This is a genomic window from Roseobacter sp. (assembly GCF_045106495.1).
Lineage (GTDB): Bacteria > Pseudomonadota > Alphaproteobacteria > Rhodobacterales > Rhodobacteraceae > Roseobacter.
The window spans coordinates 1-54372 of record NZ_JBGCEQ010000009.1; the positions used below are offsets into that span (position 1 = coordinate 1).

Below are 54372 nucleotides of genomic sequence, written 5' to 3' on the forward strand. Positions count from 1 at the left end.
GCCGCCGCGCTCTGTAATGCCCCCGAACACCCTTCATCCACCGGTGCAGTGTTGGCTTGGAACGCGCCCAAGCTGCGCTGCAAAATTACGGCGGCGATCATATGCTTCGCTTTTGCCGACGGCTGCCACCATCGCCGTCGAGATCAGCGGACCGATACTTGGAATAGTCGTGAGGCGTTGGCAGCTTTTTTCTGTTTTGCTCACGCCCGCAATCTCCGAGGTCGTCATTTTGACCCGCTCATCCATCAAATCCAATCCTGATGCAGATTGAAGAGTAGCTTGCGCATGCGACGAGATTTCATCGCTGCGGTTTTCCAAATTGATGAGGAGCGCGTTGCGTAACGATGCCAAGCCACGTCGGACTGTGATACCTTGCTCGTTGAGGGAAGAGCAGATCTGGTTGATCGTTGCAGTTCGACGCAGACGAGCCGGGATCGAACGCGAAAAAAAAGCTGCAGGTTTAGCCGATCCTGCTAAGGGAAGCAGCCATATTCATTAACCAGTGCTGCTGGACACATCAATGGCTGTTTTAACGCATGAGATTACTGTCGCTGCAGCTCAGCACCGACTTTTGGATTGACTGAAGGGCGAGCGCAATTGGCGAGAATTGCATTCGTCTTTCAATCCGAATGATCCGCTCGCGTGCAGGATTCAGTTAGTAGAGCTCAAATACGCTTTCAGTTTTTTAACCCCGCGATCAACTGCTGGAACTTCTCGCCTTGTACCGTGACGTGCGCTCGCAATAATTTCGCGGCAAGTTCAGAATCGCCTGATTTGAGGGCTTCAATGATCTCCTCGTGTTCGGCCAGTGATTGCGCCATGCGACCTCTGATGCGCAATTGGACGCGGCGATAGGGTTTCAACCGATTCTGCAGCCGCAGAACTTCGCTATGCAAATGAGAGTTTGTGGCTCCGCGATAAATTTCCTGATGAAACGTTTCGTTTTCTAGGTAGTAACCGGGTGCGTCTTGTCTTTCGACAGCCTCGCGACATTTCCCATTTGCATTAACGAGACGATCCAGCCCATCATCTGTCATTCTGACAGCAGCAAAGCGACCGCATGCGGCCTCTAATTCCGCCATCGTCTCGAACATTTCTAGCAATTCAACTGGTCCAGGTTGGCGCACAAAAACGCCTCGGCGAGGGATTTGCTCCGCCATTCCAGCCATCACCAGTCGCTGTAATGCTTCCCGAATTGGGGTCCGTGAAACGTTGAAATGTTCAGCGAGTTTGATCTCGTCCAGCCTTTGGCCATCCTCATATTCTCCTTGGAATACAAGCTCTTCCAATGCTTCGGCGATCTGTTCTGCACGTTTCAACTCCATTGGAAAACGATACTATGAAAGGCGATCGGGGCGCAAGATGTTTAATCTTGTATACAATAATATTGACTAAGGATGCAAAAATAGCGATGATTGCTTATTGCCGTACCCGAGGAGAGTCGGCTCACATATGGGAGGAAGCTATGAAAACGAAACTTCTAACGACTGTCGCGACGGTTGCGGCAATGAGTCTTGGCTCGCTGGTAAGCGCAAAAGAACTACGCCTGTCGCATCAATGGTCAAACAAAGACATTCGCAACCAAGTCGCGCAGATCGTAGCAGATGAGGTTGCGGCGGCCGATGTCGATCTGACCATCAAGATCTTTGGGTCAAAGTCACTGTTCAAGCCGCGCGAGCAATATCGCCCTCTGAGCCGTGGTCAGCTGGATATGACGGTCTTGCCTTTGAGCTACGCGGGTGGACAACAACCCGCCTTCAACCTGACCTTGATGCCGGGTCTGGTTAAGAACCACGACCACGCGGCGCGTTTGAGTAATTCTCCCTATATGGAGGCGCTGGAAGAGAAGATGGCTGAAGACGATGTTATGGTACTGGTGCACGGCTATCTGGCCGGCGGCTTTGTTGGTAAAGACAAGTGCATCACAAGCCCGGCTGATGTTGAGGGTCTTCAAACGCGTGCTGCTGGCAAAGCATTCGAACAAATGTTGGCAGGCGCCAACGCATCGATCACTTCGATGGCATCTTCCGAAATCTACAATGCGATGCAGACTGGCATTCTGAATGCTGCAAATACGTCGTCTTCGTCTTTCGTATCCTACCGGATATACGAGCAGGCGAGCTGCTATACTCCCGCCACCGAGGATGTTGCTCTTTGGTTCATGTATCAGCCACTTTTGATGAACAAATCGACCTTTGAAGACCTAAGTACCGAACAACAAGAGGCGCTGTTAGCCGCTTCGGCGAAGGCAGAAGCGTTCTATCTCCAAGAAGCAAAGAAGCAAGACGCCGCTTCGGTTGAAGTGTTCGAAAAAGCCGGTGTTGAAATCGCGCAGATGACTCCCGAGGACTTTGCGGAGTGGCGCGTACTGGCGCAGCAAACGTCCTATAAATTGTTTGTTGAGGATGTCCCGGACGGCCAAGAATTGCTGGATATGGCTCTCGCCGTCGAGTAGTTCCATTTACGGTGATCGCCGAGATCGGCGGTCGCCGACCCCAACAAATTTATCAATCCACGGAAGGAATGCTGACATGGCTAGCCAAAGCTCAGCCGCCGTTTCGCGTACGGGCAATAATCCCTTTCTGCGCGCTGTTGCGGCTCTCTCTACGCTCGCCGGTTGGTGCTCTGCGGCCATGATCGTTGCCGCAGTCGCCATCACCTGCCAAATGATCTTTGTGCGGTTTGTCCTGAACCAATCAACTGTTTGGCAAACGGAAGCTGTGGTTTACCTTGCCATTGGTGCCACTTTGATTGGGCTGCCTTACGTACAGCGCCTTCGAGGGCACGTGAACGTTGACCTGGTCCCGCTGGCCCTCTCCAGAAACGCTCGGTACTACATGTATCTGCTCACTATGGCGCTTTCGATCACCATTGTAGCGATCGTGCTCTTTTACGGATATGAGCATTGGCATCTTGCCTACGAGCGCAACTGGAAATCCGACACCATCTGGGCTGTCAGACTTTGGATTCCCTATCTTTCAATTCCCGTTGGGTTTGGCCTGTTCCTGCTGCAACTGATCGCTGATCTCGTGGCAGTCATCCTGAAAATTGACACACCATTTGGTTTGGAGGACGTATAGTGGACCCGATCCTACTTGGCGCTATTGTCGCCGTCGCCACAATCCTTGTCCTTTTTTCCGGTGTTTCTGTCGCTCTTGGACTTCTTATTGTTTCGACTGGCTTCTTGCTGATCTTTGATGGCTTACGCTCGCTCGAATTGATCCCCGAGATATTGTTTGGCAAACTCGATAATTTTGCACTTTTGTCGATCCCAATGTTTATCATCATGGGCTCGTCCATCGCTTCTACACGTGCAGGAGCCGATCTTTATGAAGCCCTCGAACGCTGGTTGACGCGCGTTCCCGGTGGTTTGGTCATCTCTAATCTCGGTGCCTGTGCGCTTTTTGCGGCGATGTCTGGGTCCAGCCCAGCCACCTGTGCCGCCATTGGCAAAATGGGCATTCCAGAAATGCGAAAGCGGGGCTATCCAGACGGCGTAGCCGCAGGGTCCATCGCGGCTGGGGGCACGTTGGGCATTCTGATACCACCATCGGTTACAATGATTGTTTACGGGATTGCGACAGAAACCTCGATTGGTCGACTCTTCCTTGCAGGTGTTCTGCCGGGTCTCTTGCTCGTAGTGCTTTTTATGGCGTGGTCGCTTTACTCAACTTGGCAGTCTGGCGACAAGCAGCTGCTGAGCGCAGGTAACTACACTTGGAAAGAAAAATTCGAGATCCTGCCCCGCGTGCTGCCGTTCTTGGCGATCATCGTCGGTGTTCTTTATGCAATGTATGGTGGTATTGCGACGCCGTCCGAGACGGCCGCCGTTGGGGCTCTGCTATGTCTGCTGATCGCTATGATCATCTACAAGCTTTGGAATCCAAAGGATCTCTGGGTTGTTCTGCGGGACAGCACCAAGGAAAGTGTGATGATCATGTTCATCATCGCCGCAGCTGGTGTGTTCTCTTACATGCTGTCGAGCCTGTTCATCACACAAGCGATCGCGGAATGGATTGGCACGCTTGATGTAAACCGTTGGGTGCTGATGACATTCGTCATGCTGTTCCTATTGGTGGCCGGTTTCTTCCTGCCACCGGTGGCTGTAATCCTGATGGCTGCGCCGATTTTGCTGCCGATCATCACTACGGCAGGTTTTGATCCTATCTGGTTTGCGGTCGTTCTGACCATCAACATGGAGATTGGGTTGATTTCACCGCCAGTGGGCTTGAACCTCTACGTGATCAACGGCATCGCGCCAGACATCTCGCTCAAGACCATCCTCAAAGGGTCACTTCCTTTCGTTGCCTGCATGGTGATTGCCATCATTCTTCTTTGCTTCTTTCCAGGCATCGCGACATGGCTGCCTGACTTCATTATGGGAGACGCGGTATGAGCTACTTCGGCGAACTGATTTCGACAATATTCGAACGGCGCTACCAAAAGGCACTCTCCAAAGAAGTCGACGGCCGGACGACATCGGATCTGTGTGATGCCCTGCTTAGTAGCCATGGTGAGGTGTCAGGTGTAACTCTGGCGCGGACCGTTCTGGATCGCTATGCGGCAATGAACACGGAAGAAAAAACGGCCTTCTTTGATTTCATGGCCCACGAGCTTGAGATCGATCCCGAAGAGGTTAGCAGCGCGCTGGAAGCGTATAAAAACAAACCTGGCAAAGACACATATCGCGCCTTTGCTTCAGCCTGCGAACCTCGGCGTCAGGAGTTGGCAAGACGTCTCAATCAAGTGCCAGGCGCAACCGGCCAATTGGTTCAGATGCGCAAAGACTTGTTGGGCATGATGAAGGAACGACCTGACCTTGAACCTTTGGATGTGGATTTCAAGCATTTGTTTGCCTCTTGGTTCAATCGAGGTTTTTTGGTGCTGCGTCCAATCGATTGGTCCAGCCCAGCTGAAATCTTGGAGAAAATCATTGCCTATGAGGCGGTTCATGAAATTGACAGTTGGGACGGCTTGCGACTCAGGTTGAAACCAACCGACCGTCGCTGCTTTGGCTTCTTTCACCCATCAATGGCTGATGAACCTCTCATTTTCGTCGAAGTCGCCCTGACAAAAGGTGTGCCAAGCTCTGTGCAGGATTTGCTCGCAGATGAACGCCATGAAATCGGGGCAGAAGATGCCGACACCGCCGTATTCTATTCGATTTCCAATTGCCAGTCTGGGCTTGCGGGTATCTCGTTTGGTAACTCGCTTATCAAACAAGTTGTGTCTGATCTGGCGAAAGACTTGCCGGGGCTCTCCACCTTTGTGACGCTTTCGCCAATCCCCGGTCTGAACAAGTGGCTTGAAGGACTTGATAAAGAGGTTTTGACAGCTGCAGACAACCAGGCATTGGCTGCGCACTATTTGCTTGAGGCAAAGCGATCTGACGGTATGCCGTTTGATCCCGTGGCGAGGTTCCATCTTGGTAATGGTGCCATGATTCATGCCGTTCATGCTGATGCCGATACGTCACCGAACGGACGCAATCAATCCAACGGGACAATGGTCAACTATCTCTATGACATCTCTCAAATCTCGCAGAACCACGAACAATTTGTCGGTGAAAAGACCGTGGTCGCATCCGCTGCAGTTAAGGCGCTGAGTGGGTCGGTGACACCCAAAAGCTAGGGAGCTTGAAAATGACAAACCCTTTGTATGATACACTTTTCGGGCAACATCAGGGCAAGACCACACCGTTTCTCGAGTTGGTAGATGGTACGATAGTCACACATAACGAATACCTTCAGCTGGCAGCGCAATATGCACATGCGTTTACCCAACTTGGCGTCAAGCCAGGCGACCGAGTCGCTGTTCAAATCGGCAAATCCCCTCAGGCTTTGGCAGTCTATGCAGCCTGTGTCCAAGCCGGAATTGTGTTTTTGCCGTTAAACACTGCGTACATCGCTGATGAAGTTTCCTACTTTGTCGAAAACAGCGGAGCGCGCGTTATTCTTTGTGATGGCAAACGATCCGAAGCATTGGAACCGATTGCACAATCAACCGGCGCAATTCTTGAAACGATGAACGACGACGGCAGCGGCAGTTTTGCGATGCAAGCTGAGGTCATGCCATCCGCTTTCGCAACGATTGACCGAGCCGAGGATGATTTGGCCGCGTTCCTTTATACGTCTGGGACCACAGGGCGATCCAAGGGGGCGATGCTGACTCAGGGCAATCTACTTTCAAACAGTAAAGCTCTGACAGATGAGTGGGTGTTCACATCTGACGATGTTCTTCTACACGCGCTGCCAATCTTCCACACACATGGGCTGTTTGTAGCGACAAACATATCGCTGCTGTCAGGGTGCAAGATCTTGTTCATGTCCAAGTTCGATCTGAACGTGATCATTGAACAACTACCGAACGCGACCACTATGATGGGCGTGCCGACGTTTTACACCCGTCTGTTAGAGGACGAACGTTTCACGAGAGATCTGGCGCGGCATATGCGCTTGTTCGTCTCCGGCAGCGCACCGCTTCTGGCGGAGACGCATGTGCAGTTCGAGGAACGCACAGGTCACCGCATCCTTGAACGCTACGGTATGACCGAGACCAATATGAACACGTCCAATCCCTACAAGGGCGAGCGACGTGCCGGCACCGTTGGTTTCCCGCTGCCGGGTGTTGAAATCAAGATCACCGACAGCAACACCGGAGCGACCCTACAGCAGGGCGACATCGGGGAGATTGAGGTGCGCGGACCGAACGTTTTCAAAGGCTATTGGCAGATGCCAGACAAAACAGCCGCAGAACTGCGTGAAGATGGCTTCTTCGTTACCGGTGATCTTGGGCAGATCGATGACGACGGTTACTTGCACATCGTTGGCCGCAACAAAGACCTGATCATCTCAGGTGGATACAATATCTACCCAAAAGAGATCGAACTCCTTTTGGATAGCGAAGAAGGCGTACTTGAGAGTGCCGTCGTAGGAGTTCCGCATCCTGATTTTGGCGAAACTGTCGTGGGTTTTCTTGTTGCCGAAGGTGGAGCACAGCTTGACCTTGCTGCGATCAAGAAAAACATCGGAGCTTCGCTCGCGCGTTTCAAGCACCCACAAAAATTGATCGTAGTGCCCGAACTGCAACGCAACACGATGGGAAAAGTTCAAAAAAAAGCAATGCGCGAAGATTACAAAAACATGTTCGCACTGGCTTAGCCGCTTGCACGACTGCCGGCTCATCTCAAAGAGTTAGTATGGTCGGCTTGTTCATGACTGGTTGACAGCGATCGGATTGGAACCGAGCGGCTACGGTACCCGTTCACTCCGCCGGACAAAAGATGCGGAGATCTACCGCAAGACGGGCAACCTTCGTGCCGTACAACTTTTGCTTAGCCTCACGAATGTCGATAGCACTGTACGTTACCTCGGCGTTGAGTTGGAAGATGCTCTAAGTATTGCCGAACTTATCGACTTCCAAACCATGTTGATGGACGGCACCTGCCGTTCGCCAATTTCGACCCCACCTACGATCAAGTAGCGGCGAAAGCGAAGTGCGAGCCCACAGCGGAGTCGTCAATTTCCATTGCGCGCATGCAGAAGAATTCTCGCTGAACCAGCGTGAAAATCTTTTTTGCAACGCGCAGGAATTGCGTCAGTTCCGACAGTAAGCCGAAAACCTGAAACCGTGATTGCATACGACGAGCAGATATTGTTGTTGCTAGCTTCGGTGTTCACATAGGCAACTTCCCGCTCTTTGGTGCCCTTTAAGAGTTCCTCAGCGTTAAATCTAAGTCATTGCGCCTTAGTAGGACTTTGGCTCTGGCTCAACAAAGCCTTCACAATATCAATAAACAAACAAACATTAATGTTTGTTTCTGAGCGATATCTATGTTTAGCTTCCCTAACAGCGAGGAGGCTTGATGTGATCAGTGATACAAAAATCCAACGCGATACACTTCAGGATTCGAAGCGTCGAACCCAACTCCAGCGGTCAGCCGACACGATCGAGCGCCTGTCAAAGGCGACTATCACCCTCATGACTGAAGTGGGTTTCGTTAACATGACAACAACCAGCATCGCAAAACACGCAGGAGTGTCGCGTGGCGCAATGCTGCACCATTTCGCCAATAAGGTAGCGCTGGTCATCCACGCCACCGGCGAAATGTGGGGCGGCGTAGTCGCTTCAACAGACGAACTGCGCCAACAGTCTGATCCTGCCAATCCAGACCCAGAAGGTTTTGTCGAAGCACTTTGGGATGGGGCAATGGCCGAGACCCATGTCTCGGTGTCCGTTGATATAATGCTCGCCGCTCGTGGTGACCCTATCCTGAAGGCGCATTTGGATACATGGGTACGAAAGATGTTCGATAGCTACCGCGCCGCTGGGCGCCACGCTTTCAGTAAGGCAGAAATGTCGCGAACCGATTGCGACGCTTTGATCAACACCGTTGCCTCTACCCTGCGTGGCCAGCGTGTGGCTCAGATGCTGGAACCAAATCCTGAAGCAGCTAAAGCAGTTCGCGTGACACTGGCGCAGCTTCTCCGTGAACGTTTGCGAGACGTGGGACAATGACAGCGCTTCTTTCTGCCGAGGGCTTGTCACGTCGTTTCGGCGGGGTGCAAGCCGTGCAAAACATGAGGCTCGATGTCGATAGAGGTTCTATCACGGGTCTGATCGGCCCGAACGGAGCTGGCAAGTCGACACTGTTCAACCTGCTCAGCGGTGTCATCCGCCCGAACTCAGGTTCAGTTGCCTACAATGGGCAAGACGTTACCCGACTCGCGCCATTTCGTCGTGCGCGCCTGGGAATGATCCGCACTTTCCAGCTTGCGCGTGAATTCGGACGTCTCACTGTGCTCGAAAACCTGATGCTTTCGCCGCAAATGCAGCTGGGGGAACGGTTCTTGCCGCTCTTCGCGCGCCCCAAGGAAGTCGCCAAAATCGATGCCGAGGTTTATGCCCGCGCTGAAGAAGTAATGGAGATAGCCACCCTAATTCCGCTGCGCGACACTTACGCCGCCGATTTGTCCGGAGGGCAGAAAAAGCTACTGGAACTGGCGCGCACCTTGATGATCGACTGCGACCTGATCTTGCTCGATGAACCGGGTGCTGGTGTGAACCCTGCCTTGATGGGAACGCTGACGCAGATGATACGTCGCCTCAATTCCGAGCACGGAAAGACGTTCCTTATCGTGGAGCATGACATGGACCTAATTGCGCGGCTTTGTGATCCGGTGATCGTGATGACGGAAGGGACGTTCCTGACCGCAGGTCCTTTTGACACGATCCGAGATGATCCGCGCGTTGTCGAAGCTTACCTCGGGGGGACACTCGATGCCTGAGGCGATCTTGACTGTCGAAAACTTGCGCTCTGGCTATGGGCGCGCGGTCATCTGCGACGACATCGCATTGACGGTCGCAGCTGGCCACATCACCTGTATCATCGGCCCAAATGGTGCCGGTAAATCGACGTTGCTTAAGACAATCGCTGGGGTCATCCTGCCGATGGCCGGCAGTGTCCGCGTCGCCGGGTCCGAGATAGCAGGTCAGCCCGCGGCTCAAGTTGCGCGTTCTGGCATGGCCTATGTCCCGCAGGAGGCGAACGTCTTCAGAGCGCTGACCACACACGAAAATCTCGCCATGGGTGGTTGGATTGATGATAGACGCACCCATGCCTCTCGCGACAAAGCCTACGAGATGTTCCCCGACCTCAAACCGCTGGCCTATGTTCCCGCGGGCAATCTGTCGGGCGGTCAACGTCAGATGGTCGCTTTTGGGATGGCCCTGATGTTGGAGCCGCGCGTGCTGCTTCTTGATGAACCCTCCGCCGGTTTATCACCTTTGATGGTGGCGCAGATGTTTGACACGGTAAGCCGCGTTAACGCAGACGGCGTCGCCATTTTGATGGTCGAGCAGAACGCGGTGCAAGGCCTCAGAATTGCGCATGATGGGATCGTCATGGCGTCGGGCCGCATTGCGATGCACGCCCCCGCCGAAGAATTGCTTGCCTCCAAAGATGTATCAGAGCTCTATTTGGGATCGCGTGCATGAGCCTTCAGATTTTCCTCAACGCATTGGTGAATGCCGCCTTGATCGCGCCTCCCGCGATGGCTTTCTCGTTATTGTTCGGCATCCTGCGCTTCCCAAACTTTGCCATTGGCGGCTACATCACCGTCGGGGCATTCGCGGCATACGCGCTTAATGTGCAACTCGGGTGGCCACTCGCTTTGGCAGCGGCGGGCGCAATGGCATTCACCGGCTTTGTGGTTTGGTTAGCGCACGTGCTGGTTTTTCGCCCGATGGAGGCGCAATCCGCTGTGACGTTGTTGGTCGTATCCATCGCGCTGACGCTGATCTTGGAAAACGTGGTGAGGCTGTTCTTCTCGGCAGATGTGCGCGGCTTCAACATTCCACTGGAACGTCCGTGGAAATTCCTTGGTGCACGGATTACCAAAGAGCAGGTCGAGATTATCATCTGCGCTGTGGTTCTTGGCACCGGTCTTCACATTTTGCTGCGCCATACCCGGATCGGGCGCGCCATGCGTGCGGTCGCAGACAACCCGATGCTGGCGTCTATTCGGGGGGTCGATGCCGCAAAGGTCACTGCCTTTACGACGGTGTTATGTGGTGCAATTTTTGGGCTAACTGGCGTGTTTGCGGGGCTTGATTTGGTGATTGAGCCATTGGTCGGCTGGAACCTCACGATCCCAATATTTGCAGCCGCGATCCTTGGTGGCGTTGGGTCGCCCTATGGTGCGATCCTCGGCGCGTTGATGCTGGGACTGGCCGAAGAGTTAACCATTCTGGTGCTGCCTTCGACCTACAAGATCGGCGTCGGTTTCGTGATCATAGCCGTACTTCTTTTGGTACGTCCGCAAGGCTTGTTTGGCACGCCGGAGATCAAGAAATGAGCGCATATCTCATCTCCATGGCCACCTATGCGGGTTTCTTTATGATCCTCGCGCTGGCGCTGAACTTGCAGTGGGGCCTGACCGGCATGGTCAATTTCGGCATCGCAGGATTCTATGCCCTTGGCGCATATACCTCCGGTCTATTGTCAGCCAAAGCAGGTTGGCCTTTGGCGGCGACGATCCCCACCGCCATCCTCGCGGGACTGGTCGCAGGTGGGCTGGTCGCGCTATTGTCGATGCGATTGCGAGAGGACTTTCTCGCCATCGTCACCCTTGGTGTGGGCGAGATGATCCGCCTGGCGGTGCTCAACGAGGATCAGATTACAGAAGGTCCGCGCGGTTTACGTATTGACGCGCAACCTCTGCGGGAGGTGGTCAGCGCGGATGCCTATCCACTGTTCTATCTGTGCTTCGTCGCACTATGTGTCGCGATCACCTATCTGATCTGCGAGCGCATTCGCACCGGTCCGATGGGTCGTACCCTGCGAGCCATCCGCGAAGATGACGTTGTCGCGGGCGTGCTCGGTAAAAACGTGTTTCGTCATCGTGTCCAGATTTTCGCCATTGGCGGCGGTTTCATGGGGCTCGCGGGTGCTCTCTACGCGCATTACACGCAAAACATCAGCCCCGAGGTTTTCATGCCGATGGTCGCCATGTTCATCTGGATGTCCGTCATCGTCGGTGGCGCGGGCAACAATCGTGGCCTGCTGATTGGTGCCGGCACAGTGATCATGTTTCTGGAAGGCACGCGGTTCATCGGTGATGTGGCTCCATGGCTTGACGCCGAAAAGATGAGTGCAATGCGGATCATCATCATCGGTTTGTTGCTCATCGTCACGCTACGCGTGCGACCGCGTGGACTGCTGCCAGAGCCGAAATTTACCTACGATAAATCCAAAGATGCCGAACAACCGGCACATCCCAACATCTGACAAGGAGACCGAGACTATGACACTACGTTTAACGCGCCGCGGGATTTTAGCCGCTGGCACGGCAACGCTTTTCACGCCGGCAATCCTGCGTGCGCAAGAGGATTCAATTGCCGTGGGGTCGCTCACACCCAACACCGGCGGCGGTGGGCCATTCGGACCCAATATTACCGCGTCGCACAAACGCGTAGCGGATGCCGTGAACGCCTCCGGTGGTATTTTGGGGAGACAAATCCGCGTTTATCAGGAAAACTCGGAAACCAATCCAGAAACCGCCGTCCGTGCTGCTGACAAACTGATCAACGTCAACGGGGTCAGTGCAATTTTGGGAACGTGGTCCTCGTCCGTAACCTTGGGCGTTATGCCCAAATGTCAGGCTGCAGGTGTGGTCCAAATGTGCACGTCGTCGTCATCCGACATTCCGGTGGCCGACGAAAAAGGGTTGGTGTTTAACTTCCAGCCTCTATCGCCGATCTGGGGCCGCGCAATCGGCAATCTGGTCAAGGCGCGAGGCATTGAAAACTACGGGCTTATGGCGCTCAACAATGACTTTACACGCTCTATGATGGATGGGTTCATCGAGATCGTGGGAACTGATGCCCTGTTGATCGAGCCGTTCTATTATAACGCGCAACAGTCCAGTTACCGTTCGGAAGTAACGCAACTGATCGCCAACAATCCGCAGGCGGTCTTCATACCGTCGTATGTGACCGACTTCACTGCCGTCTATAAAGAGCTGTTCCGACAGGGCTATGAAGGCACTGTAATCACTACATCTTTGTCGACGGGCACGCAGTTTAAGGACGCTGTTGGCAACGCCTCAGAGGGGATTATCCACGGCTTCCCTGTTCCTGCCATCAACTCGTCCGCCTACAAGGAATACTTGGGCGAAGCTGGGTTGGAGGATACCGGGTCGGTGCAACACCCGTTCGGTACGGCGGGTCGAGATCAAATGACGACGCTTCTTTTGGCGATGGAAAAAGCAGGTGCAACAGACGGTCAAAGCGTGGCGAAAGCTGTCTGGGACGTCACCACGGGTGAGGGTAAAACCGTCGTCTATAACCTCGCTGACGGTCTGGCTGCACTGCGAGCAGGCGAAGAGATCAACTACTCTGGCGCCTCTGGTTCAATCGAGTTCGACGAAGAGGGCATGGTACTGGGCCGCGACTTCCAGCTGTCCGAGATCAAGGACGGTCAGGATGTTGTGATCGAACGCCTCGAATTCTAAGCTAACTGGGGGCCGTCAGCGGCCCCCACCTATTTCCAATAAGGAGACAGCTCAATGGCCCGCGTCAGCGATGTCGAAATTTCTCAAGTGCCAGAAGACGTACGCCCGATTTACGAACGCTATGCCCGCGACTACGGCCCGTTTCTCAATCAAGTGCGCGTTTTTGCCCACCGTCCACCAGCACTCAAGCATATCATGGGCCTGCTGCTAGAGTTTTCCGATGAGGCGGTTCTTCCTAAGCGCTATCTTGAAATCGCTTTGGTCACTGTGTCGACGATCAACCGCTGTGAATACTGCATCGCCCATCACGCCCCCCGCGCTATTCACCACGGTCTTCCAGAAGCCGCTGTTCTGGACATTCTTGGCGACACTCCAGACGGCTTCGACACGCTGGATCTATTGGTCCGCGACTACGCCGTTCAAGTGACCAACGATTTTAACCGGATGCGAGACGGCGTGTTCGTCGAGTTGAAAAAACACTTTAGCGAAGAACAGATCGTCGAACTGACGCTGCGCATTGCACTATGTGGATTCTTCAATCGCTTCAACGACGCATTGCAAATCGAAATGGAAGAGGGGGTGGAGCATATCCTGACCTAAGGATTGCTTCAGCAAAAATATGGCAGACCGCAGTAAGGAAGGCCTTTGGGCCTGGAAGCAAAGCGAAAACAACAATCGCATGATCGCCGCTCAAGGCGGGCAATTACTCGACGGACCCGGCAAGGGAGCCATACGTCTTGCGTATTTCGGTGGCTCATGCTTTCGGATCACTACTCCCTCTGGCGTGACGCTGATGATAGACCCTTGGCGCAATCCACCTTGGGGGGGCTGGGATTGGTACCTATATGACTTCCCGCGTTGCGAAGTTGATATCGGTCTGTCCACACACGCCCACTTCGATCACGACAATCTGCATGCTCTTCACGCCAGTACGTTGCTGGACCGGTTGATCGGGCGGTTCGAGTTCGCCGACGTTGCAGTCACGGGTATCGCTGACAAGCACGTATCTGACTCGACCCACAACAAATACGACTGGGCGGGTTTGACCCGTAAGTTAACCCCCATGGAAACCGTGCCACCAGATAATTGGCGATCCTTTGACAACTCCATCCTGATCATTGAAACTGCTGGACTGCGTATTCTTCATTGGGGTGACAACCGGCCCAATCCGCCCGACGAGGTATGGGAAGCCCTCGGTCAGGTTGACATTGCGCTGTTGCCCATCGACGGATCACCCCACGTACTGAGCTACCAGCAAATCGCCGATGTCCGCGCACGTCTAAAGCCGCGGATCACCGTGCCGCACCACTATTTTGTTTGGAACATCACTCACCGCGCATCAACCCTTTTGCCGCCCGACGACTGGATGGCGGACCACCGCAACGCACGGTTCACTAACGCAGGGGAAGTCACCTTAGTTGCAAGTCAAGTGAAGGCAGAAACCGACTTAGCACTGTGCTTCGGTCCCTGTGTCGCTTTCGACCCTGACACACAGCTACTGGCGAAATCCGGCGAGGTCGGCGCATAGGCTTCGCCAAAACAATTGGCGCATACAGATCAAACCTGACTGATGGAATTCCAACTGCACCAGCGCCTTTTTGCATGGGAGTCTTCAAATATGATACCTGAAGTTGTCACATTCGATTTACCGAAAGGTTGCTCTCGTTCGGAAACCTTGAAAAAAATATCGGCAGACCGCACCCGCATGGTCTAAAATCCAGCCCTCCTCCGACAGCACTTCTCATTCGAAGAGGCTCAATCGTTGGGTGGCGGTGTTTACGTATGGAAATCCATGCAAACGGCACAAATGATGGCTTCTGTGTTGCCGACTAACGCCTTGGCATTCAACTTTCGGCAATTCCGCTACCGCTTCCTAGCATCCGATACATAGACGATCAGGAAAGGACACATTGAATCATGACACCTTTCGGGCCCGGGCTTTGGCTTTTCGATGGCCCACCTGTAATGGGCGCGGCGGGCTTTCAGTTTCCCACGAGAATGGCCGTTGTTCGGCTTCCCGACGACGGTGGATTATGGCTCTGGTCGCCGGTCGCTCTGACACCGGAAATTCGAAATACGGTCGATGCTCTTGGGGCCGTCACTCATTTGGTTGCCCCCAACAATTTGCACTACAAGTTCCTTTCTGAATGGGCTGCTGCCTACCCAGACGCACGGGTTTACGGCGCACCTGGACTAACAGAACAAGTCGCGGGTACGGCGATTCACGCAACTTTGTGCAATGAACCAAACCCGGCTTGGGGTGGAGTGTTGGAACAAGTATTGGTGCGTGGAAACCGGATCACAACAGAGATGGTGTTTTTCCACCGCGGGTCGGCAACAGCGTTAGTGACGGACCTTGTGCAACAGATTCCAATAGGCTGGTTTAGCGGTTGGCGAGCAGTGGTAGCCAGACTAGACTTGATGACGGCCCCCATACCGTCCGTACCTCGCAAGTTCCGTATGGCGACGACAGACAAAACAAAAGCACGAGAAGATGTACAACGCATCTTGGAATGGCAAATCGATCGTCTTGTGATGGCTCATGGCGGTCCCTTGACCGCAAATGGAAAAAAAGCGCTGACGGAAGCTTTCGAGTGGTTAATCCGATAGACTGTACTTCCGTGCAATGTGCTCAACCAAGCTGACATTCGAGCGAGCGCCGCGAAGGCCCGATTTGTCCGCGTTGCAGACCTTGACGGCAGATGTTTGCTGCACTGCCGCTATACTTTTCGGCGAGCGCGAAAATTGGGCCGTTAACGACTGTTTTTGGTGTCTTGATTTGGTCCGCTGTCAGACGCGCGGTGCACGTTACTGCGATGTTATACTTCATATCGCGCTAGAAGGATCCCTTGGATGATCTCCGACAATTGAATAGACGATCGATATGATTTCGCTTGGTATTTCTAACCATAGGCTGGAAGTTGAGCTATATGATGACGCACTTGCTAATCTCTAGGAGGCTTATGTACAGCCATACTCGCGCTATGGCTGGATGTATTCGAACCATGTAGAACAGGCGGAAAATGTATTGATTTTGAGTTTTTTTGTCCAGAGTTTACAGCGCCGTTAGCAGAGCCAGAAGTCAAATAGACGGTATTCGCACTAGATCGAGATGTGCGGATTTAATCTGAGGTTTTGCTGTGACATAGCCTGCTATCGTGGCAACTTCAAAACGCGGGTAAGAGCCTAGATCCTGCCTCCCTCACTCATAGATTTTTTCATGACTTGCGTGTTTTTGGGAGCTCGGCTGGGTGTTTAAGTTTGTTCGGAGATAAAGACGCTCGACACAACAGGCTAATTTTGAACTGTTGTCCAAATATGGTTTTTGTGGAGAATTCTACCCGGTGGCGTCTAGTTTAGACGCTGAAGAATTTGGTTCGGTCGCCTCTTGACAGAACGGTTTACCATGCAGCGTTGTCGGCGTTTCATGGATCATAGCTACGACAATCGTCAGTGATGACGCGGAGGAACAACCAAACTGCAGCTTTGCAGGGCCGCCATCCTGTGGTGCTGGCCTTCACTGGATCGATCTCTTAACTCCTCCCACAAACGATGCTAGGATCGAAGCAACGCGCCGCGGTCGGCAAAACCTAGAGTTTGGCTCTGGATGGCGTGACCCTCTCAGGCGACAGCGCGAGAGCCCATAATGTGCGTAACCACATCCTGACGTGTGACCTCTTTAGTGGGAACCTGCGCATTGACTTCGCCGCTATGCATCACGGCGATGCTGTCGGCGCAGCGGAAGACATGCTCGAGATTGTGGCTGACCATGAGCACAGTCAGTCCCTGGTCGCGCAGGCGTTCGATGATCGTCAGAACCCGTTCGGTTTCCTCGACACCCAGTGCCGCCGTTGGTTCGTCCATGATGATCAGCCTCGCATCGGAATGGATGGCCCGACCGATTGCGACCGCTTGTCGCTGCCCTCCCGACATGACGAATGCGCTTGCGTAGGGATTTCCGATGCGTATTCCCACTCGCTCGGTCAGAACTTCCATCGCCTCCGCCCGCATGGTTGCTTTATCCAATACCTTGATGAGACCGCCGAAATACGACCTTATGCGCTCTCGGCCCAGAAAGAAGTTCTGGACAAGGTCAAATGTGCCGACCAGCGCCAGATCTTGATAGATGGCCTCAATCCCGAGGCTCCGCGCAGCTTCCGGGTTCGGGACGGTGATCTCCCGCCCCTTGAAAACAATAGTGCCGGAGGTCGGCGCATGCACGCCCATGATGGTCTTGATGAGCGTGGATTTTCCGGCCCCGTTGTCACCGACAAGGGCCGTCACGCTACCCTGCGCGACTTCCATCGAGGCACCACGCAGTGCTTGTACGCCGCCGAAGGATTTCTTGATGTCCCGCAGCGACAACAGCACCTCCCCCGCTTCGGCGGGGGAGGATTGGGATTCAGGTGACGTTGCCGTCACTTCTGCAGTTCCTTTTCAATCTCGGGCCAGTTTTCCATAAGGCGCAACGCACCCTCTGGCACTTTGGTCAGCACGTCATCGCGCGATGCGACCATCACCATATCGAGCGGATACTGCTTTTCGATCTCTTCACCCTTGGAATGGCGGGCAATAGCATCTGCGATATAGCGGCCGCTGGATTGACTGTCGCGGAAGATGGAACCGCGGATGAGGCCTTCCCAGATCATGTCGAGTTCTGGCGGCACAGCACCGAACCCGAAGACCTCGACACCGTCCTCGCCCATACCCTTAAGTGCATTCGCGACGCCCATGGCCATGGAACTGTTGCCGGCATAGACCGCCTTCACTTCCGGATTTGCGAGGATCAGCCGCTCGGTCGCGTCAAAGGCGCGAGCCTGTTCCCAATAGGCGTAATGTTCGAATCCGATTTCTATTCCCGCATCGCTCCACAGGTCGCGGGCGGTGCCTACGCGCTGCTCGGAAATCTGGTTTCCGGGCTCCGCGAACATCAACCCTACCTTGTCGCCCACAGCCAGAACGTTTTCCAGCGCCCATTTGGCCGTGACCTCGCCGCCCTCGGCGTGCGAATAGCCACTATAAGCCAGCACGTCGACGCCCGCATCCTCGGGGTGCACGTCGAGGTGATTCACGACGATGACTGGAACCCCCGCTTCATTTGCCGCCTGCAACGCTGGAACGATGCCGAAATAATCGATCGGGCCAACGATAATGTAGTCCATGTCGAGGGTGATGAGATCGTCGACGATGTCCAGTTGCTGTTGAACATTCGCTTCGGCGGTCGAGGCGCGGGCGATAAACTCGATGGCCACGCCCTGGCTTTCCATCTCTTCTTGAAAGGCCACGGCGAATTGGCCGAAGTAGTCTAGAGTATCATAGACTGGCGGCGCGAAGCCGATTTTTAGCGGGTCTTCCGCAGCAACGGCGCTGGTGCCAAACCCCATTGCCAGAGAAAATCCCACGGCAATCCCGTACAGTTGTTTCTTCATTTCAGTTCCTCCCATTTTGTCGGGCATACAAGTTTCCGACGACGTCCGGTCAACCGCTCGCCATGCCCCGGCGGCGGAAGCGGTAAAGCTGAATAGCGACGGCAACGACGAGGGTCGTTCCGATGACGATCTGCTGCCAGTAGAACGGCACACCCATCAAGAGCAGACCGTTTTCGGCGACACCGAGAAAAACGGCTCCGAAAAACGTGCCCAGGAGAGTGGCGTATCCGCCAAAAAGGAACGTGCCGCCGAGGACAACGACGGCGATGGCGTGAAGCTCCATTGTCGCCCCTAGCACAGCTTGTGCTGCATTGAGTCGCGCCACCAGCATAGCGCCAGCCAGCCCCGCCAGCGCACCGCACAGGATATAAGCCCCCATTTCATAACGGCGGACGCGGATACCGGCCCGAATAGCAGCACTACGATCACCACCGACCGCCAGCACATAGGTGCCAAAGCGGGTGCAGTTCATTAGAAAAGCGCCCAGAAGAACCACCACAAGTGCGATGGCACCTGCGGCGGGCAGTCCGAAGATCCGACCTTGCCCGATCCAGAGGAACTGTTCTGGGAAGTTGCGGACCTGGTCAGAGCCCATGACAAGATAGGCCAGTCCGCGAACGGCGGTGAGCGTTCCGAGTGTCACGATAAGTGGCGGCACTTTTAATGTAGTGACCGCAAATCCATTGACGCAGCCCACGGCGGCACCCACGCCGACTGCCGCGACGATCGCCATGATCGAGCCCAGCCCGTCACCGAATATGCCGCTCTTAAGAACAAGGCCGGCAACGCAACCTGCCAACGCCACCGTCGAACCGACGGAAAGGTCGATGCCGCGAGCCGCCATGACGATCGTCATGCCCGTGCCGAGGATCAGGAAAATGGCAATCTGACGGAACACGTTGAAGACATTCCGACCATCCACGAAGACCGGATTTATTACCGTGATCAGCACAACAAGCAACACAAGCGGCACCAGCAAACCAAGCGGAGGTACCAGCCCCGGGTTGCGTGCCAGAAAGCCAAAACCTTTTCCGGCTGAGGTTGGTGCATTCAGGTCAGCCGATGTCATTGTTCGCCGATTTCATTCTGTATTTCCTCCCAGCTGACGCGGTAATGCGCCAGCGCGGTTTCAGAAGCAAATTCACTACATAACTACACTAAGTCAAGATAATTAGTGAAGTAAACTCCCGAACCAGAATATCGGGCCTGCCGGGCGGAACTCATATTTTATTGTTTTCAAACCGATAAAGAGGAATCTAGCGATGAAAATCTCGAAGAATCGTTGGAGAAAAGTATCGTAACTTTACTTGATACCAGTTTTTAGTGCAGTTGAGCGGGTTGGAATACGCAAAGTGAAAGGAGGCACTGATGATTTCAGGTAATCCCGACGCCCGCCATCGTGCAGGCTACGCTTCCCGCCAGAATTCCTTTGCGTCGGCTCAGGGCCTCTTATGGGGACGGGATCGATCAAGCCGTCTGTCGCCGACAAGTTGAAACATGACGCAAAGGCAAGAAGGCTGACCCATCTCGACTTGAGTTGCCGGATCACTTGACAGATGACGCCGCGGACACGGGTTGCGCCGGCCGTGACGAAGGGCCCGACGTCAACGCCTTGGCAACGCGGTATTACACCGATCCGAATTTCAAGCTCGATACCTTTGTAAGACTTGAAGGCGTGGCAAAGTATTGGGCCTTCAAACACACCTGCCAGGCATGCCCGTCAAAACTCAAACGCTGCCTCAAGGCAGACTGCCGCTAGATCACCCGCGAACTCGTCCGAGATTTCCAAACCTTTACAGCGCGCTCAATGACAGATCACCGGAGGATCTTAGCAACGGCCTTATTGACGGGACTGCCTGAGTGGTATGTTCATTCCTGTCTTACATCCTTTCAGTAGTGATTGCGCGTAACGAAGGGCGGGAATGCGGGCGGCGACCGCAGCATTCGATGAGTCTGGCCAATGCCGGCAAACGGCCAACCTTGAAAGCGCTCCGACTGTGTAGGCTTCTATCATTTCTGATCAACCAACGCTTCTTCGAATTCGATGCCAAGGCGACTTGCTAGCGTCAAGTGCATTCTTTCGATTCAACAGGTCGCGCTTACGGTCTGCCCAAAGCAGCTGCTAGACAGGTGGTGCAAAAAAACAAGGGGCACTTTGTATTGTTGGAGAAAATCAAGAATTGACAGACAGTGGGGGATCAATGATGGTCGTACGATAAATTCCATATTTGGAATTTCTGATTCTAATTATGAAATATCCGTATGGACCCGACAAAACGTACCTTGCAAGTTCTTGAATACATCATGGCCGCGGGACCCGGGCCGATTAAGCAGGTGGATATCGCCCATGATTGTGGGATGCCGCCTGCGACTGTGAATCGTGTCATTCGGTCTTTGTCGGACTGGGGGTATCTGTTCCGCACAAGCGAAAAATACGTTGTGCGGAATTTCCGGCTGGACCGGAACGTTCCAATGTCAGAGGTCTATCTTGCCAAGCTAGACGACGCGATGCGCAGCTTGTCCGCTGAACTAAATGTGTCTGCCGAAGTTGTCGTGGTGGCCGGCCACGAACTTTTGTGGCATTCCAAGACTGACTATCCTGATCCAAACGTTGTGATCCGGGCAAACGTGGGCTTTCGCCGGTCGCTCTACGAATTGGATGTGTTGTCGCAACTTTACCTCAGCCGACTTGACTGGGACGAAGTTGAAGCACGGTTCTTCACTGACGGTTTCTATGAAACTTCGCGCGCGCGCGGGACAATCGCACCTTTGGCGGTTCAAGATGTAAAACATGTTTTGGATCAACGCCGCAAAGACACCTTTGTCGCCGATCTAAAGGGCAACCACGTCGGTATTCGCCGTTTTGCAACGGTCATTCAAGACCCTGAGGGGAAGTTCCTGCACTTGTTGGCCTTGGCTGAGCCTGCCGAAAAGGACAGCGCCCCCGCCAAGACATACCAAGACGCACTGTTGAAAGTGCGCACCGAGCTTTCAGAGCTTGTTTTCGAAGAAAGTGCTGCATCGCGACTGCAGCCAAAATACCACGTCTTGCCGATGCGCGGAGGATAAGCACGGCAGGCTTCATAATCTGGGAGGAAAAAATGAAGCATCTACTATCGACAACACTCGCATCCAGCATTGCGTTGGCAGCAGCGTTTGGTCCGGCGATGGCTCAAGCGGAAGAAATCAACGTCGTTATGTTCGGCATGCCTTATACCAACGGCTTGGCTAAACTCGCTGGAGATTTTGAGGCCGAGACGGGTATCAAAGCCAATATCGATGTGATCGGACAGGACGTTTTCGAAAACCGTATCACCTTGTCTTTCACAGGCGGTACAGGCGATATCGATGTTGTTCACACGCCTGTCATTCAGGTGCAGCGCTGGATTCAGGCCGGTTGGCTGCAGCCCATGACAGATTTGGTGTCCGAAGAGACGACCTCTGACATTCTAGCAGGACCGCTTGGTGCATATTCTGTGAACGGCGACCAATGGGCGCTGCCTTTCTTTGCTGGCGTGGGCCTGATGAGCTACCGCGAGGATTTGCTTGAGGCAGCTGGTGCCGATGTGCCTCAGACTTGGGAGGACATGCTCGACGTCGCAGCCAAGATTACAACCGACGATCAGGCGGCGATTGCGTTACGAGCTGTTCCGGGCCAGGGCTTTAACATGTTTATCTTCCCGATGGTCATGCGGGCGTATGGAGGGACGTTTTTTGCGGATTATGAAGGCGGCGATTTGACGCCTGCGATCAATTCGCCTGAGAACGCTGAAGCGCTGAAAATTTACACCCAGCTCATCAACGACTACGGCCCTGATGGCGCGGGTAATTTCAACTTTGCTGAGGTGAACGCGGCGGCAAAGAACGGTCAGATCGCATTTGCCGTCGAAGGCACAGGTATCATCAGTCAGATCGTTGACCCGGCACAAAGCCAATTCGCCGACGTAACTGGTATTGCGCTGCCTCCGGGTGGTCCTGCAGGTCGCTCTCCTGCGATCGGTGTGCACGGCATGGGTATCCCGGCAAGCGCGCCGAATGCCGAAGCTTCTGCCAAGTTCATTGAATGGGCGGTAAGCGCTGAGACTGTCGCCAAGATTGCAATGTCAGAATCTTTCCCGGACTTCACCACTGCATCCGTTGCTGAAAACGCTGAGGTCGTGGCGAAGTATGCCGATATTCACCCAGACTTCCTGACAACAAGGGTTGCAGCGCTTGATCTGGCGATCGGTCACTACCGTCCACTCATCCCAGAATGGCCTGCACTTGGTCAGGCTATTGGTGAAAGCGTGAACGCTGCGATCAACGGTCTGATGACGCCCGAAGAAGCGCTTGAGCAAGCCGAAGCGGACATGCGCGACATTCTCGGGCTTTAACTTAAGCTTTAGCTTACCGGCTGCCCAGCGGGGTTTCCTCGCTGGGCAAGCAATTGGGGTTCCGCATGTCAGATCACAACATTACCCGCCGTGGCGCAACTTACGAACTTCAACGTGGCTATCGGATGATGATGGTGCCTGCCGTTTTGGCGGTGGGAATTTTCGCTATCGTCCCGCTTGCGGGCATGTTTGGACTAGCCTTCAGCGACTACCACCTGATCCGTGGCACAAACTGGGAGTTCGGTTTCAAGAACTTTGCCAAGATGCTCTCGGACAAACGTTTGATGAATTCGATCTACGTGATGGCAGCCCTGTCATTCTTTGGGGTGGCCGCGCAAGTCATCATCGGCAGCGCAATTGCAGTAGGCTTGCAAAAAATCACCGGAAAGTGGCGCATTGGCCGGGTGCTCTTTTTGCTGCCCTATGCGGTGCCGCATGTGGCCGTCGCGCTAATTTGGCTGTCGCTGTTCACACCGACACTCTCGCCCATCAACGCGTTCTTCGATCTGTTCGGGATTACGATCCCAGCCTTCCTGACAAGTCAGTGGGGTGCGATTGCAGCGATCGTGATTGCCGATACGTGGACAAATTTCCCCTTTGCGATGCTGATCATCATGGCCGCATTGCAAGGGATTTCTCCTGATCTGGAGGAGGCCGCCGCCATTGATGGTGCAACCCGCATCAAGACGTTCATTTTCATCACACTACCGCTGTTGGCCCCTGCCTTGCTGATGGTGACGCTGTTTCGCTTTATCGACAGCCTAAAGCACTTCCCAATGATCTTTGTGATGACCAAGGGCGGCCCTGGTCGGTCTACACAGGCCACGAACTTTTATGCCTACGTGCAAACGTTCCAGAATTCCAACGTAGCCTACGGGGCCGCTGTTGCTGTGATGCTGTTCCTGATGGCCGCACTCATTGCCTACTACGTGGCAAAACTGAATCAGCGGGTGACAACATGATCGACAACAGCCGCGAGTTTCGGATCAAGCGCGGGTTTGGCCTGACGATGATGTTGGTCCTACTGATCTTTGCCGCGATCCCGACTCTTTGGGTGGTAATCCTGTCTTTCCGCTCCCCAATCGCAATTTTTCAGCCGATCTGGGAAAGCCCCTTTGCCCTCACGTTCGACAACTTTTTCAAGATCACCCGGTCGGATTTTCCAAGTGCCTTACTGAACTCTTTCATCACCGCTGGCCTGTCGACCCTGTTTGCAATGCTTGTCGGGGTTCCGGCTGGCTTCGCTCTCGCCAAAGCGCGGATGTCCGGTAAGTTTGTCGCCTCGTGGGTGTTGTTGCTGTTACGCATGGCACCGCCTGTGGGTTTTGTAATCCCGTTGTTCCTTCTCTACGTGAATGCGGGCCTGATCGACACCTATATTGGATTGGTCTTTGCCTACATGACCCTGACCCTCCCTTTGGTCACCTGGTCGATGTGGAATTCCTTTGCGCAGGTCCCCGATGAGTTGATCGAAGCCGCGATTATGGATGACGCGAGCCTGCTCAAGGCGTTTTTGCTGATCGCCCTGCCGGCCGCGCGCCCCGGAGCCGTGGCTGCCGCGATCCTGGCTTTCCTTGTGGCTTGGAATGACTTTTTCTATGCGCTGATCATCACTCGCTCGGGCACTGCCACGGCCCCCGTCGCGGTGATGAACTTCATCTCTTACGATAGCGTCGATTGGGCCTCGATCGCGGTGGCAAGCATTGCGCTGACGCTGCCGATCTTGCCGCTTATGGCGATTGCTAACCGCTACATCGTGCAATCCCTATCCGGTGCGGTGAAAGGATAATCAATGACCCAACGCCCAAATATCGTCTTCATCATCACCGATCAGCAGCGTTACGACACCATAGCGGCCCTTGGGTTCGATCATATGATCACGCCCAACCTTGATCGGCTGGCTGCGCGCGGCACCGCGTTTGAAAACATGTATATCACCTCGCCCTCTTGTGCGCCCTCGCGCGCCTCGCTGTTCACCGGGACCTATCCGCATACCAATGGTGTGTTTCGCAATGATGAGCCCTGGCAATATTGCTGGGTCAAGGATTTGGCCGAAGCAGGCTATCGCACCTGCAATGTCGGCAAGATGCACACGATGCCGATCGAAGGTGCCTTTGGCTTTCATGAACGTCATGTGACTGAAAACAAGGACCGCGATCATCCGAACCTGCCGTTCTATTTGGACAATTGGGACAAGGCCTATTTTCTGAGCGGGCTCGAAAAACCATCCCGCGTCACACAGCGGCGCAAGGACGGCTATGGCGATAAGCTGGGAGCTTGGGTGTGGGAGCATGATGAAGCGTTGCACCCTGATGTGTTTACTGGGCAGATGGCGAAGTGGTGGTTGAATCGCTACGCAGGCGATGGGCCGTACTTCTTGCAGGTAGGGCTGCCGGGACCACACCCACCCTATGACCCAACGCAAAAGTATCTCGATATGTACGCAGGGCGCCACCTGCCCGAAATGATCCCCCCGGACCCAGAGGCGCAGCCCGAAGCCCTGCAAGGCTTGCGGGACTTCATGCTGGGCGAAGATGCAGACGGCGTCGTTCATCTTCCCGCGGCCACCGCCGAACAGTCGCGCAGGCAACGGGCGCACTACTACGCCAACATGACGATGATCGACACCCAAGTGGGTGAAATCATCGACGCGATCGAAGCGCGGGGCGATCTGGATAACACGATCATCGTCTTCACCTCGGACCATGGGGATGCACTTGGCGATCATGGACATTCGCAGAAATGGAACATGTACCAATCCACGGTGCAGGTGCCTGCAATCGTGGCCGGGCCAGGTATTCCAACTGACAAACGTGTCGCTGACAACGTCGCCCTGTTTGATCTTGGCCCCACGGTTTTAGAGTGGGCACAGACGCATGTACCCGACTGGATGGAGGCGCAATCGCTTGTGCCCTATTTTTCAAGCGGACCTGATCCAGTGCGCACGAAAGTCTTTGCGGAGCATTCCAATGACGCTTTGCTGACGGGCACGCGCCTGATGACGATGCTGTTGGATGGGACAACAAAGCTGGTACATTTCGTGGACAGCGAAGACGGCCAGCTGTTTGATCTGGCGACCGATCCAACCGAACAAACCAACCTTTGGTTCGATCCCGTCCATGCCGACACAAAGGCACGTATGATCAATGACATATTGAAATGGCGCAGTGAAAGCGGGTTGAAAACGCAAGGGTTCATCGATGCCTGCGTGCGTGGCGCACATGCGATGATGTCTCCCCCACCCAATATGGTGCGCGGCCAACACAGAGAAGGAACTCGCTGAATGGGGCGTATCGAACTCAAGGGCGTCCAAAAGGAATTTGGCAGTGTGCATGTCATCCCGCCACTCGATCTTGGTATTGAAAACGGCGAATTTGTTGTTTTTGTCGGGCCGTCGGGCTGCGGGAAATCGACCTTATTGCGCTTGATCGCCGGGCTGGAGGACGTCACCGCTGGAGTGATCGAGATTGACGGCAAGGATGCCACAGACCTGTCCCCCGGCAAGCGTGGGCTGGCGATGGTATTCCAGTCCTATGCGCTTTACCCGCATTTGACCGTGGCCCAAAATATCGCCTTTCCGATGCGCATGGCGGGCTTGTCGCGCGACGAGCAGGCCCGCCGGATCGACAACGCGGCAGAAGTTTTGAACCTCACCGACTATCTGGGACGACGCCCCAAAGAACTTTCAGGCGGCCAGCGTCAACGGGTCGCGATTGGACGGGCCATTGTGCGTGAACCGGCGGCGTTCTTGTTCGATGAACCCTTATCCAATCTGGATGCAGCCCTGCGCGTTGGTATGCGGCAGGAAATCACCGAATTGCACAAGCGCTTAGAGACCACGATGATCTACGTCACCCATGATCAGGTCGAGGCGATGACCATGGCCGATAAGATCGTCGTGCTGAATGCGGGTGTGATCGAACAAATCGGCAGCCCGCTTGAGCTGTATGACACACCGTGCAATCTGTTCGTGGCCTCCTTTATCGGCTCGCCCAAGATGAACATCATTTCAGGGATTCAGGCCGACAAATATGGCGCGGCCTCCATCGGCATCCGTCCCGAACATCTAACCATTTCGACCGATAGCGGCGAATGGAAAGGCACCGCAGGCATTTCAGAGCACCTTGGCAGTGACACTTTTGTCCGAGTGACCGTGAACGGGATCGAAGATACCCTGACCATCCGCGCTCCAGGCAAGTTTCGGTTGGCAATAGGCGATACGGTTTATCTGTCGCCCGAATTGGAGAACCTGCACAAGTTTGATAAGTCAGGCGAAAGGATCACCTAGGCGGCGCAGAATGATGACATCAAAAACGGGTTGCTGCAGTCCTGCGCGTGCTGGTGAAAGACGCCGGCAAAATGACGAGGTTATTGTTAAAGGAACTGGGTCTTATGCCGGAGAATCTGTCGAAGTTCCCGGCGGCACAGCCTTAATTGGAACCGGCCTGCCACAGATCGCCGATGATGGCGAAAGCCCCGCGCGACACAAAAAAGTCAAGGCCTTCCGCATGTCATCCGGGACGATCACAAACGCTGACTTCGCAACGTTTGTCAGTGATACTGGCTATGTAACTGAAGCGGAACGCATCGGCTGGTCCTTCGTCTTTTTTTCGGATGTGCCAGAAGATCAAGGTGCTACCAAAGGCGTCGTTGGAACCGAATGGTGGCGCCTTGTTCATGGGGCAACTTGGCGCGCGCCCAACGGCGCAAAGAGTGAAACGCCGGCGCCTGACCACCCTGTTGTGCAGGTATCATGGAACGATGCCAGAGCCTATGTGCGCTGGTGCGGCGGGCGGCTGCCAACGGAGGTTGAATGGGAACATGCAGCACGAGGCGGTCTTGGGGATGTCCCGTTTCCATGGGGCGACGCCGAGCCGGATGATCACGCTAACATGCCATGCAACATCTGGCAGGGGGTCTTTCCGAACCAGAACACGGGACGCGACGGATTCACGCACACAGCGCCTGCGCACTCTTTTGCGCCGAACGCCTATGGTCTTTACAACATGGTCGGCAATATCTGGGAATGGACCTCTGAACCATTTCGAGTGAAGTCGCTCAAGAAGCGTGCTGCACACAAAATGCTTAGCATGAAGGGTCACAAGCTTCTAAAGGGCGGATCGTATCTGTGCCACCGCAGCTACTGCTACCGCTATCGGATCGCGGCACGCAGCGGGAACACACCTGACAGCGCGACGCCGCATCAGGGCTTTCGCGTGGTATGGGACGCGGCATGAGCGACAGACCCGACATCCTGTTGGTGGTTTTTGACAGCCTGTCAGCTCATGACCTGTGCCTACATCTGGATGATCTGCCAACACTGCGCGGGCTAATGGACGACAGTCTGAATTACACAAACGCCTATACCTGCTGCCCTGAAAGCAGCCCAAGCCGTGCGAGCCTGATGACGGGGCTCGACATCGGCGTACATGGTCTTTGGACTGATGGGGTTACGTTATCGTCGCGCGAAACCACGGTCTCAGAAGCCTTCGCCGCCCAAGGCTATCAAACGTGGCTTGTCGGGCGCAGACAACTTGCGGGGGTCTCAAACTGGACAACGGAACACGCGCGCAGGCTTGAATATCGCACTTTCGACTGGGCGCATGGACCGCTGCACCGGTCCCGACAAAATGCCTACCTGACGTGGTTACAGGCGCAAGCACCAGACGCATATGCCGCAATCTTTCCGCGTCAGCCAGACCCGGACGACACAGCCATTCCAAATGAGCAACGACAGGCGATGATGTCTCTGCCTGACGCGCTCAGTTTTAACGCTTGGGTTGCAGAACAGGCCCTTTCTCAGATAGGCGAAGCATCGTTCTTTGGCATTGCGGGTTTTGTCGTGGGGCAAACTTTGGGTGCTGGCCCAGCGCCTGTTGAAGCGCTTGATCTGCAATCCTTGCGGCAAGCGGACGCAGGTTTGGCAAGGGTTCTGAAATGCTTGCATAAGGACACTGTCGTAGTCGTCACTGCGGGGCGCGGCAGCGTGGCGTCCAAAGATGCGGCTGATGTCTTACGGGAACCCGCGGTCAAGGTGCCTTTGCTTGTTCGGACCGACAAAACGCACGCCATGGCCGTGGATGGCATTGTATCAACCATGGACGTTGCGGCGACGTTCTACGGATTGGCTGGCATGCAACCGCCGCAAAGGGTACAAGGCACGTCTTTGATCTCTGCCCCACCGAGGGGCTGGGCGCTAAGCCGCATGCGCAACCCCAGTTTACCAGAACAAACCGCATTGCGCGCTGAGCAGTGGAAGCTGGTCGTCACACATGGCTCACCTGATGCCACTCGCCTGTTTGACCTTGGCACAGATCCGCAAGAGACGAAAAATTTGGCCAAATCAGCAGATCATCTGGACAGGTTGGAAACCATGCTTGATCTGATGATCGACGCGCGTGTTGCCTTAGAAGACCGCCTCGAACCGCGGATCGCGAAATTCTGACCATGACAAAGCGCCCCAACATCCTGTTCATCTGCACCGATCAACAACGCGGCGACAGCCTTGGCTGCACCGGGGCAACCTGGGCCGTCACGCCCAATCTAGACCAATTGGCCCGCGAAGGTGCGTTGTTCGAAAACTGCTATGTGCAGAACCCGGTATGCAGCCCCTCACGCGCCTCACTGTTCACAGGGAAATACCCGTCCAATCACGGGCTTTATGCCAACGGTGTGCCTTTGCCCGAGGGCCAGCGCCTGTTCACGCGCACGCTGGCCGATGCGGGATATGATTGCGGTATGATCGGCAAACAGCACCTGTCTCCTTGCGATACTTGGCGAACAGAACCACGACACAATGACGGTTATCGCGTGTTCGAATGGGCGCATGGGTCGAACCATCGCGCGCTTGAAAACGACTACCACCGCTGGTTGCGAAAGACGCATCCTGATGTTTACCAGGGCATATTTCCAGACACGGGCGCGAACGAGAATACGGAATACAGCAATCGTGCACGCACCGGCACACCGATTGACCATGTGCCCGCCAAGGCGCATTACTCCCATTGGGTGGGAGAGCGGGCGATTGATTTCATCACGCACGAGCGCAACGACAACGAACCTTTCTTCTTGATGGCCAATTTCTTTGACCCGCATCATTCATTCGGTGCCCCGAAAGAATTCCGCGAAATGATCAATGCTGAAGCGATCCCAGCCCCTGTCACCAAGTCGGGGGAACTAGATGAAAAGCCAACACCGCATCGCGCGTATTCAGAGAAAAGCTACAGTGGCACAGCCCCTGGTTTTCAAGACTACTCTGCCGCCGAGATCAAAGAAATCCGCGCACAGTACTGGGCAATGATTGCACTGATAGATCATGAAGTAGGGCGGATCTTAAAGGCGCTTAAGGACTCAGGCGAACTGGACAACACCTTGGTGATATTCACCTCAGATCACGGTGAAATGCTGGGAAACCACCGTCAATTGCTGAAGGGTCCACAACTCTACGATGATCTGACTCGCGTGCCTCTGATCATTCGGTGGGCAGCTGCGGTGCCGTGTGGCAAGCGGGTACCAAATCCTGTGCAATGGATCGACCTGACCGCTACCATTCTTGACGCCTCGGGCTGTTCCCCCGGCGTCGGGGTACAAGGTGAAACACTCATCCCTCTTGCGTCCGGTCAAACGGAAAATTTCCGCCCATGGGCACTGAGCGAATACCGCTATTCCGGCTTTGCCACCGACCCTTTGATCATGACCACAATGCTGCGCTATGAGGATTGGAAACTGATCCTGTGGCATGGGCCGCCCGCCTGCGGGAATGCGCGGGATGGAGAGATGTACGACCTCACAAACGACCCTGATGAGTTGTGTAATCTCTTCAATAGCCCAGACCACATTGCGATGCGGCACAAAATGAAATGGCGCATGTGCGATGCAATGGCCGAAGCCGAAGACAAAACAAGGCAAGACAAGAGACTTTGGTGAACAGAGGGTTGCGCGCGATCCTTGAGCGATCTCATCGAGAAAATCTGGCTAATTGGACTCACGCCGCGCCATATACAGTACCGTGGTCTCTGTTGATCCGCATGGCTGCGGGTCTTATAGACACCGACCTCTTTGGCAGCGGTGTCCCGGTCATCTTGCCACAACGCGCAAATGCCTTTGTGATAGGCGATTTTCTTGGTCCAGCGCGGGTCATCGGTGTTTGTTGCTAGCCGCGTGAGAACATCGTGGGCCTTATGGAGATAGATGTACTTTGCATAACCGATTCCATATGAAAAGTTGTCGTACGCAAGAGAGCTATGTCCAGTAAAGGCATAAGTTGTGCATTTTGTTCCTTTCCCCCACCCCACGACCCTCACTCATTAATGCTGTCGGTTCATCCGGCGGGTCCTGACCATCCTCATTGGCGTCGACGATGGGCATTTTCAGTGTCGGTAATAATGCGACAATACTCGAAGAAAAAGTCTCGAACAGGCATCGTGACAACTGGTGCTAGCCCATGCTCAAGATTGTCCTGAGCAAGTTCTTCAACGGCTGCTCTTGCACTGTGAAGAAACTCATCGATGTCACCATTTCGGATACCCGCTGCATCTGCCCAATTTAATTGAGTTCGCTTGGAGTTAAGGGATCAAAGTGCCAATGCTGCGTTGTCGGCGTTTCATAGATCATAGCTACGACAATCATCAGTGACGCACTGAAAAAACGAAACTGCAGTTTTGGACTGCCGCCATCCTGAAGTGCTGACATGCGGTGGATCGATCTCATAATTCGCGCTCTCCCAAACGATCCTAGGATTGGATCAACGCGCCGAGGTCGGCAGAACCTAGGGATTGGCTTCTGGATGGAGCGATACTCTCAGGCGACTGCGCCGGAGCCCATGATAAGTGTGACCACGTCCTGACGCGTCATCTCGTTGATGGGGAACTGCGCATTGAATTCGCCTCTAAGTTCGGCCACTTCGAGATCGCGCAGCTGCAACGAATGTCGGGAAAGCGGGTGCAACCACAGAATTAAGATGATCGGAGATATGTCTCCTTTGGATCGCAAGCTCAGTCTTTAGTATCTTCCCCTTGGAGCTTGCTGGCCTCCAAGCTAACTCAATTCGACCATTCACGCTTAGCCTTGTGGGGTCAAACCGATAAAGCGTTCGCTCCTGAAGTTAAGAATGCGATAGAAATGCTCGCGCCCTTTGGCGGTGCGCGAGCAATTTCAATGTTGTTGCCTAGGTAAAAATTCCAAATTGGGCTAAGCTGCCAACCCTTCGGGTTTCTTGCCTGCTTCCAGATGAGCGATGAACCACGCTGGTTTGCGCCCCATACCAGACCAGGTCTGTTTCGGATTGTTGGGGTTCTTGTACTTCGCTTTCGATACCACCTTTGATTTCGCGGCCAGCTTGGGAGTTGTTTTCGCCACCGGTTTGCTTGCTGCGTCTGCTGCCGATTTGGAAACGGCTTTTGGCGCTACTTTGCGCTTCGGCTTGGTTGCCGCTTTGACCGCTGCCTTGGGAGCTGTTTTTGCCACCGGTTTGCTTGCTGCTTCTGCTGCCGATTTGGAAACGGCCTGTAGCGCTACTTTACGCTTCGACTTGGTTGCCGCCTTGACCGATGCCTTGGGAGCTGCTTTGCGTGTGACCTTCTTTGGCATCTTTGGGAGTTTCGCGTTGTGCAGACGAACTATTTCAGCAAATTCGACGCCGTGCTTCTTTGCGACTGCTTCCATCTGCGCAAGCGCTTCTTGGCGAGCCAGTTCCTGTCGCCGTTTCTCGATCTTCGCGCTCAGCTTGTCTAAATCGGATGCATTCATTTTGCTGACATCAACTGCCATGGGTAATTCCTTCTTTGCTATTTGACGCTGCTGCCATAGCAACAAGGGATGATTAAAATCTTAATGGCTAATCTGCTGCTGAGGTGGCACCCCCCCGAAATAATGAGGTGTTTGTCGGTAGGATTTTCAACGACAAACGAGGAGATTCTGACGAAACAATCGAAGTAGAGCGAAGCCAAGATCATGGTTACTTTGAACCAAGCGGAAAGCGGTGCGCCTATTGCGGACCTGTGCCGTAAGCATGGGCTGAGTACGGCCAGCTTTTACAAGTGGCGTGCTAATTATGGCGGCATGGAGGCGTCGTCTATCTCGCGGATCAAAGCGTGGGACGAAGAGAACAAGCGTCTCAAGAAGATGTATGCTGAGAATAGTATGCAGAATGATTTCCTGAAGGAATCTCTTGGAAAAAAGTGGTTAGGTCGTCTCAACGCAAAGAGATGGCCCAAGGCTTAGCAATCGAAGTGGACTTCTCGCTGCCATCAGAACGGATCGTGCGTACGTTGAACCACATCATCGGCTGGCGTGGCAAGCCGCTGGCCATTCGTGTATGCGCGCAGCAGTCAATTGCGGAATTGACGCTTTTGCCCCTCCAAATCATTGAACCCGACGGTCTGGACTCAGCCCTTAGGGCAGGGCTGTCTTGTTGCACAAACCCGCGCGTATAGGGGGGTTGCGCAACAGGATTTTGAGCAAGCTAAGCCATTGAATCTACGTTGCCGTCAGGCGTGTTGCGTAGTGGACCTGTTGCGAGACGTTATTGCGGAATCGGAGAGGTATTAACCATATCTCATCATCTGCGTAGCCAGTTGACCCGGCCAGCGATATTCATCAGTTGGGTGGACAGGAGTAATGATAATCATAACAGTGTTCCCACCGTCCGTTGTGATTTTGGAATAACTGGGAGCAATATGAAAGTTACCAGATTTTTGATACTTTTTTCATGTTGCCGTTTATCGTAAGCGCACAAGAGCTGTCAGATGTAAACGGTATTTGTCATCGTGCCATAGCTGGTAGTGACACAAACGTTTCTCATGGCGATGCAGGAGATGTAATTGTTGACCGCTTTGGGCAGGCTCTCAATTTCTGTGCAACAGTTTCTAGTTTTACTGATTGTATTGGCACAGCAAATGACGCTGCATTTCACGCGCTCGAAGTGGCGCGCAATAATATTGATAGCTCATTTTTGGCATCAACCCTTCCTGGAACAAAAGCAGCTTGGGAGGAATTTGAGGAATCCCTGGAGCGCATGCGAGATATGGAAGTGACAAGCGCTGATGATCAAATGGAGCGATTTAGAAAATCTTTCGAAGCATCTATGCTGAACAACGATCTTCTAAACTAGCCGGGAATTTTTCCTTTGGAAATTAACTATCATAAAGATGGCACTGTTAGCATCGACTACAGTTCTGGATCGGATTCTCTTCATTCGCGGATGGCGCGTCCAGCTTTCGAGGCACGTGTCCAAGAATTCAATGACCTTGTCACGTAGCAGTTAACGCGGTTCTTCTTCAAAGAGTGTGATAGTTGAGCGCATGCGCACTATTGCATGCTATCATGCATATGAAGTCGAGATTGTCCCCCGGTCCTGGGGTCAAAGTTCAGGAGGTCATGCTTCAAGACGAAGACAACTGGCTTGTTTTCGTCGAAGCCAAACCAATCGGTATCTGCCCAGGTTGCGGAATCCGAAGCCGCCATCGTCACGGCCAGCGCGCCCGTCAGTTGGCAGATTTGCCGATCCAAGGACGCACGGTAACGGTGAGGATGATGCTCACACGCTGGCAGTGTCGGCACCGAATGTGCAGGCGAAGGACATTCTCCAACCAGCATCCAACGGTTGCACTGCCAAATGCGCATCGGACTGCGAGAATGGCGGAAGTCGTGGGTCTCGTGGGTCATGGAATGGGTGGACGTCCGGCCGAAACTTTGTTGCATCGGCTGGGAATGCCGATCAGTGACACGACGATCCTGCGCCAGGTAAAGCGGGACAAACCAAAGACTTTGCAGGATGACGACGTTCGGGTGTTAGGTATTGATGATTGGAGCTGGCGGCGGTCTTCGCGCTACGGAACGATCATGGTGGATCTCGAGAAAAGATCTGTCGTCGATATTCTGGATGATCGCAGTGTTGAGAGCGTCAAAGCATGGCTGCAAGAACGCCCGTCGATCGAAGTCGTCAGCAGAGACCGTTGCGGTCTTTATGCGCAGGCTGCCCGGGAGGGCGCGCCTCAAGCCAGACAAGTGGCAGATCGATTTCATCTAGTCCAAAACCTTAAAGCAGCAATCAAGGCTCAAATGAGCTTTTGCGGACATGGAAATGTCCGGCCGATCTTGTCAGAAGACAAGTTAGCATGCGCAAGGTCACAAAAACACTTTGCCCGCTTGGCACACAGACAATCACGCAAAGAAATCTTCGATGAGCTTCACGCTTTGCGTCAACGTGGCCTGTCATATAGCGAGATTGGCAGGCGCACAGGCTATGACCGCCGCAGCGTCGCAAACTGGCTTTCTTCAAGTGCTCCCCGGGACCGCAAAAGGGCAGATTTGAAGACGACGTCTCCCTTGTATTTTGAGGAATTTCTCGCTGAGTGCTGGAAAAACGGAAATCGAAATGGCCGTCACCTATTCCATGACTTAAAGAACCGTGGCTACACCGGCAGTCGCCCAAATCTGGAACGTCTGTTGAAGGAATGGCGCAACCCCGAACCACCAAAGTCGGATGAAGCGCCGGTCGAGGTGTTTGAGCCCGTCCGCGATCCCGATACTGGTTACAAGATTTCGACGGACTTCGCCGCAACTCTGTGCATAAAGCCGAGGAGCAAATTGTCAGAAAGTCAGGCCAGAAAAGTCGAGGCACTGAAAAATGGCTCTGTGCCGTTTACAACCATGCGGGGCTTGGCCATGCGTTTCGATGGCATCCTGCGAAGCAGCAACCCGTGTTTGGTAGAAGATTGGATCGACGATGCGATTGAAACAGAACTTGTCGAAATGGTGCGGTTTGCCCGAGTTCTGCACCGAGATATCGAGGCCGTGTAGAATGCCGTGGAACTTCCATGGAGCAATGGCCAAGCTGAAGGGCAGATAAACCGCCTCAAAACACTGAAACGGTCCATGTATGGACGTGCAGGGCATGAACTTATGCGGGCAAGGATGCTGCCGCGAAATCACACTCTTTGAAGAAGAACCCTTTTAAGTGCTAAGTGACAGCTGGCATTACGTCGCGCCTGGAAAGCCCATGCAGAACGGCCTGGTCGAAAGCTTCAACGGAAGGATGCGCGAGGAATGCCTCAACGAACACCTGTTCCCGTCTCTGCGCCATGCCTGCCGCGTGATTGCGGCATGGCGCGCTGACTACAATCACCACCGGCCTCATTCCAGCCTCGCTGGTCTGACGCCACACGAATATGCTAACCGGTCAAATCGAGACCAAAACCTGAACAGAGCTAACCCTCTCGAAGTTGCACTGTCTAGCTACTAGATCGAACTTGGCAGTCGCTAATAAGTCGTGTTAGAAAACCTCGGACGAAACACGGAATAGTCTGAGGTTACCTATCAGTGCCGCTTGAGCTGACACAGAGGCAACGCCTCCTTGAATACCTGCATTCCCATGCGCCAGCACGCGCACGGGACCTTGAGAATGTTGGCGTCTCAGCAGCAACGATCTCACGCTCAGTGCGTTCCGGCGACATCCTTCAGCTTGGCCGAGGGCTCTACGGCCTGCCCGACAGCGCGCCCGATACGCACGAGAACCTGATCGAAGTCGCAAAGCGGGCACCAAAGGCTGTCATCGGCCTGACGTCGGCGCTGGCGTTTCACGGCATCACAGATCAACTGCCGCGTCGTGTTTGGATTGCGATTGGCGCCAAAGACTGGGAGCCGAAGATCACATATCCGAAGATCCGAACCGTCCGGTTCCGCGAACCCTATTTTTCGGGCGGCGTCGAGGAGCAAAGGGTGGGTGGTTCAGCGCTCAGAATGTATACGGTTCCCAAGACGCTTGCAGACGCGTTTCGGAACCAGCGCCTTGTCGATCGATCCGTCGCTATCGAAGCCCTCAAAGCCGCGATCGAACAAAGTAAGGCAACACCATCGGCGATTGCTGAGGCTGCGCAGACCTACGGTGCCTGGAACCAGATGCGCCCCTATCTCGAGGCCGTGACATCGAATGGCTGACACACCAAAGAACATCACGGCATCGGTGCGCCAAAGGCTTCTGAACCTTGCGCGCACGGAAGAGCAAGCCTTTGACGTCGTGCTGGTAGCCTTTGGCCTGGAGCGGCTCATCTACCGCTTGTCCATATCTGCGCATCGTGACCGCTTCGTCTTGAAAGGCGGTATGCTTGTAACACTTTGGACCAAGGACAGAGGTCGGTTTACCCGGGACGTGGATTTCTTGTCGTTCGGTGCTGAGGACGAGGAAACCCTGAAGGCGGTCATTGCCGAAATTCTCGCAATCGACGCAGAGGATGGCCTGGTCTTTGACGACGCCAACCTTATGGCAGCCCCGATCAGGTCTACGGCGGCATGCGCCTGAAGACGACTGCCTTCCTCGAAAAGACGCGGATCCCGATCACGATCGATGTCGGGTTCGGAGATGCGCTTGGAAACCCCGACTACGCGCTCGACTACGGCTCACTGCTCGACTTTCCGTCCGCTTCGGTGCGCGCCTACTCACCCGAAACGGTCATCGCAGAAAAACTCCAGGCCATCGTGGCACTCGGTATCATCAATGGTCGGATGAAGGATTACTATGACCTTTGGGCACTGCCGAAGGCCGTCGATCTCAATATGGACGAATTGCGGACCAGCATTGAGTAAACCTTTGAGCGACGTCAAACGAAGGTTCCGCAAACGCGACCGCCAGGACTGTCCGAGGCATGCGCCAGCGACGCGACAAAGTCTGCTCAGTGGCGCGCCTACGCCGAATCCACCGAGATCGAAGGCATGAGCCTCGCGGACGTCGTCGATGATATCTGGGCGATGCCTGAACCGATTTGCGCGCGCGTCGGTCGTGCAACCTGAGGAAACCAGACCTCAGGTTGTATTCGGACGTGTCAATCGAAAGTTGGCAGACATGCCCGACCACGCGCCATGACTCCCTTGCTATCCAGTGAATGCGCTGCGCCGCAAAGCGCCCATGAGTTATAGACCTCATTTCTATCCGCATGATACTCACCAGTTCACCTCCACCAATTCGGGTCCTGACGCTGCCTGAGCGCACAGTGTGCGCTAAACTTTCACTTTCGACAGTTTGCCGCGTCGTACGGTAACCTTAAGTTTTCATGTGATCCATTGATACCAGTAACTAGCGTCCGGGCATTCCTAACGCCTTCTTTGACTGACATATAATGCTGCCATTGGCAATTTTAACACCTCGACGCGAATGCCAGCACTACCACCTTTAGCGAACTCAAAGAAATTACTCCTCGCATGAAGGTCGGCTTTTAGGAACGCAAACGCGGCATTTGAGCACGCTGGCGAAGGTCTGCTTTGGGCCGTGAGCAGCATAGCGATTGCATTTCTTACAGTTAACCTTACTTGGCTCACTTGACGCTACCGAAGGTATGAAATACACCCGAATTCTGTTGAGCGGGCGTTGTGTAATGGTAAGACCTCAGCCTTCCAAGCTGATGATGCGGGTTCGATTCCCGCCGCCCGCTCCAAAAGCTTTGTTCCGGCAATTCGCTCGTAAAAATGTAACACTGTATCGTTTTTTCGAAAGTTAACTACTGCTCCGTGCTCGCGGAGCTCAGACATGTAACAACTATGACTTCCAAGCGAAATTCCTTTTCACAGCCTAACCGCTGGCTCTCCAAAATGTGAAGTTCAGAAAAGTCACAGAATCGATCAAAACTGTCGAAGCACCCCTCCTGAGCGGCTTGCGATGGCAGAAAACACAGCCATTGCAACACGATTGGTTTTCTTTTGCATTCGTCGCGACGCATCGAGTACTTGTTGTCGATATTCTATCCGTTCAAACGCTCGAAAAACGCTTTGCCCCTGCCCGCACTTTACGTGAGGGCGATGAGACACCGCGCGAGCAAAATACCAGAAGCACTTACGACCTAATGCAGATCGCTACACCGTGGCATCTTCGTTTACGACGTCCGCGAAGGATTTGAAGAACTTTGCCGCGAGCTTCTTTGCAGTACTCTGGATCAAACGACTGCCCAATTGTGCGAGTTTGCCGCCGATATCCGCTTTGGCCTGGTAGCGCAGAATTGTCGTATCCGGCCCATCTGCAGTCAATGTCACATCCGCACCGCCTTTCGCATGACCTGCCGCGCCGCCGTTACCTTGTCCCGACAAGGAAAACGCATCTGGCGCACCGGCTGTGTCCAACTGCACATTGCCGCTAAATTTGGCCTTCACTGGACCAACTTTCAGAACAACTTTAGCCTCTAATTCGGTGTCGGAATGTTTGATTAACTCCTCGCACCCGGGGATGCATTGCTGCAAAATCTCGGGATTGTTAAGCGCGGCATAGACCTGATCTTTTGGTGCATTAATGGTAATTTCGTCTGCCAGTTCCATAGTATGTCCTTCTTAGCAACATGGGAATTTGATGGCGGCCAAGTGCTCGGCCTGTTCCGGTGAAAGCGTCAGAATGCGGCGCAATCGCGCTGCGTTCCGTTTAAGCGTCTTCATTGGCTTACCTTTGGATTGTAACTTTTAAGGGCCTCATACGACTCAGCAGTATCCACATCCGTGTAAAAACCGGCAGACGCCAATTCATGAAACTGAATGTGTTCCGGGTGGTCGCGCGTAAACGCCTTGCAGCCAAGCGATTTTTCGTCCGCCAATAACAGTTCGCGCAAGACAGCAGGTACGACAATCGGATTGCCCCGCTGATCGCCCTGCTTTGGAATTGAGATGCGGTCAATGTCACCCGCATTATGCGCTGTGAGCAACAGACGCAGATCATTGCCCGTCAAAAGCGGTTGATCACCCAGTCCGATGAGCACAGCCATGGACCCATGTGCCTCGCGCAATCCACACGCCACTGATGTGGGTTGTCCATTGGCAAACTTCGGGTTGAAAACTGTTCTTGCGCAGCTGCCCGCGAGCGCAGCTTCAACTGCTTCGGCTTGATACCCTGTCACAACAAGGATGGGTTGGGTTGTCACCTCCTCGTAGATGTCCACGACGTGACGGATCATCGGCGTATCCCCAATTGGCAGTAACAGCTTGTTGCGCGCACCCATGCGGCGCGACAACCCCGCAGCCAATATGATCGCGGTGACATCACCCATCCGTTCGCCTCAATGTGCTTCGCCGTTCTTGTACAAGCTGTGCAAGGATCGACAGCGCGATTTCCTCTGGGGTAACCGCGCCCAAATCAAGCCCTGCTGGGGCTTTTACCCTTTCAACCTGCGTCCGCTCCAAACCCGCTTCGGTCAGTTTCTCAGCAAGCGACGCATACTTGCAACGACTGCCAACAAAGGCCAGGTAGTCGGGGTCTGCCGCCAGAGCAGTCTTCAAAGCATGCAAGTCGCCCTGACCTTGGGTGGCCACAACTACAAAGCGCTTCTGATGCGTCTTTTCCGAGTTTGTATCTGCGGTAATTGACCAATGGAACTGAGGCGCCAAATTGATGAGTGTCCGTGCCACGGGTGATGCGCCAATGACCACAAGTTGTGGTGATGGCAAGCAAGGCTCTATGAAAATGTCCACCGTCCCACGCGATGGGCAACCATTGCGCGCAAAATGAGTGCCGTCTACTTCATCCCCAGAAACGATGCCTTTCTCAGCCAGCAAGTCCTCTGGAGCGACTGACACAAGCTGAGGTGTGCCTTGCTGCAAAGCCTGCAAGGCCGCGCGTTTGACGGCACCCTTTGTGCATCCACCTCCCAACCAACCTTGCATGATCGTTCCGTCCGCGCGAAGCAACGCTTTGGCACCCGGCTTGGCTGCAGTTGAACCAGCCGTTCGCACGATCGTCGCAAAAGCAAAGGGCTCATCCCGTGCTCGCAACTCTTGCGCTGCTTCAGCCAGATCAGTTGACAGAATTTCGGCCGGGGTCATAGGGCTGCCAACTCCCGCTCCAGCGCGCCTAAATCGGCTAGCGTATTGGCCGCTTTAAAGACGTCGAGATAGGGCAATGCAGCAGCCATGCCTTCGGCCACTGGCGCATAGTCAGCCCAACCTTTTAGCGGGTTGAGCCAGATCACTTTGCAACCCCGCTTGCGCAGCTTTTCCAGCGCGGAAACCAGCACTTTGGGCGGCTCCGTATCATACCCGTCCGAAAGGATCAGAACGACGCTGCGTCCGTCAACAAACCGCTTGGCGTAGGTATCAGCAAAGCGCATCAGGGACGGTCCGATTTTGGAGCCACCGCCAAACCCATCCGCCATCAAGGACATCCGCCCAATGGCACGCATGGTATCCTTGTCCCGCAACGCTTCGGTAATCCGCACAAGGCGTGTGTGGAAAAGATAAGCATCGGCTGCGCTATCCGCGCGCATCAGACCTGCCAGAAAGGCCAAAAACACGCGCGCATAGACTGTCATTGAACCAGAAACATCACACAGTGCAACGATCTTGCGCGTTCTGTCCGGGCGCTTCTTGTGGATTAGGCAAACTGGCTCGCCACCTGTCGCAAGGCTCCGTCGGATGGTTTTGCGAAAATGCAATTGGTCGCCACTTCGAGCAGCAATCCGACGGCGAGATCTTTTGTCGCGTAAGGCCGCCCCCATCCGGCGGGCAACCTCTTCGGCCTCGGCTATGTCCTCGGGGCGAACCAAATCACGCAGATCGCGGCGCTTCAGATTTCGCTGCTGAGTGGCAATCAATTTGCCTGTGCCATCGCTTTCTGCCTCATCTCCGCTGGTATCAGGCGCAGTGGCCGATCCTGATGCACCGGTATCGTTGCCATCTGCCTCACGCGAAGAATGGACATCTTCGTTCATCGATTTTTTTCCATCGGCGATCACCTTGCGCCTGACCCTTCCCATGTCCATCCAGTAAGCGTCAAAAAGGTCATCGAAGCGATCTGCCTCTTCTTTACAGCCTGTACAAACGGCCCGCAGAGCACGGCGACTTTCTTCCGGGCGAATGGCATCCACATGGGTCAAGGCAGCCATCGCAATTTCCGCCTCGGCAACGCCCAGGCGCAGCCCGTTTTCACGCAAATGAGCGAAAAAACCTGCGATACGCGCTGTCGGACCAGGGTCACGACTTGCGAATTTCGTCACTCGGCTCATGCCGCACGTCCGGCGATGCGACCCGCAACTTCGGGCGTGATGTTTGCCTGATCGTTTTGCGTCTTGAGTAGCGTTGTCAGCGTCGATTGCAACACGGCAGGTTTTTCGGTCAGGTCAGCGATGCCCAACCCCATCAGGGCGGCGGCAAAATCCAGCATCTCGGCAACGCCGGGCGTCTTTTCCAATTCTTCTTCCCTCAGCTTTTGCACAAAGCCCACGATCTGATCGGCCAGATGCGCTTCGACATTGGGGCAGCGCGCTTTGAGAATTTCCAGCTCCGTGCTTCGATTGGGGTATTCGACATAAGTGTATAGGCACCGCCGGCGCAAGGCGTCCGATAGGTCGCGCGTGCCATTGGACGTTAGGATCACCATGGGTCGGGAGACGGCCTGGATCGTACCAAGTTCCGGGACGGACACTTGGAAATCAGACAGAATTTCCAAAAGATATGCCTCAAACTCTTCGTCAGCCCGATCAATTTCATCGATCAGTAAAACCGGCGGTTGGTCCTGCGTGATGGCTGCCAGCAAAGGCCTTTCCAACAGAAACTCTCGCGAGAAGATCCGCTGTTCGACAGCTCTGCCTGTCTCGCCATCTTCTGCGGCCGCCCGGATAGCCAGCAGTTGCCGTTGATAGTTCCATTCATAAATGGCTTGGGCCGCATCCAACCCTTCATAGCATTGCAAACGCAGCAAGCGGGTGTCCTTCACCAGCGCCAATGTGCGCGCGATTTCGGTCTTACCGACACCTGCGGCTCCTTCCAGCAGCAAGGGTCGGCCAAGCGACAGGGCCAATTGCAAAGCCACGGCCAAATCATTGGAGGCGACATAACCCTCGCCGGCCAAGGCGGATTTCAATTCTGTCCAGGTCATAGAGTGCTCCAGAGGGCGGGGTCGGGCCCCGCCCCTACCTTAGCCATGAAGACCCAGTTCATTGGCGGTTTTCCAAATTCGCCAGTGATCATGGGGCATATTCGTGTGCGTGTTTCCAAAAGGGCGGAAGGCGTCCTGAACCGCGTTTGAGAAGCAAGGCACACCACCCACGTGAGGGCTTTCACCCACGCCCTTTGCCCCGATGGGATGATGCGGGCTCGGGGTCACGGTATAGTCGGTTTCGTAGTTGGGTACTTCCCAAGCGGTCGGCAGGAAGAAATCCATCAGTGTGGCCGTCTTGCAATTGCCCATATCGTCATAGGCAATCTCTTGCCCAAGGGCGACAGCAAGCGCTTCGGTCAAACCTCCATGCACCTGACCTTCGATGATCATTGGGTTGATCCGCGTGCCGCAGTCATCCAACGCATAGAAACGACGGATTTCCGGCACGCCTGTATCGACGTCGATGTCCATGACACAGACATAGGCACCGAACGGGTAAGTCATATTGGGCGGATCGTAGTAACTTACCGCTTCCAATCCCGGCTCAAGCCCTGGAATGGCCTGATTGTAAGCGGCAAATGCGATTTCCTTCATAGTTTTGAACCGCTCTGGTGCGCCTTTGACAACGAACCGGTCCACGTCGAATTCCACATCGTTGTCGTGGACCTCCAATAGATAGGCCGCAATCATCTGCGCCTTTGCACGGATTTTGCGCCCTGCCATCGCAGTGGCAGCCCCCGCCACAGGAGTCGAGCGTGATCCATACGTTCCCAAACCATACGGTGCGGTATCTGTATCTCCTTCTTCGATGGTTATACTGTCTGCAGGCAAGCCAATTTCAGAGGCAAGTATCTGTGCGAATGTGGTCGCATGCCCCTGACCTTGGGATATCGTACCTAGGCGTGCAATGGCCGATCCTGTCGGGTGGATGCGGATCTCGCAACTGTCGAACATGCCAAGGCCCAGAATATCGCAATTCTTGACTGGACCGGCACCAACAATTTCCGTGAAGAATGACAGGCCGATCCCCATCAACTTACGGGTTTTCCCAGCTTTGAAGTCTTCGACACGCAGTGCTTGCTCGGCCCGCAAGCCCGTGTAGTCAACGGCCTTGAGCGCTTTGTCCCATGCGGTGTGGTAATCGCCGCTGTCATATTCCCAACCAAGTGCGGCGGTATATGGAAACTGTTCCTTTTTGATAAAGTTGATCCGCCGCAACTCTGCCGCATCCATATCGAGCTTGATGGCCAGAACCTCGACCATCCGTTCAATGAAATACACAGCCTCTGTCACACGGAACGAACAGCGATAGCTCACGCCGCCGGGGGCCTTGTTTGTATAAACCCCATCGACTTCCAGATAAGCCGTCGGGATATCATAAGACCCGGTGCAGATATTCATGAAACCAGCCGGGAACTTTGTCGGGTCAGCACAAGCGTCAAAGCCGCCGTGATCCGCCGTCACATGACATTGAAGAGCTGTAATCTTGCCCTCCTTGGTGGCCGATATCTTGCCCGTCATGTGATAATCGCGCGCGAAGGCAGTTGTCATCAGATTGTCCATCCGGTCTTCGATCCACTTGACCGGTTTTCCCGTAACAATCGAGGCCACGACCGAACAGACATAGCCCGGATAAGCGCCAACCTTGTTGCCGAAACCACCACCAATGTCGGGGGAAACCACGCGGATGTTGTGTTCTTCCAAGCCCGAAATCAGCGACACAATAGTTCGGATCGCATGTGGGGCCTGAAAGGTGCCCCAGAGCGTGAGTTTGCCGTTGACCTTGTCCATCGATGCCACGCATCCACAGGTTTCCAGGGGACAGGGGTGGGTCCGATGGTAGTACATAGATTCTTCGGCCACGACCTCAGCGTTTTCGATAACCTCTTCCGTGGGTGCTTTGTCCCCTGCCTCCCATGTAAAGATGTGGTTGGGGTGCGAGCGGGGACCATGAGCGCCATCAGGAATAGAGCCGTCTTCAGCCACCAGATCTTCACGCAATATGACATCGGATTTCAGAGATTCAAATGGATCAACGATAACCGGTAGCTCTTCATACTCAACTTCAACCAGCTCGATCCCGTCGGCCGCAGCAAAGCGGTCTTCGGCGACGACAAAGGCCACTTCCTGACCCTGGAAAAGCACTTTTCCATCGGCCAGCACCATTTGTTTGTCGCCGGCAAGGGTCGGCATCCAATGCAAACCGAGCGGTTCCAGATCAGCTGCGGTCAAAACAGCCAGTACGCCGGGAACCTCGAGGGCTGCTGCTGTGTCGATGCTTGTGATCCGAGCATGTGCATAGGGCGAGCGCACAAAGTCGCCAAACAGCATACCATCCAGTTTCAAGTCATCGACATAGTTGCCCTTGCCTTGCGTAAACCGGGCATCCTCCACGCGCTTGCGCGAACAGCCCATACCCTTGAGATTGGCAACGCGATCCTCACGGTTTTCCACTTCGTCCTTCATTGCGCGGCCTCCCTGGCTGTATTCATCTCAGCAGCGGCTGCCTGAATAGATTTGATGATGTTCTGATACCCGGTACAGCGGCAGATATTGCCAGCCATGCCAAACCGGATTTCTTCTTCCGTTGGGTTAGGGTTTTCTTCCAGCAATTTGGCCGCGCGAGTGATCATGCCGGGGGTGCAATAACCACATTGCAACCCGTGATACTCCTTAAACGCATTCTGCAGTGGGTGAAGATCGTCCGGTCCGCCAATGCCTTCAATGGTTGTGATCGCCGCTCCATCGGCTTGCACAGCAAACATGGTGCAGGATTTCACAGACTTGCCATCAATCGTGACGGTACAAGCCCCGCAATGAGAAGTCTCGCAGCCGATATGAGGGCCCGTTATGTTCAACCGCTCGCGCAACGTGTAAATCAATAACTCGCGCGGCTCGGCGAGAAATTCCTCGTCCTTGCCATTCACTTTGAGCTTGATGTGCATTTTCTTTGACATGGTTTCCTCCTTAGGCCCGCGACCAAGCGCGCGCGATGGCGCGACGCAAGATGACGCCCGCCACATGGTTTTTGAATGCGATAGGGCCGCGGTTGTCCTCGGTCGGATCGATGTCCTCGAGCATGGCCGCAACAGCAGCGTCCAAGGCCGCATCGTCGACAGCGGTGCCCACTAGGGCGTTGCCCGCAGCTTGCGAGTAAATCGGCGTGTCGCTCAGGTTTGTCATCGCGATGGCAGCTGAGACACAGGTAACGCCATCCTTGACGATCTGGACTGCTGCGGCTGCAGTCGCATAATCACCGATTTTGCGCTTTTGCTTCTCATAGGCATGCCCACCTTTGGGCAGCGGGATAGTTACCGCGGTTAGAACTTCTTCGTCCTCGCGTGCCGTCATGTAAGCTGCTTCGTAGAACGCGCGTGCGGGGATCTGTCGTTCGCCATCTGCTCCAATCACAGTAAAAACCGCGTCCAGACATTGCATCAAGCCCGGCATGTCATTGCCTGGATCTCCGTTTGCAATATTCCCTCCTACCGTGCCCATGTACCGCACTTGGGGATCCGCTATTTGCAAAGCTGCTTCGCGTAGGATTGGTGCCGCCTCTGACAATGAACCATGGTCAATGATATCGGCCTGTGTGACGAGAGCTCCGACGCGGATGCTGTCATCACCAATTTCAATTTCGGACATGCCGCCGACATCTTGCAAATCGATCAAATGCGGCACATCCGCCATGCGCAGCTTCATCATCGGGATAAGACTGTGCCCGCCGGCCATGACCCGCGCATCGTCTCCATGTTCCTCTAGAATAGATAGGACACCGGCCATGTCCTTGGGGCGATAATATTCAAATGCCGCTGGAATCATCGACTTTCTCCTCCCTTGAAGTGAATGTTCTGGCTTGGAGAGAAAACTGCATACGTCCGCATGCCGCAGCACTAGAAAATCAATGAAATACAGGTCTATTGCACGAAATGCGCCTGTCTAGACACGAACTGCGCCGGCCTCCGACGAAAGCGCATCCTGAATCGCCTTCAGTTTGGAACGGCTCACGGGTGCGGGCGGTAGATCCGCCCCATCAAATATACAACGCCCCTTGTCCTTGGTGCGTTCGAAACGCGATACTCGGGCAGGATTGACCAAATAACTGCGGTGCGTCTTCAAGAATCCTAACGGCAGCAATCGCCTGGACGCTTCGGTCACGGGCCAGACACAAAACAACTTTTCCTCGTCAGTGTAGATTTGTGTGTAGTGACCATCTGCTCGGACCAAAAGCACATCGTCTGACCGAATGAAAACCTTTCTTCCGTCGCGTTCACATGGGATCAGCTGCCCAGCGACGGCCTGTGAAACAGAGTCCGAGGCATGCTCCGGACTACGACTGCCTTTGACCTCCACGGGGACCAAATATGTCACGCTTACCCAGAGGCAGGCGCCAAAGATTACAAAGCTGAAAAAGATAACACCAAGCGCGAGAGTTTCGTTGGTCATGGACGGACCAAACTCTTCGACGCTCGGTTCCTGTACAAAGTTTGTGCCAGCCAAGGCAAGGAAATGCACAGAGCAAATGGCGATTGCGAAGCAACACGTCCCCAGCAGGATGTTACGGTTCGTACGGCGACCATACGCGATCCAAAATGCAAGCACGCACAAACCAATGGCAACAATGGATGAAAATATGACACCTGTCGGCGTATAGACCGCACGGCATAGCTCCAGGCCCGCCATGCCGATGTAATGCATCACCAGAATTCCCACACCAACAATCGCACCGGCAAGAGCGATAATCCTCGGCGTACGATCTGCGAAGTGTAAAAGGATAAGGGCCGCTGCCATCAGCAAGATCGCCGATAGGGCCGATACAAGCGTGATCGCCGCATCGTAGTAAAACAGAATGGGCAATTGCAATCCTAACATGGCCACGAAGTGCATCGCCCAGATGCCCCCACCCAAAGCAATGGATGCGAGAGCAATTGATACCTTTTTCTGAAACATCGGCTTTTGCGACAATTCACGGGTCAGCGAAAAGCCGGTGAACCCTGCGACGAGTGCGACGATGCAAGACATCGCAATCAAGAAAGTGCTGTGACTGACGTTTAAGAACTCCATGCGGTGCAAGATGACTAAGACTTCAGCACTTTGCAAACAGTCCAAGTCTCGCCAGTCTTTAATCTTGCTAGTCAAATTACAAAGCTTCTTGGCGCGGAATGACCAGCGTCATGAAACTTGGGATAACCTGAAGCTTCGCGTGGCATCCTCAACAGCGATCGAACTATAGCGAGTGCGCCGTTCGGCAAGTCGGAAGGCTTGGCGGCTCTCATCCATGTTTCTTTGGTGGACACATCCAATAGTGGCTAATCACTTCTGCGCTTTGATTGGTTGTGTATTTAACAGTTAGAACAATGCTTTATTGATGCCGCTTCAGCATAGGTTGACCGTACTTCTGGACCTTTAACTGAAGCTATCTGGCAAGGGATTGAAAACACCAGATAACCATGTGTTTCCTCGTTCGGTCGGCAGGAAATTTCTGGGCGCCAAGCCCTGGTTCCAAAAAATTCAAAGCACGCGATACTTTTGACACGCCGTACATTCTTCTTGTCACCAAAATTTGAAGAGTTGCGACTAATCCAATCCTTTTGACGGATGAAATCACGGCCAAAACGAGTGTGCTCCGTGTCAGGGTTCTCGTGCAAAGAGTCAATAAGATCAATGCAATGTGCGATGGAGATGTGCGCAAATGTGGCTGTTACAAAAAATCGGAACACTCTGCGGTCGCTCTTTCTTCTAACCTCCAAAGGCACTGTGGCTCCACAAGTCAACTACACTTCATCATTCCAACTTCCGTATAGCGCAGCGTTTTTCGCCTTGATCCTAGTATAAAGACCGATCTCGATCAGAAACTGAAAACTTAGAGTTAAACAGACAAAAGCCATGACCAGATCGCATTCTACGGGCATCCGATGTTGCACGTGAGATTTGGAATACCTCAAGTATGCCAGATGACAGATTGCTTCGCGAAGCAACTTACATGCTCGGGTTCGAACCGTGTCACGAAACGATTGCTATCCAGTCGGCAGCCTAGCCAAAGAAGCTGACAGTTGCCGCACCAACTAAGCTTGATCCCTTTGATCTGACTTAACAAAGACTTTAGCCAAAAATCCGGTCATGCTGCTCAGCTTTGGCATCCATACTGAGAGTACCATCGCCTTTCGGCAAACATATCGTGAAGCACGTGCCATTCGATCCCGTCATGGCGAGTTCCAATGTACCACCATGCCCTTTGATCAATTCAGCTGAAATCGCGAGGCCCAGGCCAGAACCGCCTTTGCTTGCGCCACCCTGAAATGGCGTAAAAAGATGTTCTTGGGCTTTCGGAGGCAGACCTGGGCCTGTGTCCATCACATCGATCCACCAAGCCGCCTCATCTTCACGTCCCGTCACACTGATCTCGCCAGGCGCACCTTTGGCGATCAAGGCTTGCCGGGCGTTCCGGACAAGATTGGCTAAGACCCGATAGAGTTGTTCTGGATCCGCGCGCACGCTCATGCCCGCCGGTACATCGCAGGAAAAGGATGCGTCAAACTCACCAACCGCCAAGCGCTCGCTCTCAATGACTTCCTCTACCAAATCAGCCAATGGCAACAAAGTTAGAGTTGGGCTTGGTTCTGCAGCCTTGCCAAAAGCCAGCGTGCTTTCGCACAGATGCACTGCGCGCGTAATCGATCCAACCAGTTTAGGCGCCATACGTTTGACGGCAGGGTCTTCACTCATTTCGATGCGATCGGTAAAAAGTTGTGCAGTCGTGAGAATATTGCGCAAATCGTGGCTGATTTTACTGACGGCACTGCCCAGTTGCGCCAGACGCTCCTTTTGCCGCAATGCCTGTGTGAGATCGGTTTCAAGTGTTTGCAAAGCTTCCTCTGCTTCGCGCAACTCGGTGACGCCAGCCGTAGGGGCAATGATCCGCCGCGCGTCTTCGGGAGCAGCAGCGTAGTTCTGCATATGGCCCACGACACCCTTGATTGGCTTGAGCAAGAGCGCGCGCATGGCCAAAAACAACAAGAAGGCGGTGAAAATCGAAATGACTGCCGACAGGATCAGAATGCGAATGCCATAGTCGATCATTGCGGCCCGCAAGGGATCGGTGTCCATTGTGATTTCTATCAAAAGGCCCGCGTCTCTTACCGGTGCGCCAATAACCCGAATAACCTGGTTTTCGCTGGCCACAAAACGGGTCAGCGCGTCCCTTATCAACACTGCGGCGTTGTTGTTGCGCATGTCGTATGTTTGCGAGATCGGTTGTGGCAATTCTGAAGACAACATCAACTGACGCACCTGATCTCGGCGCAAGACCACATTGAAAACGCCCGCATTTTCAAGTAGTTCAGCTTCCAACTCGCGGTCGATCATATCATCCGCCAACAACGCCAAAGAAGCAATCTGCGCGCGTTCAAGTCGGTTCATCAGATAGTCTTCGCGAAAACGCGCAATGGACGGCACGAAAATCAACACCTCGGCCAACATCACGAAAACCGTTGTAAGAATGACAAGCCGTCCAGAAAGCGAATTCAACATATCAACAACACGGTTTCATGGCACGAAGCGCTGAACAAGCCCCACAAGCTTTTTGACTGTGGGACTTTCGAATAGACGGGGACTGAAGTAGGCGCCCGCAGCCCGCTTGTTAACCTCTCCGATTGTAGGATAGGGGGCCACCATCGCGGCGATCTGGCCCATCTTCATCCGGTTCGCCAAAGCCAAAGCCCATAGGTTGATCAATTCACCAGCTTGATACCCGACAATTGAAGCGCCAACCGGACGGCCTTTGACTACCATGACCTTGATAAAGCCGGTGGTTTTACGTTCTGCGATGGCACGATCATTATGATTATAGGGAAACCGCACCACTTCCAGGTTGATCCCGTGCTCATTCTTGGCCTCTGTTTCCGTCATCCCGACCTGCGCCAATTCCGGGTCTGTATATGTCACCCAAGGAATATGTGTGGTTTTTGCCTTTGATGGCAGTGCAAAAAGCATCGAACGGATGATCACACCTGCATGATAACCTGCCACATGGGTAAATTGCATGCCGCCGGCCGCATCACCAATGGCGTAGACGCGTCGGTTCGTGGTGCGCAGACCGGCATCGACCTTGATTCCGCGCCCGTTGGTTTCAATCCCCGCTGCTTCCAAATTCAGCTTGGCGGTATTGGTCCGTCGACCGACCGCCATCAACAGATGCGTGCCTTTGATGGAACGGCCATCTTCGGCAACAATCTCAATGGCCCCGGCTTTGCCTTTTATTTCGGAGGCCGTGGCACCTTCTTCGATCACAACTCCTTCGTCACGCAGTGCGTTCAGAACAACCTCAGCGAGTTCAGGGTCGTCTTTGCCCAGGACTTTGGCGCCTTCGACAATTGTGACCTGGCTGCCCAGCCTGACATGTGCCTGCGCCATTTCAACGCCAATGGGGCCGCCGCCAATGATCAGCAGATGTTTGGGTGCCGTCCGCAAATCAAACAGGGTTTCATTTGTCTCATAGGGCACAGCCTCCAGACCGGGGATGGCCGGCACCAAGGGCGAAGACCCTGTCGCAATGACGATCCGCCGCGCTTGTATTACCGTCTCGCCAGCCTGTACTTCGGTCGGTGAAATGAAATGCCCAAATGCGCGGATCACCTTGACGCCAAAACCTTCAAAACGTTCTTGACTATCGACCGGGGCGATCTGTGCGATCACATCCGCGACATGATCTTTGGCCGCAGCATAATTCGCGCTTCCTGAAGCGTTTTCGATCCCAAACGGAGATGCATGGCGTTGTGCATGTGCGGCCTTTGCACTGGCCAGCAAGGCTTTGGAAGGTACACAGCCGTAATTCAGGCAGTCGCCGCCCATCTTGTGCCCCTCGAGCAGCACGACGTCAGCGCCCATTTGGGACGCGCCAGCTGCCACTGATAGCCCGCCGGAACCGGCGCCAATGACCAAGATGTCCGTCTTCAATCGGGTCACTTTGTCAGGTCTTTCTTACCTGCTATTGTTTTGATCACCACTGGAAGCAACGACAAGGCGCTCAAACCCAAGATGGGCAGCAAGATATGTGGCTCAAAAATCAGGCCGAAATTTGGGCTCTCTCCCCGTGCAAAGACCTCTCCAAGCCCGGCCCCAACGGAAGAATACACCAGCGACCCGGGAATAATCCCCAAAAAGGTCGAAATCACAAATCGGTGCAACGGCACGGCCAGAAAAGCGGGGATTAGGTTGGCCATGAAAAATGGCACTGCCGGCACAAGACGAATGAAAAACAGCATTGACCACTGGTTTTCGTCCAAACCCTTTTTGATCTTGTTTATGCTGCCTTGAGACGCGTCCATGCGCGCTTTGAGCTTGTCGCCAAGTCCGTGGCGTGCGGCCATAAAGATGATGGCGGCCCCCAACGTTGCCCCGGTGACGCTAAAAAACGATCCCGCAATGGTGCCGAAAAGGAAACCACCGGTGAGGGTTGCGACCAAGGCACCCGGCAATGAAAAACCAACAATGGCCACGTAAGCCAATACAAATCCGACAACGGTCAACAAGTAATGACTGTCGCGAAAGGTAATCAGCGCATCACGGTTGTCGCGCAGCGCGTCGAAACTCAGATAGTCGCGCAGTGTCAAAGCCCCCACGACCGCAACGACCAGGATTATGACCAGGGGCAGATGGCGCGTTGCGCCGGGTTTTGCTTCTTCAGTCATATCCGACACTTTGTGACCTTTCACGCTGCGGGTTACAATTCCAAAGGTAAATGACCGCTTTCGTTGCGTTTCGATAGAGCGATCACGGGTGCTTGATCCATCGTGACGAATCCGTGGGTTTGACCGTCGAAAACTCAAGATAACTGAAACAAGTTGATTTTTTGCCATCGCAGAAGGTTAAAATTGTTGCAATACAGGGGAAAATTGCAAATGCAGGGTTTGACTTGAACCGCGGAGCACTTTAGAGCACGGGCTTCGGATAACATCTGACGGTCAGCGATTCCGCGCGACCTGTCGGCAGACATGGAGACGGAGCGATGAAACGCACCTTTCAACCCTCGAACCTTGTGCGCAAACGGCGCCACGGTTTTCGCGCGCGTATGGCCACCAAAGCGGGTCGTAAGATCATCAACGCGCGCCGCGCCCAAGGCCGGAAATCTTTGAGCGCTTAGTTGCGCCTTTGACCAGTTCCGACATCATGACACCGCCGAAAGATTCTTCGTCAGGCCACGCTGCCGCCGGAGATGCCCTTTCGGCGGTTTCTTTCCGTTTTACGCCCCTCACAAAACGCGCGGATTTCCAACGCGCTTCGCGATCGCCCCGCGTTGTGACAGATGGGTTTATTCTGCAAATGCGTCGTCGCGCTATCGGTGAAGCCACTGGCATGCGCGTCGGTTTTACTTGTTCCAAAAAGGTCGGCAACGCAGTGGCGCGCAATCGTGCGAAACGGCGGCTACGAGAAATTGCGCGGCTAGTATTGGAGGAGCGCGGACGTGACGACACAGACTACGTTCTGATCGGGCGCCACAAAACGACTGCTGTATTGCCTTTTGAACAACTGCGAACGGACTTGATCAGAGCTTTGAACACCCTTCATGGCAAATCAAAGTGACCCTTCTCGCCCGCGTTCTCTCTATGCCGGTTTACACGTATCGTCTGCTTTTCAGCCCTTGGGTTGGACACAATTGCCGTTTTCAACCCACCTGCAGCGCCTACGCGCTCGAAGCTCTGCAAAAACACGGGGGTGTAAAAGGAAGCATTTTGGCGTTGAGACGGTTGTCCCGATGCCATCCATGGGGCAGCAACGGCTATGATCCTGTCCCTGACGCGAAAGACTGAAGCTGTTTTTGTCCCGCACCTTTGAAGCGAAGTTTGCAAAACCAAGACCCACAACATTCTTTTGCCTGTGCACATTTTCGAAAAATTGGCGTCGTATTAAGTCTAAGTCGAAAATGAACCAGCACGAGTTAGGATCTGCATTGAGCAAGAGCCTGAAAAACGAAATGGGCCTGTTTTGAGCGTTGCTTGCCAGGGACTTTAAAGGGTGTCGCCTAATTCTGGTCTGGTCAGAATTGAAAATCGCGATCTTTCGTATTTAAATTGCAGCTCAAAGGCGACCCTTAGCAACGTCACTTCACTTGGGGGTAGCCAAAGCTGCCACTGCGACTCCCTCCTCAACTGCGCCATCCGTCAGCGCAAGTTCACTGAAATCCCAAAGTTTGGAGTCAAGCAAATGCGACGGACGCGCATTCTGAAGGGCTCGGAACATGACTTGCCGGCGTCCGGGATGATTTTTCTCCCAGCTGTCGAGGATCTGCTTCACCTGTTGACGTTGCAGTCCATCCTGGCTTCCGCATAGATCGCATGGAATGATTGGATAGCTCATTTCCCGAGCGAAGCGCTCGCAGTCCTGTTCAGCCACATGGGCGAGCGGTCGTAATACAAAAAGATCCCCCTCTTCATTCACCAGCTTTGGCGGCATCGTGGCCAGCCGTCCCCCGTGAAAGATGTTCATAAAGAAGGTCTCCAGAATATCATCCCGATGATGACCCAGTACAACGGCGCTGCACCCTTCTTCACGGGCGATGCGGTAAAGATTGCCACGGCGCAAGCGCGAGCATAGCGCACAAAAAGTTCGCCCCTGAGGTACCTTGTCAATTACGATCGAATAGGTGTCTTGATATTCGATGCGGTGCGGCACGCCCATCTTTTTCAAAAAAGCAGGCAAAACGGTGGCCGGAAAGC

General features: G+C 54.1%; 51 protein-coding genes, 1 tRNA gene and 4 pseudogenes. 36 read left to right on the top strand and 20 right to left on the bottom strand.

All coding sequences use genetic code 11. The annotated features are described in order from the left end of the window. Nucleotides 1-33 precede the first annotated feature (33 nt). Entirely contained in the window at nucleotides 34-246 is a 213-nt protein-coding gene (locus AB8B75_RS06815) for a transposase (protein ID WP_405360973.1), read from the bottom strand. Nucleotides 247-677: 431 nt separating this feature from the next. Beyond that, nucleotides 678-1325 (bottom strand): GntR family transcriptional regulator, encoded by a 648-nt coding sequence (locus AB8B75_RS06820; RefSeq protein WP_405360908.1) that lies wholly within the window; start codon nucleotides 1323-1325, stop codon nucleotides 678-680. Between the two features lie 140 nt (nucleotides 1326-1465). Between AB8B75_RS06820 and dctP the strand changes: the two genes are divergently transcribed. The 15 genes and pseudogenes from dctP to AB8B75_RS06895 all read left to right on the top strand — a co-directional run bounded on the left by dctP (nucleotide 1466) and on the right by AB8B75_RS06895 (nucleotide 15623). Further along, nucleotides 1466-2455, top strand: coding sequence for a TRAP transporter substrate-binding protein DctP (dctP, locus tag AB8B75_RS06825; RefSeq protein WP_405360975.1), 990 nt, complete (start codon nucleotides 1466-1468; stop codon nucleotides 2453-2455). A gap of 76 nt (nucleotides 2456-2531) precedes the next feature. Beyond that, nucleotides 2532-3080, top strand: a complete 549-nt coding sequence (locus AB8B75_RS06830; RefSeq protein WP_405360909.1) for a TRAP transporter small permease — start codon at nucleotides 2532-2534, stop codon at nucleotides 3078-3080. Beyond that, nucleotides 3080-4396: a TRAP transporter large permease gene (locus AB8B75_RS06835; RefSeq protein ID WP_405360911.1), complete on the top strand. Its 1317-nt coding sequence runs from the start codon at nucleotides 3080-3082 to the stop codon at nucleotides 4394-4396. Before AB8B75_RS06830 ends, AB8B75_RS06835 begins: the two co-directional genes overlap by 1 nt. Further along, entirely contained in the window at nucleotides 4393-5631 is a 1239-nt protein-coding gene (locus AB8B75_RS06840; RefSeq protein WP_405360913.1) for a malonyl-CoA decarboxylase, read from the top strand. The genes AB8B75_RS06835 and AB8B75_RS06840 overlap by 4 nt, the downstream gene beginning before the upstream one ends. Nucleotides 5632-5642: 11 nt before the next feature. Further along, entirely contained in the window at nucleotides 5643-7160 is a 1518-nt protein-coding gene (locus AB8B75_RS06845; RefSeq protein WP_405360915.1) for a malonate--CoA ligase, read from the top strand. A 37-nt stretch (nucleotides 7161-7197) separates the two neighbouring features. After that, nucleotides 7198-7416 (top strand): annotated as a pseudogene (locus AB8B75_RS06850) (integrase); the annotation flags it as partial. Between the two features lie 393 nt (nucleotides 7417-7809). Next, on the top strand, nucleotides 7810-8517 hold the full coding sequence (locus AB8B75_RS06855; protein WP_405360917.1) for a TetR/AcrR family transcriptional regulator: 708 nt from the start codon (nucleotides 7810-7812) through the stop codon (nucleotides 8515-8517). Then, on the top strand, nucleotides 8514-9287 hold the full coding sequence (locus tag AB8B75_RS06860; protein ID WP_405360918.1) for an ABC transporter ATP-binding protein: 774 nt from the start codon (nucleotides 8514-8516) through the stop codon (nucleotides 9285-9287). The genes AB8B75_RS06855 and AB8B75_RS06860 overlap by 4 nt, the downstream gene beginning before the upstream one ends. Beyond that, nucleotides 9280-9996: an ABC transporter ATP-binding protein gene (locus tag AB8B75_RS06865; protein WP_405360920.1), complete on the top strand. Its 717-nt coding sequence runs from the start codon at nucleotides 9280-9282 to the stop codon at nucleotides 9994-9996. The genes AB8B75_RS06860 and AB8B75_RS06865 overlap by 8 nt, the downstream gene beginning before the upstream one ends. Beyond that, the gene (locus AB8B75_RS06870; RefSeq protein WP_405360922.1) at nucleotides 9993-10856 is read left to right on the top strand and encodes a branched-chain amino acid ABC transporter permease; all 864 of its coding nucleotides are present in this window, start codon (nucleotides 9993-9995) and stop codon (nucleotides 10854-10856) included. The genes AB8B75_RS06865 and AB8B75_RS06870 overlap by 4 nt, the downstream gene beginning before the upstream one ends. Next, nucleotides 10853-11788 carry a branched-chain amino acid ABC transporter permease gene (locus tag AB8B75_RS06875; RefSeq protein WP_405360923.1) on the top strand — a complete coding sequence of 312 codons (936 nt, stop codon included), beginning with the start codon at nucleotides 10853-10855 and terminating at the stop codon, nucleotides 11786-11788. The genes AB8B75_RS06870 and AB8B75_RS06875 overlap by 4 nt, the downstream gene beginning before the upstream one ends. A gap of 16 nt (nucleotides 11789-11804) precedes the next feature. Beyond that, entirely contained in the window at nucleotides 11805-13013 is a 1209-nt protein-coding gene (locus AB8B75_RS06880) for an ABC transporter substrate-binding protein (protein ID WP_405360925.1), read from the top strand. A 54-nt stretch (nucleotides 13014-13067) separates the two neighbouring features. Continuing rightward, nucleotides 13068-13613: a carboxymuconolactone decarboxylase family protein gene (locus tag AB8B75_RS06885; RefSeq protein WP_405360926.1), complete on the top strand. Its 546-nt coding sequence runs from the start codon at nucleotides 13068-13070 to the stop codon at nucleotides 13611-13613. 19 nt (nucleotides 13614-13632) lie between these two features. Then, nucleotides 13633-14541 (top strand): MBL fold metallo-hydrolase, encoded by a 909-nt coding sequence (locus tag AB8B75_RS06890; protein WP_405360927.1) that lies wholly within the window; start codon nucleotides 13633-13635, stop codon nucleotides 14539-14541. 389 nt (nucleotides 14542-14930) lie between these two features. After that, a complete protein-coding gene (locus tag AB8B75_RS06895; protein WP_405360929.1) occupies nucleotides 14931-15623 on the top strand; it encodes a DUF4336 domain-containing protein in 693 nt (230 codons plus the stop codon). 1011 nt (nucleotides 15624-16634) lie between these two features. Here AB8B75_RS06895 and AB8B75_RS06900 read toward each other — a convergent pair. The 3 genes from AB8B75_RS06900 to AB8B75_RS06910 are packed head-to-tail and all read right to left on the bottom strand — an operon-like array spanning nucleotide 16635 to nucleotide 19511. Next, entirely contained in the window at nucleotides 16635-17435 is an 801-nt protein-coding gene (locus AB8B75_RS06900) for an ATP-binding cassette domain-containing protein (protein WP_405360930.1), read from the bottom strand. Continuing rightward, nucleotides 17432-18469, bottom strand: a complete 1038-nt coding sequence (locus AB8B75_RS06905) for a sugar ABC transporter substrate-binding protein (protein WP_405360931.1) — start codon at nucleotides 18467-18469, stop codon at nucleotides 17432-17434. Before AB8B75_RS06905 ends, AB8B75_RS06900 begins: the two co-directional genes overlap by 4 nt. A 22-nt stretch (nucleotides 18470-18491) precedes the next feature. Then, nucleotides 18492-19511 carry an ABC transporter permease gene (locus tag AB8B75_RS06910; protein ID WP_405360933.1) on the bottom strand — a complete coding sequence of 340 codons (1020 nt, stop codon included), beginning with the start codon at nucleotides 19509-19511 and terminating at the stop codon, nucleotides 18492-18494. Nucleotides 19512-19991: 480 nt separating this feature from the next. Between AB8B75_RS06910 and AB8B75_RS06915 the strand changes: the two genes are divergently transcribed. The 10 genes from AB8B75_RS06915 (at nucleotide 19992) to AB8B75_RS06960 (ending at nucleotide 30741) form a co-directional block, all read left to right on the top strand. Then, nucleotides 19992-20201 (top strand): hypothetical protein, encoded by a 210-nt coding sequence (locus AB8B75_RS06915; RefSeq protein ID WP_405360935.1) that lies wholly within the window; start codon nucleotides 19992-19994, stop codon nucleotides 20199-20201. Between the two features lie 503 nt (nucleotides 20202-20704). Beyond that, complete coding sequence (locus tag AB8B75_RS06920) at nucleotides 20705-21511, top strand: helix-turn-helix domain-containing protein (protein ID WP_405360936.1); 807 nt, start codon at nucleotides 20705-20707, stop codon at nucleotides 21509-21511. Nucleotides 21512-21543: 32 nt separating this feature from the next. Beyond that, a complete protein-coding gene (locus AB8B75_RS06925) occupies nucleotides 21544-22815 on the top strand; it encodes an ABC transporter substrate-binding protein (RefSeq protein ID WP_405360937.1) in 1272 nt (423 codons plus the stop codon). Between the two features lie 65 nt (nucleotides 22816-22880). Further along, a complete protein-coding gene (locus AB8B75_RS06930) occupies nucleotides 22881-23777 on the top strand; it encodes a carbohydrate ABC transporter permease (protein ID WP_405360938.1) in 897 nt (298 codons plus the stop codon). Further along, nucleotides 23774-24604 carry a carbohydrate ABC transporter permease gene (locus AB8B75_RS06935; RefSeq protein ID WP_405360939.1) on the top strand — a complete coding sequence of 277 codons (831 nt, stop codon included), beginning with the start codon at nucleotides 23774-23776 and terminating at the stop codon, nucleotides 24602-24604. The genes AB8B75_RS06930 and AB8B75_RS06935 overlap by 4 nt, the downstream gene beginning before the upstream one ends. Before the next feature lie 3 nt (nucleotides 24605-24607). Beyond that, complete coding sequence (locus AB8B75_RS06940) at nucleotides 24608-26098, top strand: sulfatase (protein WP_405360940.1); 1491 nt, start codon at nucleotides 24608-24610, stop codon at nucleotides 26096-26098. After that, the gene (locus AB8B75_RS06945; RefSeq protein ID WP_405360941.1) at nucleotides 26099-27103 is read left to right on the top strand and encodes an ABC transporter ATP-binding protein; all 1005 of its coding nucleotides are present in this window, start codon (nucleotides 26099-26101) and stop codon (nucleotides 27101-27103) included. Nucleotides 27104-27113: 10 nt separating this feature from the next. Beyond that, nucleotides 27114-28052 (top strand): formylglycine-generating enzyme family protein, encoded by a 939-nt coding sequence (locus AB8B75_RS06950; protein WP_405360942.1) that lies wholly within the window; start codon nucleotides 27114-27116, stop codon nucleotides 28050-28052. Continuing rightward, nucleotides 28049-29260 (top strand): sulfatase, encoded by a 1212-nt coding sequence (locus AB8B75_RS06955; RefSeq protein ID WP_405360943.1) that lies wholly within the window; start codon nucleotides 28049-28051, stop codon nucleotides 29258-29260. Before AB8B75_RS06950 ends, AB8B75_RS06955 begins: the two co-directional genes overlap by 4 nt. Before the next feature lie 2 nt (nucleotides 29261-29262). Then, nucleotides 29263-30741, top strand: a complete 1479-nt coding sequence (locus AB8B75_RS06960; protein ID WP_405360945.1) for a sulfatase-like hydrolase/transferase — start codon at nucleotides 29263-29265, stop codon at nucleotides 30739-30741. 873 nt (nucleotides 30742-31614) lie between these two features. Here AB8B75_RS06960 and AB8B75_RS06965 read toward each other — a convergent pair. Together AB8B75_RS06965 and AB8B75_RS06970 are read right to left on the bottom strand one after the other, a co-directional pair. Next, nucleotides 31615-31806: a hypothetical protein gene (locus tag AB8B75_RS06965; RefSeq protein WP_405360946.1), complete on the bottom strand. Its 192-nt coding sequence runs from the start codon at nucleotides 31804-31806 to the stop codon at nucleotides 31615-31617. Nucleotides 31807-32004: 198 nt separating this feature from the next. Continuing rightward, the gene (locus tag AB8B75_RS06970; RefSeq protein ID WP_405360947.1) at nucleotides 32005-32583 is read right to left on the bottom strand and encodes an H-NS family nucleoid-associated regulatory protein; all 579 of its coding nucleotides are present in this window, start codon (nucleotides 32581-32583) and stop codon (nucleotides 32005-32007) included. Nucleotides 32584-32766: 183 nt separating this feature from the next. On the opposite strand from AB8B75_RS06970, the pseudogene AB8B75_RS06975 reads away from it, so the two are divergent. From AB8B75_RS06975 to AB8B75_RS07010, 8 genes and pseudogenes are all read left to right on the top strand, one after another. Further along, nucleotides 32767-33029, top strand: a pseudogene (locus AB8B75_RS06975) (transposase); the annotation flags it as partial. 494 nt (nucleotides 33030-33523) lie between these two features. Continuing rightward, on the top strand, nucleotides 33524-33925 hold the full coding sequence (locus AB8B75_RS06980; protein ID WP_405360948.1) for a hypothetical protein: 402 nt from the start codon (nucleotides 33524-33526) through the stop codon (nucleotides 33923-33925). Between the two features lie 266 nt (nucleotides 33926-34191). Next, nucleotides 34192-35757, top strand: a pseudogene (locus AB8B75_RS06985) (ISL3 family transposase). A gap of 31 nt (nucleotides 35758-35788) precedes the next feature. After that, nucleotides 35789-36058 (top strand): annotated as a pseudogene (locus AB8B75_RS06990) (transposase); the annotation flags it as partial. A 77-nt stretch (nucleotides 36059-36135) separates the two neighbouring features. Continuing rightward, nucleotides 36136-36753 (top strand): AbiEi antitoxin N-terminal domain-containing protein, encoded by a 618-nt coding sequence (locus AB8B75_RS06995; RefSeq protein ID WP_405360949.1) that lies wholly within the window; start codon nucleotides 36136-36138, stop codon nucleotides 36751-36753. Beyond that, nucleotides 36746-37114, top strand: a complete 369-nt coding sequence (locus AB8B75_RS07000; protein ID WP_405360951.1) for a nucleotidyl transferase AbiEii/AbiGii toxin family protein — start codon at nucleotides 36746-36748, stop codon at nucleotides 37112-37114. The genes AB8B75_RS06995 and AB8B75_RS07000 overlap by 8 nt, the downstream gene beginning before the upstream one ends. Continuing rightward, a complete protein-coding gene (locus AB8B75_RS07005) occupies nucleotides 37105-37398 on the top strand; it encodes a nucleotidyl transferase AbiEii/AbiGii toxin family protein (RefSeq protein ID WP_405360952.1) in 294 nt (97 codons plus the stop codon). The genes AB8B75_RS07000 and AB8B75_RS07005 overlap by 10 nt, the downstream gene beginning before the upstream one ends. Before the next feature lie 771 nt (nucleotides 37399-38169). Beyond that, a tRNA-Gly gene (locus tag AB8B75_RS07010) sits at nucleotides 38170-38243 on the top strand. Between the two features lie 415 nt (nucleotides 38244-38658). On the opposite strand, the gene AB8B75_RS07015 is transcribed toward AB8B75_RS07010, so the two are convergent. From AB8B75_RS07015 to AB8B75_RS07070, 12 genes are all read right to left on the bottom strand, one after another. Beyond that, entirely contained in the window at nucleotides 38659-39114 is a 456-nt protein-coding gene (locus AB8B75_RS07015) for a CoxG family protein (RefSeq protein ID WP_405360953.1), read from the bottom strand. A gap of 110 nt (nucleotides 39115-39224) precedes the next feature. Continuing rightward, a complete protein-coding gene (locus AB8B75_RS07020; protein ID WP_405360954.1) occupies nucleotides 39225-39833 on the bottom strand; it encodes an NTP transferase domain-containing protein in 609 nt (202 codons plus the stop codon). Further along, nucleotides 39826-40605, bottom strand: coding sequence for an XdhC family protein (locus AB8B75_RS07025; protein WP_405360955.1), 780 nt, complete (start codon nucleotides 40603-40605; stop codon nucleotides 39826-39828). Before AB8B75_RS07025 ends, AB8B75_RS07020 begins: the two co-directional genes overlap by 8 nt. Then, nucleotides 40602-41783, bottom strand: coding sequence for a vWA domain-containing protein (locus AB8B75_RS07030; protein ID WP_405360957.1), 1182 nt, complete (start codon nucleotides 41781-41783; stop codon nucleotides 40602-40604). Before AB8B75_RS07030 ends, AB8B75_RS07025 begins: the two co-directional genes overlap by 4 nt. Further along, a complete protein-coding gene (locus tag AB8B75_RS07035; RefSeq protein ID WP_405360958.1) occupies nucleotides 41780-42655 on the bottom strand; it encodes an AAA family ATPase in 876 nt (291 codons plus the stop codon). Before AB8B75_RS07035 ends, AB8B75_RS07030 begins: the two co-directional genes overlap by 4 nt. A gap of 39 nt (nucleotides 42656-42694) precedes the next feature. Continuing rightward, nucleotides 42695-45124 (bottom strand): aerobic carbon-monoxide dehydrogenase large subunit, encoded by a 2430-nt coding sequence (locus AB8B75_RS07040; RefSeq protein ID WP_405360960.1) that lies wholly within the window; start codon nucleotides 45122-45124, stop codon nucleotides 42695-42697. Beyond that, the gene (locus tag AB8B75_RS07045; RefSeq protein WP_405360962.1) at nucleotides 45121-45615 is read right to left on the bottom strand and encodes a (2Fe-2S)-binding protein; all 495 of its coding nucleotides are present in this window, start codon (nucleotides 45613-45615) and stop codon (nucleotides 45121-45123) included. Before AB8B75_RS07045 ends, AB8B75_RS07040 begins: the two co-directional genes overlap by 4 nt. A 10-nt stretch (nucleotides 45616-45625) precedes the next feature. After that, entirely contained in the window at nucleotides 45626-46480 is an 855-nt protein-coding gene (locus AB8B75_RS07050) for an FAD binding domain-containing protein (RefSeq protein ID WP_405360964.1), read from the bottom strand. A gap of 117 nt (nucleotides 46481-46597) precedes the next feature. Beyond that, entirely contained in the window at nucleotides 46598-47722 is a 1125-nt protein-coding gene (locus tag AB8B75_RS07055; RefSeq protein WP_405360977.1) for an MHYT domain-containing protein, read from the bottom strand. A 1038-nt stretch (nucleotides 47723-48760) separates the two neighbouring features. Continuing rightward, the gene (locus tag AB8B75_RS07060) at nucleotides 48761-50188 is read right to left on the bottom strand and encodes a sensor histidine kinase (protein WP_405360965.1); all 1428 of its coding nucleotides are present in this window, start codon (nucleotides 50186-50188) and stop codon (nucleotides 48761-48763) included. Between the two features lie 15 nt (nucleotides 50189-50203). Further along, on the bottom strand, nucleotides 50204-51622 hold the full coding sequence (locus tag AB8B75_RS07065; protein ID WP_405360966.1) for a dihydrolipoyl dehydrogenase family protein: 1419 nt from the start codon (nucleotides 51620-51622) through the stop codon (nucleotides 50204-50206). Next, a complete protein-coding gene (locus AB8B75_RS07070; protein ID WP_405360967.1) occupies nucleotides 51619-52347 on the bottom strand; it encodes a TVP38/TMEM64 family protein in 729 nt (242 codons plus the stop codon). The genes AB8B75_RS07065 and AB8B75_RS07070 overlap by 4 nt, the downstream gene beginning before the upstream one ends. Nucleotides 52348-52664: 317 nt before the next feature. Here AB8B75_RS07070 and rpmH point away from each other — a divergent pair, with 317 nt between their 5' ends. The 3 genes from rpmH to yidD are packed head-to-tail and all read left to right on the top strand — an operon-like array spanning nucleotide 52665 to nucleotide 53466. After that, on the top strand, nucleotides 52665-52799 hold the full coding sequence (rpmH, locus tag AB8B75_RS07075; protein WP_007118882.1) for a 50S ribosomal protein L34: 135 nt from the start codon (nucleotides 52665-52667) through the stop codon (nucleotides 52797-52799). 26 nt (nucleotides 52800-52825) lie between these two features. Continuing rightward, a complete protein-coding gene (gene rnpA / locus AB8B75_RS07080) occupies nucleotides 52826-53239 on the top strand; it encodes a ribonuclease P protein component (RefSeq protein ID WP_405360969.1) in 414 nt (137 codons plus the stop codon). Further along, on the top strand, nucleotides 53236-53466 hold the full coding sequence (yidD, locus tag AB8B75_RS07085) for a membrane protein insertion efficiency factor YidD (protein WP_405360970.1): 231 nt from the start codon (nucleotides 53236-53238) through the stop codon (nucleotides 53464-53466). Before rnpA ends, yidD begins: the two co-directional genes overlap by 4 nt. Nucleotides 53467-53761: 295 nt before the next feature. On the opposite strand, the gene ttcA is transcribed toward yidD, so the two are convergent. After that, on the bottom strand, nucleotides 53762-54372 hold a 611-nt coding region (gene ttcA, locus AB8B75_RS07090), incomplete at its 5' end, for a tRNA 2-thiocytidine(32) synthetase TtcA (protein ID WP_405360972.1).

Excerpts from the sequence above, each read along its gene's own strand:
- AB8B75_RS06815 (WP_405360973.1), bottom strand. The coding sequence starts at position 246 with ATGGATGAGCGGGTCAAAATGACGACCTCGGAGATTGCGGGCGTGAGC.
- AB8B75_RS06820 (WP_405360908.1), bottom strand. The coding sequence starts at position 1,325 with ATGGAGTTGAAACGTGCAGAACAGATCGCCGAAGCATTGGAAGAGCTT.
- dctP (WP_405360975.1), top strand. The coding sequence starts at position 1,466 with ATGAAAACGAAACTTCTAACGACTGTCGCGACGGTTGCGGCAATGAGT.
- AB8B75_RS06830 (WP_405360909.1), top strand. The coding sequence starts at position 2,532 with ATGGCTAGCCAAAGCTCAGCCGCCGTTTCGCGTACGGGCAATAATCCC.
- AB8B75_RS06840 (WP_405360913.1), top strand. The coding sequence starts at position 4,393 with ATGAGCTACTTCGGCGAACTGATTTCGACAATATTCGAACGGCGCTAC.
- AB8B75_RS06845 (WP_405360915.1), top strand. The coding sequence starts at position 5,643 with ATGACAAACCCTTTGTATGATACACTTTTCGGGCAACATCAGGGCAAG.
- AB8B75_RS06855 (WP_405360917.1), top strand. The coding sequence starts at position 7,810 with ATGTTTGTTTCTGAGCGATATCTATGTTTAGCTTCCCTAACAGCGAGG.
- AB8B75_RS06860 (WP_405360918.1), top strand. The coding sequence starts at position 8,514 with ATGACAGCGCTTCTTTCTGCCGAGGGCTTGTCACGTCGTTTCGGCGGG.
- AB8B75_RS06865 (WP_405360920.1), top strand. The coding sequence starts at position 9,280 with ATGCCTGAGGCGATCTTGACTGTCGAAAACTTGCGCTCTGGCTATGGG.
- AB8B75_RS06870 (WP_405360922.1), top strand. The coding sequence starts at position 9,993 with ATGAGCCTTCAGATTTTCCTCAACGCATTGGTGAATGCCGCCTTGATC.
- AB8B75_RS06875 (WP_405360923.1), top strand. The coding sequence starts at position 10,853 with ATGAGCGCATATCTCATCTCCATGGCCACCTATGCGGGTTTCTTTATG.
- AB8B75_RS06880 (WP_405360925.1), top strand. The coding sequence starts at position 11,805 with ATGACACTACGTTTAACGCGCCGCGGGATTTTAGCCGCTGGCACGGCA.
- AB8B75_RS06885 (WP_405360926.1), top strand. The coding sequence starts at position 13,068 with ATGGCCCGCGTCAGCGATGTCGAAATTTCTCAAGTGCCAGAAGACGTA.
- AB8B75_RS06890 (WP_405360927.1), top strand. The coding sequence starts at position 13,633 with ATGGCAGACCGCAGTAAGGAAGGCCTTTGGGCCTGGAAGCAAAGCGAA.
- AB8B75_RS06895 (WP_405360929.1), top strand. The coding sequence starts at position 14,931 with ATGACACCTTTCGGGCCCGGGCTTTGGCTTTTCGATGGCCCACCTGTA.
- AB8B75_RS06905 (WP_405360931.1), bottom strand. The coding sequence starts at position 18,469 with ATGCCCGACAAAATGGGAGGAACTGAAATGAAGAAACAACTGTACGGG.
- AB8B75_RS06910 (WP_405360933.1), bottom strand. The coding sequence starts at position 19,511 with ATGACATCGGCTGACCTGAATGCACCAACCTCAGCCGGAAAAGGTTTT.
- AB8B75_RS06920 (WP_405360936.1), top strand. The coding sequence starts at position 20,705 with ATGGACCCGACAAAACGTACCTTGCAAGTTCTTGAATACATCATGGCC.
- AB8B75_RS06925 (WP_405360937.1), top strand. The coding sequence starts at position 21,544 with ATGAAGCATCTACTATCGACAACACTCGCATCCAGCATTGCGTTGGCA.
- AB8B75_RS06930 (WP_405360938.1), top strand. The coding sequence starts at position 22,881 with ATGTCAGATCACAACATTACCCGCCGTGGCGCAACTTACGAACTTCAA.
- AB8B75_RS06935 (WP_405360939.1), top strand. The coding sequence starts at position 23,774 with ATGATCGACAACAGCCGCGAGTTTCGGATCAAGCGCGGGTTTGGCCTG.
- AB8B75_RS06940 (WP_405360940.1), top strand. The coding sequence starts at position 24,608 with ATGACCCAACGCCCAAATATCGTCTTCATCATCACCGATCAGCAGCGT.
- AB8B75_RS06945 (WP_405360941.1), top strand. The coding sequence starts at position 26,099 with ATGGGGCGTATCGAACTCAAGGGCGTCCAAAAGGAATTTGGCAGTGTG.
- AB8B75_RS06950 (WP_405360942.1), top strand. The coding sequence starts at position 27,114 with ATGATGACATCAAAAACGGGTTGCTGCAGTCCTGCGCGTGCTGGTGAA.
- AB8B75_RS06955 (WP_405360943.1), top strand. The coding sequence starts at position 28,049 with ATGAGCGACAGACCCGACATCCTGTTGGTGGTTTTTGACAGCCTGTCA.
- AB8B75_RS06960 (WP_405360945.1), top strand. The coding sequence starts at position 29,263 with ATGACAAAGCGCCCCAACATCCTGTTCATCTGCACCGATCAACAACGC.
- AB8B75_RS06970 (WP_405360947.1), bottom strand. The coding sequence starts at position 32,583 with ATGGCAGTTGATGTCAGCAAAATGAATGCATCCGATTTAGACAAGCTG.
- AB8B75_RS06980 (WP_405360948.1), top strand. The coding sequence starts at position 33,524 with ATGTTGCCGTTTATCGTAAGCGCACAAGAGCTGTCAGATGTAAACGGT.
- AB8B75_RS07000 (WP_405360951.1), top strand. The coding sequence starts at position 36,746 with ATGGCTGACACACCAAAGAACATCACGGCATCGGTGCGCCAAAGGCTT.
- AB8B75_RS07005 (WP_405360952.1), top strand. The coding sequence starts at position 37,105 with ATGCGCCTGAAGACGACTGCCTTCCTCGAAAAGACGCGGATCCCGATC.
- AB8B75_RS07015 (WP_405360953.1), bottom strand. The coding sequence starts at position 39,114 with ATGGAACTGGCAGACGAAATTACCATTAATGCACCAAAAGATCAGGTC.
- AB8B75_RS07020 (WP_405360954.1), bottom strand. The coding sequence starts at position 39,833 with ATGGGTGATGTCACCGCGATCATATTGGCTGCGGGGTTGTCGCGCCGC.
- AB8B75_RS07025 (WP_405360955.1), bottom strand. The coding sequence starts at position 40,605 with ATGACCCCGGCCGAAATTCTGTCAACTGATCTGGCTGAAGCAGCGCAA.
- AB8B75_RS07030 (WP_405360957.1), bottom strand. The coding sequence starts at position 41,783 with ATGAGCCGAGTGACGAAATTCGCAAGTCGTGACCCTGGTCCGACAGCG.
- AB8B75_RS07035 (WP_405360958.1), bottom strand. The coding sequence starts at position 42,655 with ATGACCTGGACAGAATTGAAATCCGCCTTGGCCGGCGAGGGTTATGTC.
- AB8B75_RS07040 (WP_405360960.1), bottom strand. The coding sequence starts at position 45,124 with ATGAAGGACGAAGTGGAAAACCGTGAGGATCGCGTTGCCAATCTCAAG.
- AB8B75_RS07045 (WP_405360962.1), bottom strand. The coding sequence starts at position 45,615 with ATGTCAAAGAAAATGCACATCAAGCTCAAAGTGAATGGCAAGGACGAG.
- AB8B75_RS07050 (WP_405360964.1), bottom strand. The coding sequence starts at position 46,480 with ATGATTCCAGCGGCATTTGAATATTATCGCCCCAAGGACATGGCCGGT.
- AB8B75_RS07055 (WP_405360977.1), bottom strand. The coding sequence starts at position 47,722 with ATGGAGTTCTTAAACGTCAGTCACAGCACTTTCTTGATTGCGATGTCT.
- AB8B75_RS07060 (WP_405360965.1), bottom strand. The coding sequence starts at position 50,188 with ATGTTGAATTCGCTTTCTGGACGGCTTGTCATTCTTACAACGGTTTTC.
- AB8B75_RS07070 (WP_405360967.1), bottom strand. The coding sequence starts at position 52,347 with ATGACTGAAGAAGCAAAACCCGGCGCAACGCGCCATCTGCCCCTGGTC.
- rpmH (WP_007118882.1), top strand. The coding sequence starts at position 52,665 with ATGAAACGCACCTTTCAACCCTCGAACCTTGTGCGCAAACGGCGCCAC.
- rnpA (WP_405360969.1), top strand. The coding sequence starts at position 52,826 with ATGACACCGCCGAAAGATTCTTCGTCAGGCCACGCTGCCGCCGGAGAT.